The 55,105-nt window shown below is 67.3% G+C and carries 53 protein-coding genes, 1 tRNA gene and 3 pseudogenes (1 of these 57 cut by a window edge); 25 read left to right on the plus strand and 32 right to left on the minus strand.

Going from position 1 to position 55,105, the window contains the following annotated elements; genetic code table 11:
* On the plus strand, positions 1–182 hold a 182-nt coding region (locus ACTVZP_RS14215; RefSeq protein WP_443212812.1), incomplete at its 5' end, for a hypothetical protein.
* Between the two features lie 96 nt (positions 183–278).
* Here the strand turns inward: ACTVZP_RS14215 and ACTVZP_RS14220 are convergent.
* Positions 279–1,931 (minus strand): amidohydrolase, encoded by a 1,653-nt coding sequence (locus tag ACTVZP_RS14220; protein WP_443212814.1) that lies wholly within the window; start codon positions 1,929–1,931, stop codon positions 279–281.
* Positions 1,928–2,923 carry an agmatinase gene (locus ACTVZP_RS14225; protein WP_443212815.1) on the minus strand — a complete coding sequence of 332 codons (996 nt, stop codon included), beginning with the start codon at positions 2,921–2,923 and terminating at the stop codon, positions 1,928–1,930. Before ACTVZP_RS14225 ends, ACTVZP_RS14220 begins: the two co-directional genes overlap by 4 nt.
* A 188-nt stretch (positions 2,924–3,111) precedes the next feature.
* On the opposite strand from ACTVZP_RS14225, the gene ACTVZP_RS14230 reads away from it, so the two are divergent.
* Complete coding sequence (locus tag ACTVZP_RS14230) at positions 3,112–3,471, plus strand: bactofilin family protein (RefSeq protein WP_443212816.1); 360 nt, start codon at positions 3,112–3,114, stop codon at positions 3,469–3,471.
* Positions 3,472–3,499: 28 nt separating this feature from the next.
* Here the strand turns inward: ACTVZP_RS14230 and ACTVZP_RS14235 are convergent, their stop codons facing one another.
* Positions 3,500–3,925 carry a PaaI family thioesterase gene (locus ACTVZP_RS14235; protein ID WP_443212817.1) on the minus strand — a complete coding sequence of 142 codons (426 nt, stop codon included), beginning with the start codon at positions 3,923–3,925 and terminating at the stop codon, positions 3,500–3,502.
* Between the two features lie 56 nt (positions 3,926–3,981).
* Between ACTVZP_RS14235 and ACTVZP_RS14240 the strand changes: the two genes are divergently transcribed.
* Positions 3,982–4,767: an enoyl-CoA hydratase gene (locus ACTVZP_RS14240; protein ID WP_443212818.1), complete on the plus strand. Its 786-nt coding sequence runs from the start codon at positions 3,982–3,984 to the stop codon at positions 4,765–4,767.
* A 78-nt stretch (positions 4,768–4,845) separates the two neighbouring features.
* On the opposite strand, the gene ACTVZP_RS14245 is transcribed toward ACTVZP_RS14240, so the two are convergent.
* From ACTVZP_RS14245 to ACTVZP_RS14270, 6 genes are all read right to left on the minus strand, one after another.
* Positions 4,846–4,998: a hypothetical protein gene (locus tag ACTVZP_RS14245; RefSeq protein WP_443212819.1), complete on the minus strand. Its 153-nt coding sequence runs from the start codon at positions 4,996–4,998 to the stop codon at positions 4,846–4,848.
* A gap of 180 nt (positions 4,999–5,178) precedes the next feature.
* On the minus strand, positions 5,179–5,433 hold the full coding sequence (locus tag ACTVZP_RS14250) for a hypothetical protein (RefSeq protein WP_443212820.1): 255 nt from the start codon (positions 5,431–5,433) through the stop codon (positions 5,179–5,181).
* Between the two features lie 12 nt (positions 5,434–5,445).
* The gene (locus ACTVZP_RS14255; protein ID WP_443212821.1) at positions 5,446–6,927 is read right to left on the minus strand and encodes a carboxypeptidase M32; all 1,482 of its coding nucleotides are present in this window, start codon (positions 6,925–6,927) and stop codon (positions 5,446–5,448) included.
* Positions 6,924–8,099, minus strand: coding sequence for a heme A synthase (gene ctaA, locus ACTVZP_RS14260; protein WP_443212822.1), 1,176 nt, complete (start codon positions 8,097–8,099; stop codon positions 6,924–6,926). Before ctaA ends, ACTVZP_RS14255 begins: the two co-directional genes overlap by 4 nt.
* A gap of 85 nt (positions 8,100–8,184) precedes the next feature.
* Complete coding sequence (locus ACTVZP_RS14265) at positions 8,185–8,499, minus strand: EthD family reductase (protein WP_443212823.1); 315 nt, start codon at positions 8,497–8,499, stop codon at positions 8,185–8,187.
* A gap of 165 nt (positions 8,500–8,664) precedes the next feature.
* Positions 8,665–9,396, minus strand: a complete 732-nt coding sequence (locus ACTVZP_RS14270; RefSeq protein ID WP_443212824.1) for an RNA methyltransferase — start codon at positions 9,394–9,396, stop codon at positions 8,665–8,667.
* A 114-nt stretch (positions 9,397–9,510) separates the two neighbouring features.
* Here ACTVZP_RS14270 and ACTVZP_RS14275 point away from each other — a divergent pair, with 114 nt between their 5' ends.
* Complete coding sequence (locus ACTVZP_RS14275) at positions 9,511–10,131, plus strand: thiamine phosphate synthase (RefSeq protein WP_443212825.1); 621 nt, start codon at positions 9,511–9,513, stop codon at positions 10,129–10,131.
* Between the two features lie 160 nt (positions 10,132–10,291).
* Here ACTVZP_RS14275 and olsA read toward each other — a convergent pair whose 3' ends face one another.
* The 3 genes from olsA to ACTVZP_RS14290 form a co-directional block, all read right to left on the minus strand.
* Positions 10,292–11,146: a lyso-ornithine lipid O-acyltransferase gene (gene olsA / locus ACTVZP_RS14280; protein ID WP_443212826.1), complete on the minus strand. Its 855-nt coding sequence runs from the start codon at positions 11,144–11,146 to the stop codon at positions 10,292–10,294.
* Positions 11,143–11,928, minus strand: coding sequence for an L-ornithine N(alpha)-acyltransferase (gene olsB / locus ACTVZP_RS14285; RefSeq protein ID WP_443212827.1), 786 nt, complete (start codon positions 11,926–11,928; stop codon positions 11,143–11,145). The genes olsA and olsB overlap by 4 nt, the downstream gene beginning before the upstream one ends.
* A gap of 303 nt (positions 11,929–12,231) precedes the next feature.
* Positions 12,232–12,411, minus strand: coding sequence for a DUF3553 domain-containing protein (locus ACTVZP_RS14290; protein WP_443212828.1), 180 nt, complete (start codon positions 12,409–12,411; stop codon positions 12,232–12,234).
* Between the two features lie 33 nt (positions 12,412–12,444).
* Between ACTVZP_RS14290 and ACTVZP_RS14295 the strand changes: the two genes are divergently transcribed.
* The gene (locus ACTVZP_RS14295; protein WP_443212830.1) at positions 12,445–13,041 is read left to right on the plus strand and encodes a histidine phosphotransferase family protein; all 597 of its coding nucleotides are present in this window, start codon (positions 12,445–12,447) and stop codon (positions 13,039–13,041) included.
* A 7-nt stretch (positions 13,042–13,048) separates the two neighbouring features.
* On the opposite strand, the gene ACTVZP_RS14300 is transcribed toward ACTVZP_RS14295, so the two are convergent.
* The 8 genes from ACTVZP_RS14300 to ACTVZP_RS14335 form a co-directional block, all read right to left on the minus strand.
* Positions 13,049–14,311, minus strand: a complete 1,263-nt coding sequence (locus tag ACTVZP_RS14300) for a glutamate-5-semialdehyde dehydrogenase (protein ID WP_443212831.1) — start codon at positions 14,309–14,311, stop codon at positions 13,049–13,051.
* 34 nt (positions 14,312–14,345) lie between these two features.
* The gene (gene proB, locus ACTVZP_RS14305; protein WP_443212832.1) at positions 14,346–15,470 is read right to left on the minus strand and encodes a glutamate 5-kinase; all 1,125 of its coding nucleotides are present in this window, start codon (positions 15,468–15,470) and stop codon (positions 14,346–14,348) included.
* The gene (gene obgE / locus ACTVZP_RS14310) at positions 15,458–16,486 is read right to left on the minus strand and encodes a GTPase ObgE (RefSeq protein WP_443212833.1); all 1,029 of its coding nucleotides are present in this window, start codon (positions 16,484–16,486) and stop codon (positions 15,458–15,460) included. Before obgE ends, proB begins: the two co-directional genes overlap by 13 nt.
* Positions 16,483–17,019 carry a GNAT family N-acetyltransferase gene (locus ACTVZP_RS14315; RefSeq protein WP_443212834.1) on the minus strand — a complete coding sequence of 179 codons (537 nt, stop codon included), beginning with the start codon at positions 17,017–17,019 and terminating at the stop codon, positions 16,483–16,485. Before ACTVZP_RS14315 ends, obgE begins: the two co-directional genes overlap by 4 nt.
* Positions 17,019–17,570: a GNAT family N-acetyltransferase gene (locus tag ACTVZP_RS14320; protein WP_443212835.1), complete on the minus strand. Its 552-nt coding sequence runs from the start codon at positions 17,568–17,570 to the stop codon at positions 17,019–17,021. The genes ACTVZP_RS14315 and ACTVZP_RS14320 overlap by 1 nt, the downstream gene beginning before the upstream one ends.
* A 143-nt stretch (positions 17,571–17,713) precedes the next feature.
* Complete coding sequence (rpmA, locus tag ACTVZP_RS14325) at positions 17,714–17,983, minus strand: 50S ribosomal protein L27 (RefSeq protein ID WP_443212837.1); 270 nt, start codon at positions 17,981–17,983, stop codon at positions 17,714–17,716.
* 6 nt (positions 17,984–17,989) lie between these two features.
* Positions 17,990–18,385 carry a 50S ribosomal protein L21 gene (rplU, locus tag ACTVZP_RS14330; RefSeq protein ID WP_443212838.1) on the minus strand — a complete coding sequence of 132 codons (396 nt, stop codon included), beginning with the start codon at positions 18,383–18,385 and terminating at the stop codon, positions 17,990–17,992.
* Positions 18,386–18,615: 230 nt separating this feature from the next.
* The gene (locus ACTVZP_RS14335) at positions 18,616–19,518 is read right to left on the minus strand and encodes a hypothetical protein (RefSeq protein WP_443212839.1); all 903 of its coding nucleotides are present in this window, start codon (positions 19,516–19,518) and stop codon (positions 18,616–18,618) included.
* 168 nt (positions 19,519–19,686) lie between these two features.
* Between ACTVZP_RS14335 and ACTVZP_RS14340 the strand changes: the two genes are divergently transcribed.
* A tRNA-Ser gene (locus tag ACTVZP_RS14340) sits at positions 19,687–19,776 on the plus strand.
* A 255-nt stretch (positions 19,777–20,031) separates the two neighbouring features.
* On the opposite strand, the gene ACTVZP_RS14345 is transcribed toward ACTVZP_RS14340, so the two are convergent.
* From ACTVZP_RS14345 to ACTVZP_RS14355, 3 genes are all read right to left on the minus strand, one after another.
* On the minus strand, positions 20,032–20,439 hold the full coding sequence (locus ACTVZP_RS14345; RefSeq protein ID WP_443212840.1) for a hypothetical protein: 408 nt from the start codon (positions 20,437–20,439) through the stop codon (positions 20,032–20,034).
* Between the two features lie 506 nt (positions 20,440–20,945).
* The gene (locus tag ACTVZP_RS14350) at positions 20,946–21,818 is read right to left on the minus strand and encodes an EamA family transporter (RefSeq protein WP_443212841.1); all 873 of its coding nucleotides are present in this window, start codon (positions 21,816–21,818) and stop codon (positions 20,946–20,948) included.
* Positions 21,819–22,201: 383 nt separating this feature from the next.
* Complete coding sequence (locus ACTVZP_RS14355) at positions 22,202–22,879, minus strand: lysozyme inhibitor LprI family protein (RefSeq protein WP_443212842.1); 678 nt, start codon at positions 22,877–22,879, stop codon at positions 22,202–22,204.
* 110 nt (positions 22,880–22,989) lie between these two features.
* Between ACTVZP_RS14355 and ACTVZP_RS14360 the strand changes: the two are divergent.
* The 5 genes and pseudogenes from ACTVZP_RS14360 to ACTVZP_RS14380 form a co-directional block, all read left to right on the plus strand.
* Positions 22,990–23,919, plus strand: a pseudogene (locus ACTVZP_RS14360) (GTA baseplate fiber-binding domain-containing protein); the annotation flags it as partial.
* A 10-nt stretch (positions 23,920–23,929) separates the two neighbouring features.
* Positions 23,930–25,006 (plus strand): DUF2793 domain-containing protein, encoded by a 1,077-nt coding sequence (locus ACTVZP_RS14365; RefSeq protein ID WP_443212843.1) that lies wholly within the window; start codon positions 23,930–23,932, stop codon positions 25,004–25,006.
* Positions 25,007–25,024: 18 nt separating this feature from the next.
* Positions 25,025–25,309 carry a DUF6127 family protein gene (locus ACTVZP_RS14370; RefSeq protein ID WP_443212844.1) on the plus strand — a complete coding sequence of 95 codons (285 nt, stop codon included), beginning with the start codon at positions 25,025–25,027 and terminating at the stop codon, positions 25,307–25,309.
* A 162-nt stretch (positions 25,310–25,471) separates the two neighbouring features.
* Positions 25,472–26,266 (plus strand): YcbK family protein, encoded by a 795-nt coding sequence (locus ACTVZP_RS14375; RefSeq protein WP_443212845.1) that lies wholly within the window; start codon positions 25,472–25,474, stop codon positions 26,264–26,266.
* A 938-nt stretch (positions 26,267–27,204) separates the two neighbouring features.
* Positions 27,205–27,737: pseudogene (locus ACTVZP_RS14380) on the plus strand (IS5 family transposase); the annotation flags it as partial.
* Positions 27,738–28,009: 272 nt separating this feature from the next.
* Here the strand turns inward: ACTVZP_RS14380 and ACTVZP_RS14385 are convergent.
* The 5 genes from ACTVZP_RS14385 to dctP (ACTVZP_RS14405) form a co-directional block, all read right to left on the minus strand.
* Complete coding sequence (locus ACTVZP_RS14385; protein WP_443212846.1) at positions 28,010–29,524, minus strand: malonate--CoA ligase; 1,515 nt, start codon at positions 29,522–29,524, stop codon at positions 28,010–28,012.
* Positions 29,505–30,791 carry a malonyl-CoA decarboxylase gene (locus tag ACTVZP_RS14390; RefSeq protein ID WP_443212847.1) on the minus strand — a complete coding sequence of 429 codons (1,287 nt, stop codon included), beginning with the start codon at positions 30,789–30,791 and terminating at the stop codon, positions 29,505–29,507. The genes ACTVZP_RS14385 and ACTVZP_RS14390 overlap by 20 nt, the downstream gene beginning before the upstream one ends.
* Positions 30,788–32,107 carry a TRAP transporter large permease gene (locus ACTVZP_RS14395; protein ID WP_443212848.1) on the minus strand — a complete coding sequence of 440 codons (1,320 nt, stop codon included), beginning with the start codon at positions 32,105–32,107 and terminating at the stop codon, positions 30,788–30,790. The genes ACTVZP_RS14390 and ACTVZP_RS14395 overlap by 4 nt, the downstream gene beginning before the upstream one ends.
* Positions 32,107–32,634, minus strand: a complete 528-nt coding sequence (locus ACTVZP_RS14400) for a TRAP transporter small permease (protein ID WP_443212849.1) — start codon at positions 32,632–32,634, stop codon at positions 32,107–32,109. The genes ACTVZP_RS14395 and ACTVZP_RS14400 overlap by 1 nt, the downstream gene beginning before the upstream one ends.
* Before the next feature lie 70 nt (positions 32,635–32,704).
* Positions 32,705–33,691: a TRAP transporter substrate-binding protein DctP gene (dctP, locus tag ACTVZP_RS14405; protein ID WP_443212850.1), complete on the minus strand. Its 987-nt coding sequence runs from the start codon at positions 33,689–33,691 to the stop codon at positions 32,705–32,707.
* 112 nt (positions 33,692–33,803) lie between these two features.
* On the opposite strand from dctP (ACTVZP_RS14405), the gene ACTVZP_RS14410 reads away from it, so the two are divergent.
* On the plus strand, positions 33,804–34,457 hold the full coding sequence (locus ACTVZP_RS14410) for a GntR family transcriptional regulator (RefSeq protein ID WP_443212851.1): 654 nt from the start codon (positions 33,804–33,806) through the stop codon (positions 34,455–34,457).
* Positions 34,458–35,127: 670 nt separating this feature from the next.
* Here the strand turns inward: ACTVZP_RS14410 and ACTVZP_RS14415 are convergent.
* Positions 35,128–35,382, minus strand: a complete 255-nt coding sequence (locus ACTVZP_RS14415) for a hypothetical protein (RefSeq protein WP_443212852.1) — start codon at positions 35,380–35,382, stop codon at positions 35,128–35,130.
* A gap of 599 nt (positions 35,383–35,981) precedes the next feature.
* Between ACTVZP_RS14415 and ACTVZP_RS14420 the strand changes: the two genes are divergently transcribed.
* From ACTVZP_RS14420 to pflA, 4 genes and pseudogenes are all read left to right on the plus strand, one after another.
* The gene (locus tag ACTVZP_RS14420) at positions 35,982–36,323 is read left to right on the plus strand and encodes a helix-turn-helix domain-containing protein (protein ID WP_443212853.1); all 342 of its coding nucleotides are present in this window, start codon (positions 35,982–35,984) and stop codon (positions 36,321–36,323) included.
* 198 nt (positions 36,324–36,521) lie between these two features.
* A pseudogene (locus ACTVZP_RS14425) lies at positions 36,522–37,029 on the plus strand (IS5 family transposase); the annotation flags it as partial.
* Between the two features lie 523 nt (positions 37,030–37,552).
* Positions 37,553–39,820 carry a formate C-acetyltransferase gene (gene pflB / locus ACTVZP_RS14430; protein ID WP_443212854.1) on the plus strand — a complete coding sequence of 756 codons (2,268 nt, stop codon included), beginning with the start codon at positions 37,553–37,555 and terminating at the stop codon, positions 39,818–39,820.
* A 9-nt stretch (positions 39,821–39,829) separates the two neighbouring features.
* Positions 39,830–40,621: a pyruvate formate-lyase-activating protein gene (gene pflA / locus ACTVZP_RS14435; protein ID WP_443212856.1), complete on the plus strand. Its 792-nt coding sequence runs from the start codon at positions 39,830–39,832 to the stop codon at positions 40,619–40,621.
* A gap of 367 nt (positions 40,622–40,988) precedes the next feature.
* On the opposite strand, the gene ACTVZP_RS14440 is transcribed toward pflA, so the two are convergent.
* Entirely contained in the window at positions 40,989–41,714 is a 726-nt protein-coding gene (locus ACTVZP_RS14440; RefSeq protein WP_443212857.1) for a GntR family transcriptional regulator, read from the minus strand.
* A gap of 126 nt (positions 41,715–41,840) precedes the next feature.
* Here ACTVZP_RS14440 and dctP (ACTVZP_RS14445) point away from each other — a divergent pair, with 126 nt between their 5' ends.
* The 9 genes from dctP (ACTVZP_RS14445) to ACTVZP_RS14485 all read left to right on the plus strand — a co-directional run bounded on the left by dctP (ACTVZP_RS14445) (position 41,841) and on the right by ACTVZP_RS14485 (position 53,440).
* Entirely contained in the window at positions 41,841–42,866 is a 1,026-nt protein-coding gene (dctP, locus tag ACTVZP_RS14445; protein WP_443212858.1) for a TRAP transporter substrate-binding protein DctP, read from the plus strand.
* Positions 42,867–42,927: 61 nt separating this feature from the next.
* Positions 42,928–43,449, plus strand: a complete 522-nt coding sequence (locus tag ACTVZP_RS14450) for a TRAP transporter small permease subunit (protein WP_443212859.1) — start codon at positions 42,928–42,930, stop codon at positions 43,447–43,449.
* Positions 43,439–44,755 carry a TRAP transporter large permease gene (locus tag ACTVZP_RS14455; RefSeq protein WP_443212860.1) on the plus strand — a complete coding sequence of 439 codons (1,317 nt, stop codon included), beginning with the start codon at positions 43,439–43,441 and terminating at the stop codon, positions 44,753–44,755. Before ACTVZP_RS14450 ends, ACTVZP_RS14455 begins: the two co-directional genes overlap by 11 nt.
* Positions 44,756–44,764: 9 nt before the next feature.
* Complete coding sequence (locus ACTVZP_RS14460; RefSeq protein WP_443212861.1) at positions 44,765–44,932, plus strand: hypothetical protein; 168 nt, start codon at positions 44,765–44,767, stop codon at positions 44,930–44,932.
* Between the two features lie 5 nt (positions 44,933–44,937).
* A complete protein-coding gene (araD, locus tag ACTVZP_RS14465) occupies positions 44,938–46,671 on the plus strand; it encodes an L-arabinonate dehydratase (RefSeq protein WP_443212862.1) in 1,734 nt (577 codons plus the stop codon).
* 8 nt (positions 46,672–46,679) lie between these two features.
* The gene (locus ACTVZP_RS14470; protein WP_443212863.1) at positions 46,680–47,405 is read left to right on the plus strand and encodes a ribonuclease activity regulator RraA; all 726 of its coding nucleotides are present in this window, start codon (positions 46,680–46,682) and stop codon (positions 47,403–47,405) included.
* 16 nt (positions 47,406–47,421) lie between these two features.
* The gene (locus ACTVZP_RS14475) at positions 47,422–48,933 is read left to right on the plus strand and encodes an aldehyde dehydrogenase (NADP(+)) (protein WP_443212864.1); all 1,512 of its coding nucleotides are present in this window, start codon (positions 47,422–47,424) and stop codon (positions 48,931–48,933) included.
* A gap of 608 nt (positions 48,934–49,541) precedes the next feature.
* Positions 49,542–51,056: an ATPase domain-containing protein gene (locus ACTVZP_RS14480; protein ID WP_443212865.1), complete on the plus strand. Its 1,515-nt coding sequence runs from the start codon at positions 49,542–49,544 to the stop codon at positions 51,054–51,056.
* Positions 51,053–53,440, plus strand: coding sequence for a PAS domain-containing protein (locus ACTVZP_RS14485; protein WP_443212866.1), 2,388 nt, complete (start codon positions 51,053–51,055; stop codon positions 53,438–53,440). The genes ACTVZP_RS14480 and ACTVZP_RS14485 overlap by 4 nt, the downstream gene beginning before the upstream one ends.
* Positions 53,441–53,599: 159 nt before the next feature.
* On the opposite strand, the gene ACTVZP_RS14490 is transcribed toward ACTVZP_RS14485, so the two are convergent.
* Positions 53,600–54,433 (minus strand): sulfite exporter TauE/SafE family protein, encoded by an 834-nt coding sequence (locus tag ACTVZP_RS14490; protein ID WP_443212867.1) that lies wholly within the window; start codon positions 54,431–54,433, stop codon positions 53,600–53,602.
* Positions 54,433–55,105: the 3' portion of an NAD(P)-dependent oxidoreductase gene (locus ACTVZP_RS14495; RefSeq protein WP_443212868.1), read on the minus strand. Its footprint extends 191 nt past the window's final position; only the last 673 of its 864 coding nucleotides appear in the window; its start codon lies off the right edge, out of view; the stop codon is at positions 54,433–54,435. The genes ACTVZP_RS14490 and ACTVZP_RS14495 overlap by 1 nt, the downstream gene beginning before the upstream one ends.

The following is a 55,105-nucleotide window of genomic DNA, read 5'->3' on the forward strand; positions in this document are numbered from 1 at the left end:
ACAGCGCGCTCGCCAGTTTGACTAGCGATCCCGCCGCGTTCGATCTCCAAATCTTCGCCGTTGGCTGCTGCCTCTGGCTTCCCTCGCCGCTTCATCCGGCGTCGCCGCCGTTCGTCGTCTCGGTGGAGTGCTTTCTAGGAGCAGTCGCGGCGGTCTGCAAGCGGATTTTTTGCGCAGCGTAACGATTTCATGTCCGGACCAAGAAATATTGGCGTTTTTTGTTGCTCCGGGCCGGTCTCTGAGCATGCTTTGCGCCTGCCTCGCCGGTATGTGCGGGCTCAGATCGCGGAGTGAGTCGTCCCGCCACCGCAGATCGTGCGGCGAATCCCGACCTTTCCCAGCTCATGCGGCGCGGTTTCCGTTACCGAAGCCTCCAGCAGCACCAGATCGGCCGCAAGGCCGGGGCGAATCGTTCCGGTCAGTCGCTCGCGATGGTTCGCCCATGCCCCGCCGGCCGTGTAGGCGCGCAGGCTCTCCATGAGGCCGAGGCGCTCGTCGGCGCAACCTTCATAGGGGCGCCTCGTCAGGGCGGCCTGCAACCCGCGCATCACCGACACATCCGTCACCGGCCAGTCGGAGGCGAAGGCCAGCGGCGCTCCCGCTTCCACGAGGCTGCGCCAGAGATAGGCATCCGGCCATCGCCCCCGGCCGATGCGGTCGAGCGTCGGCTGCAGCGGGAAGTCCATGGCGCCTGGCGGATGGGGCGGCTGAAGGCTCGCGACGATGCCGAGCGCGCCGAGGCGGGGAATGTCGGCACGATCCACGAGCTCGATGTGCTCGATCCGGTGCCGGCTGTCGCGGGGGCCGTTCGCCTTCCGCGCCGCCTCATAGCCGTCGATCGTCACACGCACGGCCCCGTCGCCGATCGCATGGACGGCGATCTGCATGCCGAGCCGGTCCACCGCCGTGGCGATCTCGGCAAATCTTGCGGGCTCGAACAAGGGCTCCGACCGCCAGCCGGGTTCTCCGGGATACTCGTCGAGCCGGAACGCGGTGCCGCTGTCGAGCACGCCATCCATGAACATCTTGACGAAGTTGCAGGCGAGCCAGTCGTCGTCGAAGTCCCGCGTCATCGCCTCGGCACGGGCCAGTTCGGACAGGTCCATCTGCGGCTTGAAATGGAAGGGGACGCGGATCCGGGCCGTGAGCTCGCCGCGGTCCTTCATCTCGCGCAGGAGCTCGAGCGTATAGCGGTTGCCGTCCATGTTCACCATCGAGGTGATGCCATGGGCCGCGCAATGGGCGAGGCCGCGTGCGATCCTGGCCCGGTCGATGGCGCGTTCGGCGGCATCGGGCCACGGCTGCGGCTCGCCCCCCGTCGCGATCCCGAGGTTCAGGCGCGCCTCTCCGCCGAGGGCGATCACCGGAGCGAAGGCCTCGAACTCGCGCAACTCGCCCGTGGCATGGCCGTCCGGCCCCATCACCACCTCATGCCCGTGCGGGGTGGCCGCTCCGTCGAGGAGTCCCGCTGCACGAAGCGCGGCCGTATTCGCCCAGACGGTGTGATGGTCGGGTGCGGTGATCGCGAATGGCCGGTCGGGCAGGATCGCGTCGAGATCGTGCCGCGTCATCGGCCGGTCCAGGATGGAGTAGTCTCCGCCCTGGGCCATCAGCAGCGGCCGGTCGGGGAAGCGTCCGGCGAAGTCGCGGGCGGCGCGGGTCAGCGCCTCGGCGCCATGCACGCCACAAAGCTGGAGATGTGCGAGCTCCGAGCCTCCCAGCACGAGATGGAGGTGGCTTTCCACGAAGCCGGGCAGAAGCGTCCGTCCGCCGGCATCGACCGTTTCGGTCGCCGACGTCGCGAGCTTTTCGATCTCGGCGCGGCTGCCGACCGCGGCGATGCGGCCACCGTCCACCGCCACGGCCTCCGCCCGCGGCCTGGCCGGGTCCATCGTCAGAACCTCGGCATTGGTCAGGATCAGATCGGTCACTCGGAACCTCCGGCGGCGGAAGAGGTCAGGGAACATGCGATCACGCAGAGAAGCTCCAAGAGGATCGAGGCCCCGAGGAAGGCCGTCCCTCCCGAGGGGTCGAAGGGGGGCGAGACCTCGACCAGATCCGCGCCCACGACCTTCACCCCGTCGAGAAGGCGCGCCACGCTCAGCGCCTGCCACGAGGTCGGTCCACCCACCTCGGGCGTGCCTGTGCCGGGAGCAAAGGCGGGGTCGACGAAATCGATGTCGTAGCTGACATAGGTCTCGCCGTCGCCGACGATGGCGCGGGCCTCGGCCATCACGTCCTCGACGCTTCGCGCATGGAACTCCTCGATCGGAATGATCCGGATGCCGACCGCGGCGGCGAAATCGCGGTCCTCCCAGTCGTAGGCGGAACCCCGGATGCCGATCTGGCACACCCGCTTGGGGTCGAGCAGCCCCTCCTCGACCGCGCGGCGGAACGGCGTGCCGTGCGTATACATCGTGCCGCCGAAGTAGCTGTGGAACAGGTCGGTGTGGCTGTCGAAGTGGATCATGCCGAGCGGACGCTCCCGGCCCAAGGCCCTCAGGATCGGCAGCGTGCAGAGGTGGTCGCCCCCCGCCGTCAGCGGCACGATATCGGCCGCCCGGACCTTCGAGAAGAAGTCCTCCATCCGGGCGAGGCTGTCCATGAGGTCGGCGGGATTGGGGCTCACATCGCCCAGGTCGGCACAGCGCACCGCCTCGAAGGGACGAACCCGCGTCACGCCGTTCTGCGCGCGGATCATGGTCGAGAGGTCGCGGAGCTGCCGCGGCCCGTGCCGGGGGCCGGGCCGGTTCGTCGTTCCACCGTCCCAGGGCGCGCCGACGAGGCCCACGTCCACCTCGGCAAAGCGAGCGTGGCCCGGCGGCACGAAAGGCAGGCGCATGAAGGTGGGCAACCCCGCGTAGCGCGGGAGATCGAAGCCCGAGACCGGCTGCCAGAAGTCACGATCCGTGGCGTCCGTCATGCGCATCCTCTCTGCAGGGGGTCCGCAGGCATCTGAGCACCCGCCCACGCTTTTGTCCACGATCGGCAGAAATCCCCGGTGCCGGTCTTGACCGGGAACCGGCCTTGACCCTTTATCGGGCGGACGTGCGGGCGCTCGCCCGGCACCGTGCCCCCGGACGGCGGGGCCGTGCGAGAGAGGGAATCACGATGCAGAACAGACCGGCCGAGCCTGCCCCGCAGCGCAACGGCTCGAACGCCACAAAGTCCACGCTCGGCTCGGACCTCAAGATCGTCGGCGACATCACGTCGTCGGGCAGCATCGAGGTGATGGGAGAGGTCGACGGCACGATCACCGCCCGCGGGCTGATGGTCGGACCGGAAGGCCGCGCGAGCGGGACGTTCAGCGCCGAGAGCGTCGAGGTGCGCGGGCAGCTGGACGGCCGGCTTTCCTGCTCGTCGCTCGTGGTGCGGGCGGCGGCGCAGCTGACCTCGGACGTGACCTACCGCAGCGTGGTGATCGAGAGCGGCGCGACGGTCGACGGCCGCTTCAAGATCACGAAGGACTGAGGGCAGCGCCCCTCCACGGGCGGCAACGTCATGCCACCCTGTCGGGCGGGATCGCATAGGTGAGCCCTGCCCGCGCCACCACCTCCCCCGATTCCGCCGAGCGGATCAGCACGTCCCCCACCGCCAGCACCCGCCCGAGCTTCAGGACCCGCGCCGTCCCGATGAGGTCGCGGCCCGCCTCCGGCTTGCGCATGAAGTCCATCGAGATGTTCGTTGTGACGGCGAGTTTCACCGGACCGATCCGCGACAGGATCGCGAGATACATGGCCACATCCGCCAGCGCGAACATGGAGGGTCCCGATACGGTCCCGCCGGGCCGCAGATGCTGGGGCCCGACCTTGAGCCGCATGGCGACCTCCTGCCCTGCTGAAATCACCTCGAAATCCCCGGCCACCTCGGGAAACTCCTTCTCCAGGAACGCGGCCAGTTCCGCGGCGTCCAGTCTCAGCCCCATGCTTTCCTCCCAGCTTCCGGCTCGCTAGGCTGACCGGAAAGGGGAGGAGTGACAAGATGACCCAGATCCTGCTGCGCGAGGACAGCGGCGCCGTGGCGACGCTGACGCTGAACCGGCCCGAGGCGCTGAACGCCCTGTCGGATGCCATGCTGGCCGCGCTGAAGGAGCAGTTCCGCGCTCTCGCCGAAGACCGGACGATCCGCGTCGTCGTGCTGCGGGGCGCGGGCAAGGCCTTCTGCGCCGGGCATGACCTGCGCGAGATGCAGGCTGCGCGGCAGTCCGACGACCGGGGAGCGGCCTATTTCTCGGACCTCTTCGCCCGTTGCGCGGCGGTCATGCAGGCGATTCCCGCCCTGCCCCAGCCGGTGATCGCGGAAGTCCACGGGATAGCCACGGCCGCAGGCTGCCAGCTTGTCGCCTCCTGCGACATGGCGGTCGCTGCGCAGGGCACCCGCTTCGGCGTGAACGGCGTCAATATCGGCCTCTTCTGCTCGACGCCCATGGTGGCCCTTACCCGCGTCGTGCCGCGCAAGGTGGCTTTCGAGATGCTGACGACGGGCGAGTTCATCGAGGCGGACCGCGCGCGGGAAGTCGGTCTCGTCAACCGCACGGTGCCGCCCGAGGATCTGGCGGGCGAAGTGCGGAAGCTGGCCGAGGTCGTGGCGTCAAAGCTTACCGCCGCCGTCCGGACCGGCAAGCGCGCCTTCTACGATCAGGCGGGCATGGGTCTGGCCGCAGCCTATACCTTCACTGGCGCGGTCATGGCAGACAACATGATGTGGAGGGATACCGAGGAGGGAGTGGCTGCCTTCCTCGAGAAGCGCCATCCCGACTGGTCGTGACGGCCTGCGGATCGCTGGCTGTTCGGCACCAGCGCCGTGCGACACCGGCCGGGCAATGGCTTGCCCGGCCCATCTTCCTTACTTGGTAGCGGCAGCCTCGATGCCCTGCCGGCGCTTCCGCGTCTCTTCCAGCTGCTTCTCGGTCTGGCGGATGTTGATGTAGGCGAAGGCGAGGACGAAACCGAGAGTGCCGAAGGTCAGAACGTATTCCATGATCAGGTAGTTCGTCATTTCCGTGCCCTTTCTGTCTGGGTTTGTCGTGACCGGATTACGCGGCGTCCGCGCGACCGGATCACTTCACCTGCGCCAAAAAGACGCGCCTTGACGAGGTGCCCGTGCCGCCCCCGACCAAGGTGTTGAAGAAGAAGCACTTCCGGCGACATTAACCTTTTTCACCTGCGCGTGATCGGCTCAGTTGACGACGATCACCACCAGAAGCAGGAAGAGGAGGAAGCCGACAAAGCCGCCATTGGCGAAGAGAAGGCTGGTGAGGAACAGCGCGGCGAGGACCCCGCCGACGATCGCGATCTGGTCCCGCAAGGGCCGGGCCGCGAGGCGCCTCTCCGCCTCGCCCGCCGACATGCCGCGCCAGAAGCGCGCGACGAGCGTGGAGGCCGTGCGCCGCGCTGCCAGCCAGAACCTGAACGCCGGACCGCCCCCGTCCATTGCCGGTTGCGGTCAGAGGCCGTAGATGCCGCGGAACTTGGTCTCGAGATAATCGAGAAGCGGCTCCTCGGACGGCTCGAACCCGCAGGCACGGGTGACGGTCTCGTGCGGCGTGTAGAGGCCGCCGTGCCGCTGGAGGTTCTCGCGCAGCCATCCGGTCGCGCCCGACGTGTCCCCGACGGCGAGCTGGTCGTCGAGATCCGGCACCGCCTCGCGGATCGCCTTCATCAGGCAGCCGGCGTAGACATTGCCGAGCGCATAGGTCGGGAAATAGCCGAAGAGGCCCACCGACCAGTGCACGTCCTGAAGCATCCCGTGCGAGGGCCGGTCCACCGCGACGCCAAAATCCTCGAGGAAGCGGGAATTCCACGCTTCCTCCAGATCCTCGGGTTCGAGCGTGCCGCGGATCAGCCCCCGTTCGAGATCGAAGCGCATCATGATGTGGAGGTTGTAATGCACCTCGTCCGCCTCGGTGCGGATGTAGCCGGACTGCACCCGGTTGACCGAGGCGTAGAAGGCCTGCGCGTCCGGAATGCCGAAGTCGCCGAAACGCTCGGTCATGCGGCCGAACAGCCAGCCCGTGAAGGCGCGAGACCGGCCGAGCTGGTTCTCGTAGATCCGGCTCTGGCTCTCGTGGACGCCCATCGAGACGCCGGCGCCGATCGGGGTCAGCGCATAGTCCGGGTCGATCCCGAGTTCATAGGCGGCGTGGCCGACCTCGTGGATGACCGAGTAGAAGCAGTTGAAGGGATCCGTCTCGACAACGCGGGTGGTGATCCGCACGTCGCTGCCCGACCCCGAGGAGAACGGGTGCACCGCCATGTCCATGCGCCCGCGGCTCCAGTCGTAGCCGAAGGTCGCGGCGAGATCGCGCGCCATGCGCACCTGCGCCTCGAGCCCGAAATGGCCGGCAATGGTCTGCGGCTGGAATTTCGCGCCAAGCACCGCCTCGCGCAGCGCGACGAGGCGCGGCCGCATCCGGTCGAAGATGGCCGAGATCGAGGCCGCCGTCGCCGAAGGCTCGTAGTCGTCGATCAGCGCGTCGTAGCGGTCGCGGCCAGAGGCCAGCGCGGCCGCCTCCTCGCGCTTCAGGCGGATCACCTCGGCGAGCGTCGGAAGGAACATCGAGACGTCATCCGCGGCGCGGGCTTCGGCCCAGATCCCCTGCGCGGCCGAGGTCACGCGGGCGATCTCCTGCGCGAGACGGCCCGGCACCTTGGTGGAGCGCTCGTGGCTGCGGCGGATCAGGCGAAGCTGCGCCTCGTCCTCCTCGTCCTCGGGATCGGCAAGCTCGAGCCATTCGGCGATGCGCGGATCGGCGCGGCGCGCGTGCAGCACGCCTTCGAGCGCAGCCATCTCTTCGGCGCGCTGCTCGGCCGCGCCCCGCGGCATGACCGTCTCCTGGTCCCAGGACAGCCGCCCCATGACCTGCGCCAGCGCCTCGGTCTGGCGCTGATAGTCCATCAGCTCGGTGAAGGCGGTGTCGGCGCTCATAGGGTTCCTTTCCGGATCGAGCCCACACGGGGATATTGCGCGAGGTGTCGCGCATGAAGGATCAGCACCCAGATCACGACGGCACCGACCTGATGGGCAATGGCAACGTGCCACTCCGCCGCGGACAGCACCGTTCCGACGCCCAGAGCGATCTGCGCCAGAAGCGCCAGCGCGAGGAGGTCGAAGGCCCGCCGCGTCGCGCGATGCTTCGAACGGCGGCCGAGGATCCAGAAGACGAGGCCGAGGGCTGCGAGCGTATAGCCGGCCATGCGGTGGAGGAACTGCACGAAGCCCGGGTTCTGGAGGAGGCCCAGCCACCAGGCAGGGTTCCTCCAGTCGGTCTCGACGCCCGGCACATAGAGCATGTCGAGGGGCAGGAAGGTTCCGTTCATGTCAGGCCACGTCGGGAAACCGCGGCCCGCGTCGATACCGGCCACCAGCGCGCCCAGCACCACCTGAAGGAAGGCCACCGCGAGCAGCGCCGTGGCCATGCCCTGCAGACGACCCTCGCGTTGGCGGCGGGCCTGCAGAAGCTCGGCCTCGCTTCGCCCGAGGAGGAGCGCCTGCCAGGCGATCATGCCGAGGATGACGAAGGCCAGGCCCAGATGCACCGCAAGCCGCGTGCTCTCGACGGTCACCCGGTCGCCCTCGAGGCCCGAGGCCACCATCCACCAGCCGATCCCGCCCTGCAGGCCGCCCAGCACGCCGAGTGCCAGCAGCCTCGGCCACCAGCCACGCGGGATCTTTCGCGCCACGAGGAAGGCGAGGAAGCCCACGGCCCAGACGAGGCCGATCACGCGGCCAAGCTGTCGGTGGCCCCATTCCCACCAGTAGATCCGCTGGAACTCGGCCAGCGTCATGTCGGCGTTCATCAGCCGGTACTGGGGACTCGCGCGGTATTTCTCGAACTCGGCCGCCCACTCCGCCTCGTTCAGCGGAGGCACGGCGCCGGTGACGGGCCGCCAGTCGGTGATCGAGAGACCGGAGTCGGTCAGCCGCGTGAGGCCGCCCACCACGATCATCGCCATGACGAGGAGGAACAGCGCCATCAGCCACAGCCGGATCCCGCGCCGCGCGCCGCCGTGGCCGCGGTCGATGGTGCCGCCCTGCGGGACAGGCGCCTTTGCTCCCTGCCCCACTTCCTCGAAAATGCTGCGCTTCTTCACTGCCATCCGGCTCTCCCGTTCCGCCCGGGAGACTAGGCCCCCCGCCTGCCCGCTTCAAGGGCTCGCGGGGGGTGGCGCAGGGACGCGGCCGCTAGCCCTGCGCGGGCCTGTCGTCGAACATGAAGATGTCGGCTCCGCCCGTCGCGAACCGGCCCAGATCCTCGACCGCCGCCTGCCCCTCCGGGCTGCCGAGCGCGGCCTTCAGGGCTTCCATGCCGTCGAAGCGCAGGATGGCGACAAGGTGGTAGTCGGACTCTCCACCCGGCGTCGCGATGGGCCCGTCGCTGATCTCGTAGCTTCTCAGGCCGGGCATCTTCGCCGCCAGGCCGATGTGGATCCCGGCATAATGGCGGTCGAAAGCCGCCGCATCCTCGGGCTTCCGGTACATCACGAGCAGTCTTGCCATTCTCCCCTCCCTCTTGGCCGGCCCACTCTGGCACGTTTCGGCAAGAGCGGGCCTCATCCAAAGGTCGGGCGCCGGAGGCGTCCTGCCACATGCGGCCATCGGGATGAGCACCTGCGCAGGGGGAGGGGCCGCCCCTCGGAAGGCGGCGGCGGAGACCCGTGGGATCTACTGCTTCAACTTCCACGCGATCTGGCGCAGCATCCCGTGCAGGGTCTGGACGTCCGACCGCGTCAGCGGCAGCCGGGCCCACATGTTGCGCAGGTTGAGCTTCATGCCCGGCGCCTTCTCGGGCGGGAAGAAGAAGCCCGCGGCCTCGAGCTTCTCCTCGAAATGGTCGCCGAGCTTCTCGACCTCGAGGCCGCTCGCGAAATCCACCCGCGCCATGTCGATCACCTCAGGCGGGGTCTCGTCGTGCTGGCGCCGCCATTCGTAGGACAGGAGCAGCACGCATTGCGCGAGGTTCAGCGAGAAGAACTCGGGGTTGACCGGCACCGTCACGATGGCGCTGGCCAGCGCCACGTCCTCGTTCTCGAGGCCGGTCCGCTCCGGCCCGAAAAGGATGCCAACCCGCCGCCCTTCGCCCGTCAGTGCGCGCGCATGCGCCATGGCGCGTTCGGGCGTCATCACGGGCTTCGTGAGATCGCGTCCCCGGGCGGTGGTGGCGAAGACGTAGTCGCAGTCGCGGATCGCCTCGGCCACCGAGGGGAAGAGGCCTGCATGGTCGAGGAGCCGCCCCGCGCCCGAGGCCATGGCCACCGCCCTGGGGTTGGGCCAGCCGTCGCGGGGATCCACGATGCGCAGCCGGGCGAGGCCGAAGTTCAGCATGGCACGCGCGGCGGCACCGATATTCTCGCCCATCTGCGGGCGGACGAGGATGATGACGGGTTCGATGCTCATGGCGCTCCCTCGGGTCCGGGCCGCTTCCTAGGGGAGAAGCCCCCCGCGGCGCAATGCCATTTCCAACCGCCCGCCCCTCGGCTATAGGCTGCGCCGATCCGAAGGAGACCCATCATGGCCGATGCCGAACGCCCGCAGCTCTACCTGGTCACGCCGCCCGAGATCGACCTCGAGGTCTTTCCCGACCGGTTGGCGGCGGTGCTGGATTCGACCGAGGTCGCCTGCCTGAGGCTCGCCCTCGCCGGCAAGGACGAGGACCGGATCGCGCGGACCGCCGATGCCCTGCGCGAACTGGCCCATGCGCGGGACGTGGCGCTGGTGATCGAGAACCACGTGCTGATGGTCGAGCGGCTGGGCCTCGACGGCGTGCATCTGACCGACGGCGCGCGGCTGGTGCGGAAGCTGCGCAAGGATCTGGGGCCGGATGCGATCCTCGGCGCCTTCTGCGGCCGGACGCGGCACGAGGGGATCAACGCGGCCGAAGCGGGCGCGGATTATGTGGCCTTCGGCCCGGTGGGCGCCACCGCGCTCGGCGATGGTGAGCTTGCCGAAGCCGATCTCTTCGGCTGGTGGTCCGAGATGATCGAGGTGCCGGTGGTGGCCGAGGGGGCGCTCACCCCCGAGAAGGTGGCCGAACTGGCACCGCTCACCGACTTCTTCGCCGTGGGCGAGGAGATCTGGCGCGAGGAAGATCCGGCCGCGGCGCTGCGGAGGCTGCTCGCACCGCTGGGCTGAGGACGCCCGGCGGTCGACCGCCCGCGGCCACCCCGATCGGAACGCTCGTTGTGGACTTGAGTCTTCAGGTCGTCGTCGCGGTCCGCATCGAACGGATGAACTCGCTTCGCCCGCATCTGTGCCGAGATGGACCTGAGAGAGACCTGCAGGCGATGCAGGCTCAGGGTGCCGCCGCAGCGGGCGCAACCGTCATCGGCTCGGGGTCCGCAGGAAAAGCCTCGCGCACCAGCGCCTCGCATCGCAGTGCGAGCCCCTTTCGGCCCGAGAACCCGTCAGCGGGGACCGGAGGATGGAAGGTGATCTCGACCCGTCCATGTCGCGGGGCCGCCAGAAGCTTGACGAGATGGCTGCCGAAATCCATGTCGCCCCACCAGCCGTAGAAGCGCGGATCCTCGCCCTCCGGCGCGGTGTAGCGCACCGTCACCGGCTGGATGTGCAGCGCATGCTCGAGCCCGTGGGTGAAGAAGGCCGCGAAGAGCGTGGACTTGAAGGGCAGGATGCGCAGCGTGTCGGTGCTCGTGCCCTCGGGGAAGAACAGGAGCTGGTGCCCCGCCCGCAGCCGCTCCTCGAACAGACGCTGCTGCGCCCGCGCTTCGGACCCTTTCCGGTTGATGAAGACGGTCCCCGTGGCGCGGGCGAGCCAGCCGATGCCGGGCCAGCCCGCCACTTCGGACTTCGAGACGAAATAGACCCGCTGCACTGCGTTCAGCGTGAAGATGTCGAGCCAGGAGCCGTGGTTGGCCACCACCGCGCCCGGAACGGTCATCCGTCGCCCGCGGGTCGCCACCTTCAGCCCCATGATGGCAAGCGCCCCGCGGCAAACGCCCTGCGTAATGAAGGGTGTGACCGGGCGCGCCATTCCGCAGAGCGGCCGCTCGATCTGGCGCAGGATCAGCAGAAGCAGAAGTCCGCCATAGACCAGGAGCGCCATGGCTGCGCCCTTGCTCATTGCCCTGGCCCAGCCAGCCGCGCCGACGGGACGCGCCTCGGGCCGATCCGCCAGCCAGTCCGTCATTCCACCGCCGCCGCCCGCCGGGTGTAGAGATCGCGGTGCTTGGCCGACATCCGCGCCGTATCCATGACCAGGCACACATCGGTCGTGTTGAAGGCGCGGTCGACCCAGGCGCCCTCGCCCACGAAGCCGCCGAGGCGCAGATAGGCCTTGATGAGCGGCGGCATGGACAGCATGGCCGCGCGCCGGTCGATCCGCTCGGGCGCGATCAGGTCCATCCGCTGCCCGCACTCGGGGCGGACGCGCACCCGGAGATCCTCGGGCGCGAGATGCGACGCATGCAGATGCGAGAGAGGCTCGGCCAATGCCGTGACGTTCGTGCCATGGAAGCTCGCCACGCCGAAGAGAAGCTCCGTCTCCTGCGCAAGCACGTAGTCGGCGAGCCCGCTCCAGAGCAGGAAGACGGCGGAACCGCCGCGGAAGTCGGGGTGCACACAGGAGCGCCCCAGTTCCAGCAGCCGCCGCCCGCTCTCGCGGAGCGGCCCGAGGTCGTATTCGCTGTCGCAGTAGAAACGGCCCGCGCGCGCCGCCCGGTCACCGGGCAGCAATCGGTAGACGCCGACCACATCCTCCAGCGCCGAGGCATCCCTGCGGCGGTCGATCAGCAGGAGATGATCGCAGAGCCCGTCGAACTCGTCGCATTCGAGCCGCGTCTCATGGTCGATCATCGCACCATCGCCGCCCAGCTCTTCCACGAAGACCGTGTATCGCAGGCGTTGCGCCGCCCGGAGATCGCGCTCGGACGAGGCAAGCCGCAGCTCGAGATGCGGATCGTCGGCAATCATTCCCGGCCCTCGCCTCATTAACCGGACGGTCACGGCTTCATAGAAAAAGCCCCCGATGGATGCAACCGCCGTGCAGCGGAGAGCAGCGCCGGATCAGGGATCGAACGAGTGGACGTCCACACGGCACAAGAGCCGATCATGCGGACGACGACAGAGCGACCCTCGGGCCGGAGCCGCATCCCGCGCGAATGCCCGGACCACACGGGCGGTCCGGCCAAGCTCTTGCGCGACGGACACAGGTTCAGCTCCTGCGCCTAAATGCCCGCAATTCATGATTGAAACGAGCAACCTGTCGCCGCTACATCATCCGTGCAAATCAAGCACAAGTTGCAATTCAACCCGACGCCCATCAATCAGAACCTTGCCTGCATTCTCGAAATTGACCGTGATGCGCCCCTTGATGTTCGACTGGACCTGCCCGGTGCCCCAATCGGGGCGCCCCGGATGGCGGACCAGCATTCCCGGTTCGAGCAGCGTGTTCATTCCCGTTCCTTCCGCCTGTTGTGGAGTCCGCCTATGACCGAAAAATCCGATCTGACCGCCCTGCTGGGCTCGCGCATCTGTCACGATCTTATCAGTCCGATCGGGGCCATCGGCAATGGCGTCGAGCTGCTGATGATGGACGGCTCGATCCGCGGGCCCGAGATGACGCTGATCTCGGAAAGCGTGGCACATGCGAACGCCCGCATCCGCTTCTTCCGCGTGGCCTTCGGCGCATCCGCGCCGGACCAGCGGATCGGCCGCCCCGAAATCCTCTCGATCGTCGGCGACCTTACCCGCGGGGGCCGCTTGCAGATCGACTGGCAAGGGCCGAACGACCTGCCCCGCCGGGAAGTGAAGCTCGCCTTCCTGCTGATCCTCTGCCTCGAGACGGCAATGGCCTATGGCGGCAGGATCCGGGTCGAGCGCAATGACGCGCGCTGGACCCTCGTGGGGCAGGCGCACAAGATGAAGATCGACGCCGATCTGTGGGAAATGCTGTCAAATCCCATGGCGCAGGTCGAAATGTCGGCTGCTCGCGTTCACTTCGCCCTCGTCCCAGAGGAGATGTCCCGCCAGGGACGCCGTCTCACCTCGGAGATCCGCGAGGTCGAGATCCGCCTTTCCTTCTGAAGGCGCGTCACGGGCGGATCGTTCCATCCCCTTCGACGAGATACTTGAAGCTCGTGAGCTGCTCCGCCCCGACGGGGCCGCGCGCGTGCATCTTGCCGGTGGCGATGCCAATTTCCGCGCCCATCCCGAATTCGCCGCCGTCGGCGAACTGGGTCGAGGCGTTGCGCATCAGGATCGCGCTGTCGAGCCGCTGGAAGAAGCGCTCGGCAGTGGCATCGTTCTCCGTGAGGATAGACTCCGTATGGCTCGAGCCATAGCGGCGGATGTGGGCGATGGCGTCGTCCACACCATCCACGACCTTGGCCGCGATGATCATGTCGAGAAACTCGCGGCCGAAGTCGTCGGGCTTGGCGGGCACCGTGCCCGGCACCTGCGCCAGCGCACCCTCGGCCCGGACCTCTACACCCGCCTTCAGCAGATCCTCGATCAGCACCGGGCCGTGCTTCTCAAGGAAGACACGGTCGATCAACAGGCATTCGGCCGAGCCGCAGATGCCGGTGCGGCGCGTCTTGGCGTTCAGCACCACCCGGCGGGCCTTCTCGAGGTCGGCGTCGCCATCGGCATAGACATGGCAGATGCCCTCGAGATGGGCGAAGACCGGAACCCGTGCCTCGGCCTGCACCAGGCCCACCAGGCCCTTGCCTCCGCGCGGCACGATGACGTCGATGTGCTCCACCATCCGCAGCATCTCGGCTACGGCAGCACGATCCCGTGTCGGCACGCGCTGGATGGCATCCACCGGCAGTCCCGCCTGCCGCAGCCCGTCCTGCAGCGCCGCGTGGATTGCGCCCGAGGAATGGAAGCTCTCGGACCCGCCGCGCAGGATCACCGCATTGCCCGACTTGAGGCAGAGCGCGCCCGCATCCGCCGTCACGTTCGGGCGGCTCTCGTAGATCACGCCGACGACACCCAGCGGAGTGCGGACGCGGCGAATGTGAAGACCGCTCGGCCTGTCCCATTCGGCGATCACCTGGCCCACCGGATCGGCCTGGGCAGCCACCGCCCGCAGCCCCTCGACGATACCGGCGATCCGACCGGAGTCGAGCTTCAGCCGGTCCATCATGGCCGACGAAAGACCCTTTCCGGCGCCGAAGGCGAGGTCCTGCTCGTTGGCTTCGAGGATCTGGGCCTCGCGCGCCAGCATCGCCTCGGCGGCGGCATCGAGAGCCTCCTGCTTGCGGGCCGGCTCGGCATAGGCAAGCTCCGCCGCTGCGGCGCGTGCCCGCAGACCGATCTCGCGCATGAGCACCGTGACGTCGGTTCCGTCCATAGTCCTGCCCTCTCCTGCCGGCCGTCCAGCGGCCTCAGATCACCATGTCGTCGCGATGGATCAGCGCCGCCCGGCCGGAATAGCCGAGGATCCCCTCGATCTCGGCCGAGCGGTGCCCCGCGATCTGCACCGCCTCGACCGCCGTATAGCGGGTGAGACCCTTTCCCAGCACCTCGCCCGCCGGACCTGCGATCTCGACCGGATCACCGCGTCCGAAGTTGCCCTCGACCGAGACGACACCGGCAGGCAGCAGCGACTTGCCGGCCTGCAGCGCCCGGACCGCGCCCGCGTCGACCCTCAGCGTGCCGCGCGGCTTCATCGCGTTGATCCAGCGCTTCCGGGCGGCCTGCGGATCTCCCTGCGCCACGAACCAGGTGCGCGCCGCGCCCTGCTCCAGCGCCCTGAGCGGGCGCATCACCGAGCCTTCAGTGATGGCCATTGCACAGCCGCCGGCCACGGCGGTCTTGGCGGCCATGATCTTCGTCTTCATGCCGCCCTTGGAAAGACCCGAGACCGGATCGCCCGCCATCGCCTCGAGCGCGGGCGTGATGGCCTCGACCAGATCGAATCGCTCGGCGGAAGGATCCTCCTTCGGGTTCGCCGAGTAGAAGCCGTCCACGTCCGACAGCAGAACAAGCTGGTCCGCCCCCACCGTCACCGCGATCTGCGCCGCCAGCCGGTCGTTGTCGCCGAAGCGGATCTCGTCGGTCGCCACGGTGTCGTTCTCGTTCACGATGGGCACCGTGCCGAGCGCGAGCAGCGTCTCCATCGTGGCGCGGGAGTTCAGGTAGCGGCGCCGATCCTCGGTATCCTCCAGCGTCACCAGAACCTGCGCCGTCGTGATCCCGTGCGGGGCCAGCACCTCCTCGTAGGCACGGGCGAGCCGGATCTGCCCCACGGCCGCAGCGGCCTGGCTCTGCTCGAGCGGGAGCGGTCCCGGCGGCAGACGCAGCGCGCGCCGCCCCAGCGCGATCGACCCCGAGGAGACGAGGATGACCTGCGTCCCCCGCGTCCGCACCTCGGCCACGTCGAGGGCCAGCGCCGAAAGCCACTGGCGGCGCAGACCCTCGTCATCGACGAGCAGCGCCGAGCCGATCTTGACGACCAGCCGCTTCGCACTGCGGATGTCGGGGGCCTGAAGCGGCGTCAGGGTTGCCACGGCACATGCTCCTCCTGCGCCTCGCCGCGCGCCGCGTCGATCTCGGCCCAGAGCGTGCGCAGCACCTCCATCAGTCCGGTCCCCGCGACGCCCGAGATGGTGAACACCTTCCCACCCGTCGCCTTCTCGAGCGCACGGCGGCGGTCAGAGATCTGCTTGGGGTCCATCGCGTCGATCTTGTTCATCGCGGTGATGCGCGGCTTCAACGCCAGATCGCCGCCATAGGCCTCGAGTTCGCCGATGATCGTGCGGTAATCCTTCACGATGGTCGAGGACGTTCCGTCCACGAGATGGAGCAGGACCGAGCAGCGCTCCACATGGGCGAGGAACTGATCGCCGAGGCCACGCCCTTCGGACGCGCCCTCGATCAGGCCCGGGATATCCGCGATGACGAATTCCTTGCCGTCCACCCCCACGACGCCAAGGTTCGGCACCAGCGTGGTGAACGGATAATCCGCGATCTTCGGCCGCGCGTTCGAGGTCGCCGACAGGAAGGTGGACTTGCCCGCATTCGGAAGGCCCAGCAGGCCGGCATCCGCAATCAGCTTCAGCCGGAGCCAGATCGTGCGGTCGATGCCGGGCTGTCCGGGGTTCGCCCGCGAGGGCGCGCGGTTGGTCGAGCTCTTGAAGCGGAGGTTTCCCCAGCCGCCGTTGCCGCCCTGCGCCAGAAGGACCCGCTGGCCGATCTCGGTCAGGTCCGCGATCACCGTCTCTTCGTCCTCGTCGATGATTTCGGTGCCCACGGGCACCCGGAGCACGATATCGTCTCCCGTCTTGCCGGTGCGCTGGCTGCCCATTCCCGGCTGGCCCGACTTGGCGAAGAAATGCTGCTGGTAGCGGAAGTCGATCAGCGTGTTCAGCCCGTCCACCGCCTCGGCCCAGACCGAGCCGCCATTGCCGCCGTCGCCGCCGTCGGGGCCGCCGAACTCGATGAACTTCTCGCGTCGGAAGCTGACGCAGCCCGACCCTCCGCCACCAGAGCGGATGTAGACTTTGCAGAGGTCGAGGAACTTCATGTCGCGGCTTTCCGGTCTTGCAGCTTCAGGCGATAGAGAAATACGGCCGCGGGCTCAAGCCTCGCCGCGGAGGTGCCGATGCCCTGCCCCACGCGCTCGAAGCCCTGCCGCTCGAGGATCCGCATCGAGGCGGGATTGTCGTCGAAGACATCGGCCCGCAGCGCCTTCAGCGGCAGATGCGCCGCAAGAAGATCCACGAAGGCGCAGAGGGCTTCGGTCATCAGGCCCCGCCCGGATGCGTCCGGATCGAGGAAGTAGAAGATATCGGGCTCGTCACCCGCAGCCACGCCCACCGAACCTAGGAGCCGACCATCCGCGCCGGCGATGGCGAGGCGGAACGGGCGGCGGTCGGTCTGCCGGCACCCGGCGATGAAGTGTTCGGCCGCCTCGTCCGTCCAGTCCGGCGGGAAGACGAACAGCATCCGGCCCACCTCGGGCCGCGTGACGATCCGGCGAAGATCCGCCGCGTCCGAGGTTTCGAGTTGCCGCAGTCGGATGCGGTCGGTCGCGACCGGCAGCGGCAGGGACGACATCAGAGCCTCCGGATGTAGGTCCAGGTCGGCACGCGCGAATTGCGAGCGACCGAAAAGGCTTCGGCATCGCCGATGTACTCGAAGCCGCAGTTCGTCAGCACACGCGCCGACTGCGGGTTGTCCTGGAAGACCTCGGCAAAGACGGTGCGGGAGGCTTGCGGATTGGCCTCGATCAGCGCCCGGACCGCCTCGCTCGCGTAGCCCGCGTTCCAGAAGGCAGGCGCGACCCAATAGGCGATCTCGGACTGGTCGCGGTCCATGCGCTTCAGCGAGATCACGCCCAGCACCTCTGACAGGCCGGAGGCCGAGCCGTCCATGACCCAGACATCCTCGGGCCGCTTGTCGGCCATCGCGCGGGTGACGAAGGCTTCCGCCGCGCCCGGAGGGAGCGGGTGCGGAATGCCCCGTGTGCCCTCGGCCACGCGACGATCGCCGGCATACATGGCAAAGAGCCCCGCGTCCGATTTGCGCACCGGACGCAGCACGAGCCGCCCCCCTGCCGGATGCGCATCCGTCGCGGGAAGCGTCGTCGAGATCATGTCTAGCGTCACGGGTTTCCTCCTCTGAGCACTGGCACCCGGGACGGGGGCGGGATGCCCCCGGCACTGAACCGCCCCCCGGCCGGGCCGGAAATGCGGAAGGGGACCGGCTTTGCTGCCGATCCCCCGTTACAGACGAACTGTGAAGGTTCGGCTTACTCCGCGGCCTCCGCGGCCGGAAGCACGGAAATGAAGGTGCGGCCCTTGAGGCCCTTCCTGAACTCCACGCGGCCTTCGACGGTCGCGAAGATGGTATGGTCGCGGCCCATGCCGACGCCCGCACCCGGGAACCAGGTCGTGCCGCGCTGGCGCACGATGATGTTGCCCGGGATGGCCGCCTGGCCACCGTAGAGCTTCACGCCGAGACGACGGCCCGCCGAGTCGCGGCCGTTGCGGGACGAACCGCCTGCCTTCTTGTGTGCCATGGGGTGTTACTCCTTCGCGCTGGCGGTGTGAGCGGCGCGGCGCGCATCGGCGGTGCCGGTGGCGGCGGCCACGCCCGAGGCTTCGGCCCCCGAGGCGAGCACGTCGGTCACGCGCAGGAGCGTGAGCTGCTGGCGATGGCCCTTGGTGCGCTGCGACGAATGCTTCCGGCGGCGCTTCACGTAGTGGATGGTCTTCTCGCCCTTGATCTGGGCGATGACTTCCGCCTGCACCGCGGCGCCTGCCACGAAGGGCGCGCCGACGGTGACGGACTCGCCGCCCACCATCAGGATGTCGTTGAACTGGATCTTGTCACCGGCTTCGCATGCCAGCTTCTCGACGCGCAGCACGTCGCCCGCCTGGACCTTGTACTGCTTGCCGCCTGTCTTGAGGACCGCGAACATGGGTCTTTCCTTCATTGCTCCGCGTCCTGCGGCCCCGGTGCGACCCGGCGTTCAATGCCTTCGGACAGCGCACCCCGGGAGGTGTCATGGTGATTGCCGGAGGCTGTCCCTCACGCGGAGGTTGACCAACGGATGCAGAGCCCGGCCAGACGGATCCGGCCGGGATGCGCGCTTATCGGGGAAAGGAAGATGCGAGTCAAGCGCCTCGACCCGGCGGGATACGCTCGTGCTCAGATATCCTCGCCCTGCATCTGGCGCGCCGCGGCACGGCCCAGATCGAGCGAGATCCTCGAGAAGACCGCGTCGAACGCGCGGAACGTCGCCCCGTTCAGCCGCCGTCCGGCGTCGGTTCTTGAGAAGGCGATGTAATCCTTCAGCTGCTGGTCCGAAAGCGGGCCGTAGGCGAGGGCAAGATAAGGGAAAAGCCATTCCTCCGTCTCGCGCCGGACATCGGCCTCCTGCGACCAGACATCGGCCAGCATCTCGTCTTCGCTCATCGGCTGCTCGAAGGCCGAGCCCTCGACCATGCCGCGATAGAAAGCGAGGTTCGAGTTCAGCGCTCCTGCCACGTTCAGCTCGATCAGGTCGTTCGCTTCGGCAAATTCGCGCAGGAGCTCGAGTCGCGGATCGTTTGCGGCGCTCATGTCCTCGACCGCGACCTTGGCCGCCTCCTCGGAGGCCTCGTCGAGCAATGCCCGCCGCGCCTCGATCTCGAGCTGCAGGATGTGCTGGCCGTTCTCGCTGCCGAAGAAGTCCAACATCTTCCCGATCGACTCGGTGTCCTGCCCGATTTCAGCCTCGAAGGCGGCGTCGAACCGCTTGCGCATCTCCTCGGTGTCGTAGATCAGCCCGACAACGGCTTGCCAGCGCGCCCCCCCACGCTCCGGAAAGAGCTCCGATTCGAGGCTGGAGCCATATTCCAGCCCCTCCTCGCGCATCACGGCGATCACGTCGCCGATGCGCAGAGCGTCCTCGAGTGCCGCGATCTGCACGCCCGCCTTGACGACGGGCGCACCCTGAGGTCCGGCTGATGGGACTTCCTGCGCGACCGCGGTCCGAGCGCCCACCGCAAGTGGCGAGGCTGCCACTCCTGCAAGGAGCAGGAGCCGTACGAGAATCGACTGGAGGACCATCGCAGAAGCCTTCGGCATAGGTTTGGCACAGAGCTAGTTGCTATGCCCGCGGTTGCCAAGGGAAGAGCCGAAGCAGCGCCGCGCTGCGGCATGATCCCGCCATCGATTTCGGCCTTGCAAGCTCCTGCGAGCTTCGCTAAATGCCCGGTCCACGACGACCCCTGACGCGGAGAGGTGGCAGAGTGGTCGAATGCGGCGGTCTCGAAAACCGTTGTCGGTGTGAGCCGACCCAGGGTTCGAATCCCTGTCTCTCCGCCATACTACCTCGTTAAGCATTTGATATCTCTTAAAAAAAATGCTTCGGCGAGGAAGTTCTTCCGCCGACCCTTCCCCCATTAACTGCTGGAACATTGTGGGCGCGGGCGAACGTGCTCGGTAGTGGCCGCTGTCTCCGCTCCTAGCAGTATCAACTTTCAGTTCTTTTCGCCATTTAAGGTTTTTTCAGGAGGGCGGGCCGCACGGTTCCACATCCCGCAGGTGATCTCCTGCCTTGGCCCGCTCAGGACATCAGCCCTAGTCTGGAGGATGATCCGGCCTGCTCCGTAGCTGCCGAAGGCAGTTTGGTGCCTGGCGCGCACGACAAATGCCGGCGGCCTTGCGAACGGGGTTATGGCAATGCACTTCGACGGCCGCTGGGAGGGCGAGGGCTGCTTCGGGCGTGAACTTCGTCTGCGGATTGATTTTCCGGCTCTGCTCCTCGATAGTCAGGGAGACGGAGCCGCCTTCCAATGCCGTGCTGCGCACTTGGGCGACGCCCATTCGCACCGCGTTTTCCGAGCCCAGACGCTCGAAACGGGCTCCGTCCCCCACGTCCTGCGACAGGTCATCGGCACAGTTGTCTGCGGAGCCCGTTCGGATCATCACAATCAGGTTGGGCTCGCCACCAAGCTTGGTAGTTGCGGTAATCTTACGGACCGCCATCACGTCGCGCCAAATGCGGCGGTCTGGCTGCCTCGCGGTAGGCCATGGATTACGGCTACTAAAGCCGACACCAAGCGACACGGCGTCTTGCCCTTTCGGCAGCCCCTGCCACGCGCCCGAATTAGGTTGATCGGCAAGCCGGAAGCCGCGTGATGCCTGTCTCGCCTCGGAGGTCTTGGCGATCCCGCGGGGGCGACGAACTAGCGTCTAACTCTCGGCAGGGGAAAGTTTCGGTTTCTGGTGGATGCAGGACTTCCTGATCACGAAGTTCGCGAGAGCGGGAAGCTGCGCGGCCTCGACCCGTAGGCGTACCCGGTGGACTTGCTCTTGACGATCAAGGACGCGCTACCCGTAACACCACTCACCGCACCGGGAGGCCGTTGCCCGTCCAACTCGACAACCGGAGCACCGCCTGATCTGTGCGGCTAATAACGATGTCGTCACGGAAGCCATGAGGCGCGCTGCCTCAGGCACTGCAGACATCTCCCCGACGCGCAGACGGGGCATCACGACGACGAAAGCAGGATCACTCCGGCGATCAGCACTCCGCATCCGAGCAGCCGCCACCGTCCGACCGCCTCGCGCAGGATCAGCATTCCCATCAGGGCTCCCACCATCATCGACATCTCGCGCATCGGAGCCACGAGGCTGAGCGGGGCGCCACCCGTCAGAGCGGCCAGCACGAGGATGTAGGAGAGCGGAGACAGAAGACCCACTCCGATCGCGGCACCCCAGTGCCCGCGCATCGCGCTCAGCGCACGGCGAGGGTCGGCGATCACCAGCGGCAGCAGCAGGATGAACCGGAGCAGGTTCGAGAACCAGTCGAGCACCACCGGTGCGATGCCGAGCGCCGTCACCGCGAAGGCGTCGACCACCGTGTAGCTCGCGATCAGGCCACCTGTCGCTGTGCCCCAGCGGACCCCGGCCTGGCCGCCGGGGCGCGTGAAGGCGGTCAGGCTGCCTCGGGTGGCGATCAGCAGGATCCCCGCGACGACCAGGGCCAGCCCGATCACGCCGGTGCCGGAGGGTGTCTCGCCGAGGATCAGGAACGCCCCGAGGGTCGAGAGCATCGGCCCGGTCCCGCGCGCCACGGGATAGACCACCGACAGATCGGCCACCTGATAGCCGCGCTGCAGGCAAAGGCTGTAGGCCAGATGGATCAGTCCGCTGAGCAGCACGAACCCGATGCCCGTCCAGGTCCAGATGATGCCATCGTGGATCAGCAGATACAGCACCCATGGCGCGTAGGCCATGCAGGCGATCAGGTTGTAGGCAAAGACGAACACCGGTCCGACCGATGCGGCCGTCTTGGCGAGCAGGTTCCAGCTGGCATGTATGAAGGATGCGAGAACGACAAGAAACAGCGAGGCAAGCGTCATGGAGACCCCCTTATGCGCCGGTAGGCGCGGTTGATCTCGACGTCTCCTCCCCTGGGCTTTTGTCCCTTGGGTGCTGGCCCGGAGAACTCCCCCGGTCTCTGCAACGCTCGGTCCTGCGGCGGATCGCCCGGAACCCTAGTTACCACTCAGTCGATGCCGGAGCCTAACCCCTGTGCGATCGGGCGATCAAGGCCCGACCGCCAGGTTCCGAGTATACCCGATCGGGACCGGCTTATTTCGCGGCAGATGGTGTGCGCGGCCTGCTCCGTCACGGCGTTCCGCTGAGCGGCGCCCGTGGCGGCCGTATGGTCGGGTCTGCGGGGCCTGAAGGACCAGATCCGCGAGAAGCTCGTCGCGCCTTCTGGTAACCGCCATGCACAGGATCAGCACGGCCGCTCGCCGGCACCTCCGATGAACGGATCGGCGACCGGGCGCCGGGCCGAATAGGGCATGTGGAACTCCTCGATGGCCGCCCGCGCGCCGCAGTAGGCTTCCTTGCAGGCGGCCGGCGTGTCGGTGCGCACGACGATGTCCTGGCCCTCGACCGTGACATGAAGCCGGCAGGCCCCGTCCACGGCGGTCCAGCCCTGTCCGATGCGCTCGCCGGTCAGGATGGGCGTTCCGCAGGAGTGCATGCCCGAGAAGACCATGAAATCGAAGCGCAACGAGCTTCCCACGAGTTGCATGCCCATCACCGCCCCCTCCGAGCAGTAAAGGCCGGTGAAGCCGTCCGACGGCGGCGCTGCCGACGTACCGCTCGCTTGGAGAGCAGAGAGGCGGTTCTGCATCGCGGCGCCTAGACAGGTGCGGTCGCTGCCGCAGCCATCGCGAGCGGCGAGCCACGCCCGCTGCTCGGCCAGGAGCCGATCGCGGACCGCTGGCGGCTGCCCGGCACGCGCAGCCCCGTAGGCTTGCGCGACATCGCGGTCGAGCGCGGCGAGAGCGGGATCGCTGCAGATGGCATGTTCCACCATCGTGCCGGCGCGCGAGCAGTCAAAACTGGCTTGCGCTGCGGCGGACGTTGCCGCGATTGTCAAAGAGAGAGAAAGCCAAAGGCGCATGGCAGCTCCTTTCCAACCCGCGAAACTCGACTCGCAGGGTAATCGCATCCGGCATCAAGGTCATGTATCGACCCAATGAAAATCTGCTCATGCGACAAGGAGTAAGGTAGCCGCAGCTGACCGAGGACCAGCCCGCGCATCGACCGCTGGTCGCCGCTCATGCCGTTCCCTGGCCGGGCGAGATGGCGGTGTTTCGTAGCCCATCGACCGATGGCTTCGAGTTGCTGACCACGTTCGGCAGCCGCGCCCGGATTGGGATGCTGGTCTCGGACTTCTACTCGGGCCCCACCTCGCGCTTCGATCTCGGCAATGCGCTGTTGGTCGATCTACTAACCGGCACGCTGGAAAGCGTCACCGACCTGACCCTGTTCGGCGGGGCCAACGTGCTCGCCATCGAGAGCGCCCCGGCCGTCTGGGAGGTCGTTCAAGCTGGCGCGGCGGAACTGATTGCGCCGGGTCGCTATCGCCTGACCCGGCTCCTGCGGGGCCAGCGCGGGACCGAGGGGGCGATGGCCAACCCGGCTCTGGCAGGCGCGCGGGTGGTGGTGTTGGACTCTACGCTGGCGTCACTGCCGATCGCCGAGGCCGATCTCGGGCTGCCATGGAACTGGCGCATCGGCCCGGCGAGCCGTCCGGTCAGCGACGAGACCTATGTGGTGCAGACTTTCACGCCCGAGGGCGTCGGACTCCGGCCGTTCTCGGTCGCCCATGTCGAGCAGCTATGGCGCCAGCCGCGCAGTCCGGGCGATCTGACGATCCGCTGGATGCGTCGGTCCCGCGCGCTCTCGGCTGATAGCTGGGGCGGGCTCGAGGTCCCGCTCGGAGAAGAGCTCGAAGCCTACGAGGTCGAGATCCTCGACGGCGCATCCGTAAAGCGGCGGCTGAGCACGGCCACGACCAGCGCGGTCTACACCTCGGCCCAGCAGACCGCCGACTGGGGCGCGCCGCTCGGCCCCGGCGATAGCCTCACTGTCCGCATCTTCCAGCTCTCCGCCCTCGTGGGGCGGAGCGCGCCCAAGACCGTCACGCTGATACTCTGAAGGCCATCCCATGTCCGACGCCACGACCCATCTCCTGCTGCCCTACATCCTGGCGGCGCAGGCCCAGAAGCATGTCACCCATAACGATGCGTTGCGGCTGCTCGACGGGCTCGTGCAGCTCTCCGTCCTCGACCGCAATCTGGCAGCACCCCCGGCGAGCCCCGCCGATGGCAACCGCTACATCGTCGGTTCCGGCGCGACCGGCGACTGGGCGGGCTGGGACCTGAATGTCGCGCTCCGGACCGACGGCGCCTGGCTGCACCTGCCGCCGCGCACTGGCTGGCGGGCATGGGTCGAGGACGAGGGCCTGCTGCTGGTCTACGACGGCGCAGGTTGGGTCGGCGCCACGCCAAACGCGCTGCAGAATCTTGCGCTGCTGGGACTCGGCACGACAGCGGATACGTCGAACCCGTTCTCGGCCAAGCTCAACGCCGCGCTCTGGGCGGCGAAGACCGTGGCCGAGGGCGGTACGGGCGATCTGTTCTACACCATAAACAAGGAGGCGGCCGGCGACGGCCTCGGGCTGACGCTGCAAACCGGCTTCGTGACCAAGGCCCTGATAAGGCTCTTCGGCTCCGACCGCTTCCGGCTCGCGGTCTCGGCCGACGGCAGTACCTTCTTCGACGGGCTCAGCGCCGACAACGCCATCGGCATCGTCGACCAGCCCCAGCTGCCGCGCTTCAAGGCGTACACCAACTACGACAACTATGTCGGCGTCGGGACCTGGACGAAGATCGGCCTCAACAACACCGACACCAACGATCAGGGCGCATTCGACGCCACGAACAACCATTTCGTGGCGCCGGTCGACGGCACCTACCTCTTTGGCGCGACGCTGCTCTACAAGATCAACGCCAGCACGACCGCGCGAATGAGCGGACGGCTCGTGCTGAACGGCTCCACGGAAATTCGCGGCTCCCTCGGCGAAATCTCCGTCACCCACGTCTCGCTCGCCACCGCGATCTGGCTGCAGACCATGGTGCCGCTGATCGCGGGCGATACCGTCGAGCTGCAGGGGTATTTCCGGGTCGCGGACGGGTACTTCGCCGCCGATCACACGTCCTTCTGGGGCTGCAAGATCGGCTGAGCGGCGGAGGAGGATCCGATGAACCCACCCCGATCCGAGGGCTTCGTGCGCATGCCCGACGCCGAGTTCGAGGCCATCCTGACCCGCGCCGCCGAGGGAGGCGCGAAGCGCGCGCTCGCCGATGTCGGCCTCGATGGCGACGAGGCCGCCCTCGACATCCGCGATCTGCGCTCGGTGGATTGCATCCGGCTGGTGCGCCGCACCGCGATGCAGACCGCAGTCCGCATGATCACCACCGGCGTCATGCTGGCGCTGCTCGCTGGCATCGCGATCAAGCTCAAGATCTTCGGCGGCGGCCCGTAGCCGCCCCCCATCTCCCATCATCAGCCCGCAATGACCCGCCCTCGAGGCGCGGTGAGCCGTGGTCTGCCTGAAAGGCAGACGTGAAGGTCCAGTGGACCTTCACGAGCGGCGAACGCACCGAGCCCCTGCGAGGGGCCGGAAACTCGTTTTCGGAGGACCCTCATGACGACGACATTCCACCACCATTGGCGCGACGTACCCGAGAGCGGCTGGCGCTGGCCTAACTTCTCGCCAGCCGAGATCGCCTGCCGAGGGAAGGGCAAGCTGCTGATCAATGAACCGGCGCTCGACAAGCTGCAGGCGCTACGCGACCGGCTGGGCAAGCCGCTGATCGTCAGTTCCGCCTATCGCAGCCCCGAGCACAACCGCGCCGTCGGCGGCGCGACCCGGTCTAAACACCTCGACGGCGCCGCATTCGACATCGCAATGGCGAACCACGACCCCGTGGCCTTCGAGACCGCGGCGCGCGAGGTCGGTTTCCTCGGCTTCGGCTTCTACCCGCGCTCGGGCTTCATCCATGTCGACCTCGGCCCCGCACGGCAGTGGGGCGAGAGGTTCCCGGTCCGGGCGACCGCATTTGCAGCCGAAACGCCGCCCGCGCGCGAGGTCTTGGCCGACAGCCGCACCATGAAGGGCGGCGGCGCGGCTGGCGTGGCGACGCTGGGCGCAGCCGGGGTCGAGGTCGCGCAGACCGTCCTCGCCGAGACCCAGACCGCCATCCTGCCGCTGGTGCCTTATCTCGACACCCTGCGCTGGGTGTTAATCGCCGTCGCGCTCGCCGTGCTCTTGTTCCTGCTTTCGCTCCGGCGGTCCGGCGAGCGTGCAGGTCGGCTCGTCGAACGCCTCGAAACCTCGGAGAGGACTAATGACGTCCAACGCCAGATGCTCGATGCGGCGGCTCGCCGCCCTCGCGATCGCGACGATCTCGCTGACCGGCTGCGCGACGGTCGCTTCTGACACCGGCGTCGCGACCGTCTGCCCACCGGTGGTCGAGTATAGCCGCGACTTCCAGGCGCGTGCGGCCGACGAGCTCCATCTGCTGCCAGAGGGGTCGGCTATCGCCGAGGTGATGAGCGATTATTCCGTTATGCGGAATCAGGCACGGACGTGCGCCGGTCACCACCAATAATCGCGGCACCGGAGAAGCCGTCACCTATCAACCATGAAATGTGTAGGTTTGCGCCGCTGCCAAACTGTCCAGTCAAACGAGGCCAGATCAGAATCAGAAGAGGATATCAATCGAAGGAATTCGATTGCTGACCTTCCATGGTTTGCACCAGGAGGCTCCTGTCGAGGAACAGGTTCCGCATCTCGCAGCTCGTTTCCGCGATGAGCAGGCACCCGTGGCAAGCTGCCCCGTGGGTCGCCCGGTCCCCGCTTCGACCGTCAGGCTCATGATCCGCGCAAACCGGGTCGTTCGAGCAGATCAACTGCCGAGCAAGCGCATTTCGTAGGATGCTGGAGAACCGTGATCCGGCGGCGACTAGTCCGCCCAATGTGCTTTGGGCGCCGGGAGTCGCTGCGGTAGATCCGGATCCCACACTTGATGGGAGCGCCGCCGTTACGGGCGTCGCTGAGCGCATAGATGCGTTCCTTCAGAGAACTCGCGGGATACCCGTCAAGTAGAACCGCGATGGGCGGTGACCGGTCTGACGGCACGCGACGAGCGGTCGCAGACCCGCGATAGGGGACACTCACGCCGAAGACACGAACGGGCGCGATGCGCAGAAAGCGGCCGCCGTCCGCTCGCCGCGTGACCATGATGCGCTCCGTTTCTGACGTTCGAGCGCGCCGAAACAGAAGGCGCCTGCAGCCCGTCTCAAACCTTCATGATCATTGCAGCGCGGTCCGGCTCTGTTGAACAAATCGGCCGAGGGGATTCATCTTGTGGATCCAGAGTAGTAGCTGGGCTGGATGAGCAGACCGACACCGAGATCCGGGCCGCCGAGTTCACCATCAGTGACGTGGGCGACGCCCCCATGCTGCCCGAGTTGCTGGACCAGATACCGCCCGAGCAGGAGATTGCCACCGTCACCGCCGACGGCGCCTTCGACACCCGCAAATGCCACGACACCCTTGCAGCCAGCGGCGCCGCCGCGATCATTCCGCCCCGCAAGAACGCCAGACCCTGGAAGCCAGACACCCCCGGTGCTGTTGCCCGCAACGAGATCCTGCGCGCATCGAAGCGCGTCGGTCGGACAATCCGGCGACGATGGAGCGGCTATCACCGCCGAAGCCGAGCCGAAACCAAGATGCGCTGCATCAAGCTCCTCGGGCAGCGCCTGTCCGCACGCCAGTTCGACCGTCGGGTTGCAGAGTTCCACGTCCGTGTCCTTCGCCATGGTCGCTCGGACCAGTGGCGCGACATGGCTCATTCCTCAACGGGTTCACCGCGCTCGGCACACCCATCACAGATGTCGCAGGATAGGTCTGTCCGGAAAAAGGTGAGGTCCGTCATCACCCGATCTGTGCAACAGAGCCTGTGCGAACGGTAGGCTGCGAAGACCTCGGCCCGGTCGACGTCCTGCCCTGCGGCGTGAGCGGTCCGGACGTCCGGCTGCGCGGGGTTGCCCAATGGTTCCGACCTAGTGGCGGCAGGGGCCGAAACCCAACTGCTCCGGCGCCGTCCTGGTCGATGTGGTGCCGGTGCGACCGGAGGCCATGACCGGACGAGTCGAGGCAGAACTTCCTGCGGCCCGGTCAATCCAGAAACAGCCGGGCGAACCTGTCCCGGAGCTGGTTCTTCTGCACCTTGCCCATCGTGTTTCGCGGCAACTCGTCCACCAGAACCAGTCGCTTCGGCTGCTTGAACCTCGCGAGCCTCGCCATCAGCGCAGAGCGCACCGCCTCGATGTCAGGCGAGGCCTCGGGTCGGGGGACCAGCACACCCACCACGCCTTCCCCGAAGTCGGGATGGCGGACGCCGATGACCGCGCTTTCCAGCACGCCGGGCTGGTCATCCAGCACCAGTTCCACCTCCTTCGGGTAGACATTGAAGCCGCCGGTGATGATGAGGTCCTTCGAGCGGCCGACGATCTGGACGTAGCCGTCTTCGTCGATGCGTCCGAGGTCGCCCGTCAGGAAGAAGCCGTCATCGCGCAGTTCTGCACGCGTCTTTTCCGGCATGCGCCAGTAGCCCTGAAACACGTTCGGCCCGCGCACCTCGATGAGACCGACCTCGCCTCTCGGCAGCGGGGCGCCGGTCTCGGGGTGAGTGATCTTCAGCTCCACCCCCGGCAGGGGGAAGCCTACCGTGCCGGCACGCCGCTCTCCATCGTAGGGGTTCGAGGTGTTCATGTTGGTCTCGGTCATCCCGTAGCGCTCGAGGATCCGGTGCCCGGTCCGCCTCTCGAACTCGCGGTGGGTCTCGGCCAGGAGCGGCGCCGATCCGGAGACGAAGAGCCGCATGTGGGCGGTCAGAGCCTGGTCGAACCGCGGGTCGGCCAGCAGCCGGGTGTAGAAGGTCGGCACGCCCATCATCGACGTCGCCTGCGGCAAGAGCCGCACCACCTCGTCCGGGTCGAACTTCGGCAGGAAGATCATCGATCCCCGCGCCGCAAGCACCACGTTGCTAGCCACGAAAAGTCCGTGAGTGTGGAAGATCGGCAGCGCGTGCAGCAGCACGTCGGTATCCGTGAAGCGCCAGAGTTGCGCCAGCGTCAGCGCATTCGACAGCAGGTTCCGCTGGCTCAGCATCGCGCCCTTCGAGCGGCCGGTGGTGCCGGACGTGTAGAGCAGGGCCGCGAGATCGTCCTCGGATCGATCCACCGGCTCGAAGGTGGATGGCTGCCCGGCTGCGGCCTCTGCGAGGCTGCCGCACCCGCCGGCATCAAGCGTCAGCACCTGCGCGCCAGCGGCTTGGGCGATGGGCGCGATCACCGCCTCGGAGGAGGGCGAGCAGACGACAAGCCCTGCCTCGCTGTCGCCGATGAAGTAGGCCAGTTCGTCCGCAGTATAGGCGGTGTTCAGTGGAAGGAAGACGACGCCCGCCATGACGCAGGCCGCATAGAGCGCCAGCGCCTCGGGCGACTTGTCGACCTGAACGGCCAGCCGGTCCCCGGGACCGAGCCCGGCAGCGACCAGCGCCCCCGCCTGCCGCGCGGCCATGCCGACGAAGCCGCGTCCACTGATCTTTCGGCCATCCGCGAGGTGCAGGAAGGGTCGATCCGACACCGCGAGCGGGGCGATCAGGGTGTCATGGAGCGGGTTTGCCATCTGTCTTCCTCCTCTCCTCCAGCACGCGCACGGCAAGCCGCGGTGTCTTCAGCAAAGCGCGTACGGCGTCGGATGCCACGACCTCGCGCCTGCCGGCGAAGCTCTCGTGGTTCTGCGAGATCCTCCGGAGGTCGTACAGGTAGTTCACCATCGCACCGGAGCTTTCGGCGAGGCCCTTGGGCGAGGTATCGGCCCCGGCGTGCAGCGCATGGACCTGTGCGCCGTTGCCCAGATGGAACCGCGCCACGGGGTCATAGGGCAGGCCGTCGTCGCGCTTCGCAGTCAGCAGGTAGCGCGCCGCCGCGCCGCGCAGTTCCTCCGGTTCCAGCAATGCCGGATCGACGCCCTCCGCGTGCAGCCAGCGGTTCAGCAGCGGGATCGGCGAGAGGGTGACGAAGGTCTTCAGCGTCGGCAGTTCGGCCGAAAGGTCGGCGACCACCTGCTTGATGAGGGAGTTGCCGAACGAGATCCCGGCAAGTCCCGACTGGCAGTTGGAGATCGAGTAGAACACGGCCGTATCCGCAGCCTCCGCGTCGAGCACCTCGCGGTCCGGCGCGAGGAGGGTCTGCACCGAGCCGGGGATGCCGCGCGTGAGGGCAACCTCGACGAAGATCAGCGGCTCGTCGGGCATGGCCGGGTGGAAGAAGGCAAAGCAGCGTCGATCCGTCGGCCCCACCCGGCGGCGCAGGTCGTCCCACGAGTGGATCGCGTGGACGGCCTCGTATTCGATGATCTTCTCGAGGATATGCGCCGGGCTTTCCCACGAGATCGGCCGCAGCACGAGAAAGCCCCGGTTGAACCACGAGGCAAAGAGGTGCTGGAAGTCGAGGTCGATCCGGGCCCGGCGGTCCTTGCGCGGGATCAGGCGCAGCAGATCCCGCCGCATCGCCACCAGTTGCGAGGTTGCGCCCGGCACGCGGTTGAGCCGCCGGATCAGTTCCTGCCGGGGCGGTTCCGCCGCGGCAAGGAAACGGCCGTAACTGGTCTGGTCCGGCTGCGCCTCGAACTCGTCCAGCGCCTTGCGGACGCTGTGGGCGTCGATCCCGAGGCCCTCGGCCAGATGATCGAAGAAGCCGATGCGCTCCGCATCGTCCATGGCCGCGTAGCGGTCGAGGATCTGTGCCGCCGTCGTCATGCCGGAGACCTCGCCGCGCGCCGACAGAAGGTCCGTCGTCAGTTCCTCGAGGCTGCGCGAGTCGTCGGCCGCGGCCGCGCGGCGGGCGGACCGGTCGAGGATCGTCGTCAGGATGTCCGACAGGATGCTCATGACGAAGGTCCCATCACGAAGTCGGGCAGCCAGGTGGCGAGGGCCGGAAACGCCGAGATCAGGACGATGGCAAGCACCATGCAGCCCACGAAGGGGAGGGAACCCAGCAGCACCTTCTTCAGAGCGATGTCTGGAGCAATGCTGTTGATGACGTAGAGGTTGAGGCCGACGGGCGGGGTGATCAGCCCGATCTCCATGTTGATCGTCACGATGACCGCGAACCAGTACGGGTCGAAGCCTGCCTCGGTGATGATCGGCAGCAGGATGGGCGCCGACATCAGGATCACCGCAACCGGCGGCAGGAAGAAGCCCGCCACCAGCAGGAACAGGTTGATGATCGCCATCAGCACCCAACGGTTTACGTCGAGGGCGGCGATCCACTGCGCCACCGACTGCGTGACGAAGAGAGAGGACAGCATGAAGCTGAACACGCCCGCCGCGCCGATGATGAACAGGATCATCACGCTCTCGCGTGTCGAGTCGCGCAGCACCACCCAGAGGTCCGTCGGTCGGAACATGCGGTAGACCACCACGGCCACGACGATGCAGAGAAGCGCCCCGACCGCTGCCGTCTCGGACGGCGTGGCGATGCCGCCATAGAGCGCATAGAGCACGCCGGCGATGATCACGAGGAACGGGACCACCCGCGGCAGGATCTCGAACCGCTCCGCCCAGGAGTAGCTGGCTGCACTCATGACGATCGACGCGCCTCCACGTCGCCACGTGTCGAACACGGCCCAGGCGATGAAGAGCGCGGTCAGAAGCAGCCCCGGCAGCACGCCGGCAAGGAACAGCCTGCCGATCGAGGTTTCGGTCGCGATGCCATAGACGATCATCGTCACCGAGGGCGGGATCAGGATGCCGAGCGTCCCGCCGGCGGCGATCGAGCCCGCGGCGACTTCATCGGAGTAGCCGCGGCGCCGCATCTCGGGGATGCCCATCTTGCCGATTGCGGCGCAGGTGGCGGGGCTGGAGCCGGACATCGCGGCGAAGAGTGCGCAGGCGCCGAGGTTGGACACCAGCAGTCCGCCCGGCATCCGCGTCAGCCAGCGTTCCAGCGCCTCGTAGAGGTCGGGCCCGGCGCGGGTCGAGGCAATGGCCGCCCCCATGATGATGAACATCGGGATCGAGAGCAGCGCGAAGCTGTTCAGTTCGGCGTAAAAGAGTTCGGGCAGTGCCTCCAGCGACCGCGGCCCGTCGAAGGCCAGCAGGAACCCCGTGGCCACGATCAGCAGCCCCGTCGCGACAGATATCCCCGAGAAGAGCACGATCACGGTGGACAGCGCCACCATGCCTCCGAGTGCAAGGGGGTCCATCAGCCCTCCGCCTCGCGCGGCACCGGCTTTCCGAAGGCGGCGATCCACATGTCGGCAAGCAGTTGAAGCAGGAAGAGCCCGAAGCCGAGCGGCACGCAGAGGTAGGTGATCCACAACGGGAAGGCCCACACCGTCTCGGACTTCCAGTTGCGGCGCCAGGCCGTATGGAACATCTCCCAGCCGTACCAGGACATGGCTCCGATCATCGCGACAGTGGCGAGCATGACGATCACCATCAGGATCCGCCTCGCGCTCACCGGCAGAAGAAGCGGGACAAGATCGACGCCCACATGCCCGCGAAGCCGCTGGACATAGGCCAATCCCAGCATGGTGGAACCGATCACGAGATAAATCACCGCCTCGGTCTGCCACACCGTCGAGCGTCCGAGGACGGCGCGGACGAAGATCATCTGGCAGGTGATCAGCACCGCCGCGAGCACCATGAACGCGGCCAGCACACCGAACGCATCCGAAAGGGCGCCGATCAGGCGCAAGGGAAGGGGCGTCCGGCGGGTGTCATCCGTCATGGCCTGCGTCTCCTTCGCGGGATGCCCGCCGCCGGCTGCGGCGGGCATATCTGCCGGGTGCCGGCCGCGATCACTCGACCGACAGGGCGAGGTCCAGCAGTTCCTGCCCGCCCTCGGTCTCGGCCACGAAGGCGGGATAGGCGGTCTCCCTTGCCAGCACCTGCCAGGCCTCGAAATCCTCGGGCGTCATGGTGGCGATCTCCACGCCTGCGTCCTCGAACGCCTTCGTGGTCACGGCATCGCCCTGCTTGGCCTGTTCCAGATACCAGGCCTCGGCCTTCGTCGACGCCTCGGTCAGCGCCGTCTGCTGTTCCGGCGACAGGTCATCGAAGGTGGTCTTGTTGATGAGCATGGGCTGATACATGAACCACAATGCCGTATCGGCCGGAGGCGTGTAGCACTTCAGCTGCTCGTAGAGGCGATAGCTGAGGAAGCTCTCCGACGAGGTGTTCGTGGCATCCAGAACGCCCGTCTGCAGGGCCGGGTAGATCTCGGACGACGCCATCGACGAGATGGACGCGCCCGCGCCGGCCAGCATCTCCTCGAATGACTTGCCTGCCGCGCGGATCGACACGCCCTTCACGTCATCGGGGCCGGTGATGCAGCCCTTGTTCGAGCCGAATCCCCCGGCAAGGTAGCCGTGAACCAGCACCATGACGTCGTCCTCGGCCATGATCTCCTCGATCCGCTCCATGAAGGGCGAATGCGACAGGCGGTCCGCATGGTCGAGGTTCTTCACCAGCCCCGGCATCAGGGTCAGGTTGTAGGCCGGCTGCTGCCCGCCGGCATAGCTGAGCGGCAGCACCGCCATGTCCAGCTGCCCGCGGCTGAGCGGCGTGTACTGCTCGCGCGCCTTGAACAGCGTCTGGTTCGGGAAGATCTGGATTTCCAGATCGACCCCCGCCGCCTTGACGTCGTCGGCAACCATCTGCGCCACCTGGTGACGGACGTCTCCTTCGGCCCACTGGTGCGATAGCTTCAGCGTCTCGGCATTCGCCGCTGCGCCAAGCGAGGCGGCAAGCGCCAGCGCCGCAATCATCGTGCGTTGCATGTTCATCCTCCCGATCGACTGCCCTCCTCCCAGGCGGCCGCAACCAAGGTCAGAAGGATTGTGCTCGTTGTCAATCTTATTGTATACGAGAGCGGAGAATAAGCATGCGGAGCTCTGGATGGAGCGCAGTCGATCGGATCGGATTGCAGAGCTTCTGGAGGAGCAGATCCTCACCGGCCGCTTCCCCGAAGGCAGCCGTCTGGACGAGGCGCTTCTGGCCGAAGAGCATGGCGTCTCGCGCACACCGATCCGCGAGGCGTTCAACCGGCTGTCGCTGTCGGGTCTCGTCGTCCAGCACCCACGGCGGGGGGTCTTCGTGCGCAAGACCTCGGCGTCCGAGCTGATCGAGATGTTCGAGGCCATGGCCGAGCTTGAGGCCGCCTGCGGCAGGCTTGCCGCCGTTCGGGCGACCGAGGCCGAGATCGAGGCCCTCCAGGCGGCCAACCGCCTGTGCCGCGCCGCGCTCGAGCGCGGGGACGTGGACGGCTACTACGTCGAGAACGGCGTCTTCCACCACAGGATCTATGCCTACTCGGGTAACCGGTATCTCGAGCATGAGGCGCAGCGGCTGCACCGGCGGCTGAAGCCGTTCCGCCGCATGCAGTTGCACCTCCGTGGCCGGCTCAGGCAGTCGATGCACGAGCACGAAGGCATCGTCGAGGCGATCCGACGCGGAGACGCTGCCGAGACTGCGGACCTGCTGCGCCAGCACGTCGCCGTGCAGGGAGAGAAGTTCCATCACCTCATGGCGCATTTGCGGGCGGCAGAATAGCCTGAAGACGTGCCGCCTGTTGTCGGCGGGAGTCGCAGCGGCCTTCCGGCGATCTGAGAGCGGCAGGTGATGGTCCTTATCAGGTTCCTTCATCGAGAAGGTGCGGCAGCGTCCGGTGCGGCCCGCCATACGCAACCGAAAGTCCCGGCTCGGATCACCTGGCTTGGGCTTGGGCGAGGTCGGCTTGCTCACCAGCCGATCGGACCGATCCGCAGTGCGGTACGATCACCGGCCGCCCCGTGCACGAAGCGAGGATCTCGACGTCGATGCGCCAGGTGCGGCTGACCCGGCGCTCGTCCAGAACCTCGGCCGGAGAGCCCTCGGTCATCAGCCGGCCGCAGCACCTCGGGTGCGGCGAGGAACTGCAGGAGCGATTGCAGGTATTGGAAGGAGAACAGCGTGGTGATGCCCGCCAGCACCAGAACCTCGGGCGAGGCCCCTCACAGGTGCGGCGGCGTGGATCAGGCCGCAGGCGTCCAGCGTCATCGCGAAGGCCGAGGCCGGGACGACGATCCACACCGCAAGCGGCAGCCCGGTTCTCGATCCGGCCCTTGGCGATATTGTCGCCGCCGACGCTCTCGATCCCGCGGGCCCATATCCCGTTTTCATGGAAGTTGCCGATCGCGCCCGGCCCCTTCTGCGCCACCTCCACTTAGACGCTGGGGACGTGTCACCCGCGCGGGCGACGCGGGTGGGCGGTATCCGCCATCTCTTCCGCGTAGAGCGCGGCCCGTGCCTCGGCTGGCCCGGGCTCTCCCACCACCGCGCCCAGAAGCCGGGTGGACGCAAGGTGCGCATCGACCGTCTGTGCGTCGTAGTCAATGGCCACGACCAGAATCCCGGCCGCTTCGAGCTGCGCCACGCCCTCACCGAGCGTATCGAAGTGCCAGCCGGCGAGGGTTGCCAGATCGGGTGCCGCAGCCATAGCGGCCTCGGCCGAGAAGGTGCCGGTTTCGGTGCCGCCGACATCGTGAGGCTTTCAAGCGACGTCAGTGCGGCGGTGCAGGCCGCCCATTGCCCGGGCCCCCAGTCCGCCCACGGCACCTTCGACAGTGCCGCGACGCATTTGCGCACAGCGCCTCTGTGCGGCTAAGTCACCGAGGCCGCGCGAGGGTTCGACCGACGCGGAGGGAGGTCTGCTACAAAGGGCCTTGTGTTGTGGGAGACGGCAAACCGACACGGCCCTCCCGCAACCGACAAGGCGGCATCCCGACCTGCGTCCTCCATCCAGCCCGCGCCATCCATCGCCGCTACTGGCCGCATCAGCCAACTAAAACCCTTCACGCCCTGACTGCCGTCGAAAGCCGGCGCATCGGAATGCGCATTCCGCCCTTATGGGTGGTGGCGCCATCCTTCCGGCCAGTTTTCTGCCCGGCTGGCGTGCTTCTGCTCGTACGGAGGGCGAGGGGTGCGCAGGAGCATGCGTGCGATTGCCCGGCTGGGCGTGGCAACCAGAAGCTGCAACAAGGCGGCAGAATGCAACGTCCATCCTCTGCGAGAGGCAGGCCAACCGGAAGTCAGAGAATGACTCATCCCGTAGATCTCGAGGTCGGCCGCCGCATCAGACACCGCAGATGGATGCGTGGCATGTCGCAGCAGCAGCTCGCGCAGGCGATCGGCATCAGGTTTCAGCAGGTCCAGAAATACGAGGCCGGAGAGAACCGCGTGAGTGCCTCGCGGCTCTGGGACATCTCGCTGGCGCTCGAGGCACCGGTCGGCTTCTTCTTTGGCGAGGAGGTCGTCTCACTCCCCTCCGAGCTCGATCGGGAGGCTGCGGACCTCGTGCGCCACTTCCTCGCGATCCCGGCGACGAAACGGCGGGGACTCTTGGACCTCGCCCTTTCGCTCGGTGAAACGAGCTGCTGAAGAACATGCGGAGGTGGCCCTGACCCCCAGCAGTAGCGACTGCCTTTCCGTAGACGGGGTGATTGTAGCAGCGCGATCTTGGCCTCACGCTTCTGTTATCATCATCATGGAGGAAGTCATGGGCTACCATGCCGGGGCTCTGTTTCACAAAGCTCGCGGGCGATTCACCTCAAGCGTCCAGCGTCATAGCTGAAGGGCATGAGCAGACGGACACCCCCGACCTGCAAGATCAGGAACTGGCGGGCCTGTAACGAGGCGCTCAAGCGCCGGAGCTCGCTGACGATCTGGTTCGTTCCCGAGATGACGTGGGAGGCCAGGCCGACCGGCAAGCAGGGACGGCAGCGCACCTGCAGCGACGCTGCGATCCAGTCCTGCCTGACGATGAAAGGGCTGTTCGGCATGGCACTCAGGCAGACGGCGGGCTTCGTCGAGAGCGTTCTGCAGTTGAGCGGGCTCGACTGGTCAGTGCCGGATTTCAGCATGCTGTCGCGCCGCCAGAAGACCCTGGCCGTGAACATCTCGCATCGTGGCTCGGACGGGCCGCTGCACCTTTCCGATCGACAGCACCGGGACCAGGGTTGAGGGTGAAGGCGAGTGGAATGCCCGCAAGCATGGCGGCTCCAAACGCCGCATCTGGCGCAAGGTTCACCTCGGGATCGATGAAGAAACACTGGAAATCCGGGCGGTCGTGTTCACCGGCAGCGATAGGCGGGTTGCCGAGCTTCAGGTTCGTCTAGCCAACGGTCTCACCGCGCTCGGCAGACCCGTAACCGAGGCCGTGGGATAAGTGTGTCCGGGGAAAGGAGTAGCTCCGTCTTCAGCGGCTTTGTGCAGCAGAGCCGGGCAGAAGCCTCTTCTGCCCTGCGAAGAATCCCCGCGGGCGGAAAGGGTCTGGCCCGCAAGGAAGTGTCGAGCGAGGGCTGCTGGCCGAAACAATGCTGCGGCGCGTCATATCTGATCGCTTCTGGCCTGGCTCAAGCAACATTCTTGTCATTCCGTAACTGCAAACCCGTCAAGATCCAGCATTCAACCCTTTGAAACAAAGCTGTTTTCTGGCTTCCTCGCGCGCCGCGTCGCGTTGCCATCGCGCGCTTTTGCGCGTTTGGTTCGGTCGGAAGATCCTTTTGCCGAGCCGCCCGAAGCCGCTGCCCGGACGCCCCGACGAGATGATCTTCCGCCCTTCTATTTTCAGGCCGCAGGCATCCCGACCCGCGGAAGAGGATCGCCCCATGAATGCCCTCACCCACGCCCCGTTCAGCAACGCCGTTACCGATCCCTGGGACGGGTTCACGACAGGCACCTGGCGCGACAGCATCGACGTACGCGGCTTCATTCAGGAGAACTACACGCCCTGGCTCGGGGATGCCGCCTTTCTTGCCGGGCCGACGGCGCGGACCCGGAACCTCTGGGCGCGAGTCGCGGATCTGCTGAAGCTCGAACGGGAGAAGGGTGTCCTCGACGTCTCGAGCGACCGGGCCTCCACCATCACCGCGCATGATGCGGGCTACATCGACCGAGAGAACGAACTGATCGTCGGACTTCAAACGGACGCGCCCCTGAAACGCGCGATCATGCCGAACGGCGGCCTCAGGATGGTCGAGGGCGGGCTCGAGGCCTACGGGTTCAGCCCGGATGCCACCGTCTCGGAGATATGGACGAAGTATCGCAAGAGCCACAACCAGGGCGTCTTCGATACCTATTCGCCCGACATCATCGCGGCCCGCAAGTCCGGCATCATCACCGGCCTGCCCGACGCCTATGGCCGCGGCCGGATCATCGGCGATTATCGTCGCGTGGCGCTCTACGGCATCGACCGGCTGAAGGCCGCCAAGCAGGCCGAGTTTCATGCGCTCGACGACGCCGTGTTCGACGAGGACACCTTGCGCCTGCGCGAGGAGCTTTCCGAGCAGTTCCGCGCGCTGGAAGAGCTGCGGGAGATGGGGCGCAAGTACGGCGTCGATCTTTCCGGCCCCGCCGCCACGGCACAGGAGGCGGTGCAGGCGACCTATCTCGGCTACCTTGCGGCGGTCAAGGAACAGAACGGCGCCGCGATGTCATTGGGCCGGGTCTCGACCTTCCTCGACATCTACTTCGAGAGGGACCTTGCGGCGGGAAGGCTGACGGAGCCTGCGGCGCAAGAACTGTTCGACGATCTCGTCATCAAGCTGCGGATCATCCGCTTCCTGCGCACGCCCGACTATGACGAGCTGTTCTCGGGTGACCCGACGTGGGTGACAGAAGCCATCGGCGGCATGGGCGAGGACGGGCGCACGCTCGTCACCAAGAGCTCCTTCCGGGTTCTGCAGACGCTCTACAACCTCGGCCCCGCGCCCGAGCCGAACCTCACCGTGCTCTGGTCGGTTCGCCTGCCGCGCGGGTTCAAGGATTTCTGCGCGAGGCTCTCGAGGGATACCTCGGCCATCCAGTACGAGAACGACGACCTGATGCGGCCGAAATGGGGCGACGACTACGGCATCGCCTGCTGCGTATCGGCCATGCGGATCGGCAAGCAGATGCAGTTCTTCGGCGCGCGCGCAAACCTCGCGAAGGCGTTGCTCTATGCGATCAACGGCGGAGTGGACGAGATCTCGGGCAAGAAGGTCGCCGACGGGCTGGAGCCGATCACCGCCGAGGTGCTCGACTACGACGAGGTGATCGACAGGTTCGAACGCGCGATGGACTGGCTCGCGAGGACCTATGTGAAGGCCCTGAACGCGATCCACTACATGCACGACAAGTATGCCTATGAGCGGATCGAGATGGCGCTGCACGACCGCGACGTGCTGCGGACCATGGCTACGGGCATCGCGGGACTTTCGATCGTGGCGGACTCGCTCTCGGCGATTCGCCATGCGCGGGTGAAGGTGATCCGCAACGCGGCGGGCCTTGCGGTCGACTACGAGATCGAGGGCGACTATCCGGCCTTCGGCAACAACGACGACCGCGTGGATGCGATCGCCGTCTGGGTGACGCAGACCTTCATGAAGAAGGTGGCGGGCCAGCCCTGCTTCTACCGCAATGCCACGCCGACGCAGTCGATCCTGACCATCACCTCGAACGTGGTCTACGGCAAGAAGACCGGCAACACCCCCGACGGCCGGCGTGCCGGCGCGCCCTTTGCACCCGGCGCGAACCCGATGAACGGTCGCGATCGGAAGGGGTTCGTGGCGGCGGGGGCCTCGGTCGCCAAGCTGCCTTACGACACGGCGCTCGACGGCATCTCCTGGACAGCCAGCGCCACGCCCGGCTCGATGGGCCACACGGCGGCCGAGCAGGTCGCGAACCTCTCGAACTGCCTCGACGGGTTCTGCATGGCCGGCGGATTCCACGTCAACGTCAACATGCTGACCCGCGAGACCCTCGAAAGGGCGATGGACCATCCCGAGGATTTCCCGCAACTGACCGTGCGGGTCTCGGGATATGCGGTGAACTTCGTGAAGCTGACCCGCGCCCAGCAGATCGACGTCATCAGCCGCACCTTCCACGCAGGCATGTGAGGCCCGGGCATGACCGTCCATCTCCCTCCTCCCCGATCTGCAGGCGCGGTCCGTGCCCCGCGCGGCAGCGGCTGCCGGGGCTTCCTGCATTCACTGGAGACCGGCGCGGCGGTGGACGGACCCGGCATGCGCGTCGTGTTCTTCCTGTCGGGCTGCCAGTTCCGCTGCCTCTACTGCCACAATCCCGATACCTGGAAGCTGCACGCCGGACGACCCGTCGGCGTCGAGGATCTGCTGGCCGAGGTTGCGCCCTATGCAGGCTTCCTGAAGTTTGCCGGAGGCGTGACCTTCTCCGGAGGCGAACCCCTGGTGCAGGCGGAATTCGTCGGCGAGGTGGCGCGTGCGGTGAAGGAGCGGTTCGGGTTGCACATCGCGCTCGACACTCAGGGTCATCTGCATGATCGGGTGGAGGATGCGTGGTTCGACGCGATCGACCTCGTGATGCTCGACATCAAGCACATCGACCCTGAGCGCCATCGGGCACTCACCTCGCAGCCACTTCAGCCGACGCTGGACTGTGCCGAACGCATGGTGCGGCTCGGCAAGCGGATGCGCATCCGTTGCGTGCTGGTGCCCGGCTGGAGCGACGGACCGGAAGAGCTGGGCCGGATGGCGGACTACGTTGCAGGTCTCGGGCCCGCGGTCGAACTTGTGGAGGTGCTTCCCTTCCATCAGCTCGGCAGGTCCAAATGGGAGAGGCTCGGCCTCCCCTACCGGCTTGCCGACACACGGACACCCTTCCCCGAGGAGGCCGAGGCCGCCCGCGACATCTTTCGCGCCCGAGGGCTTTCTGCCTGCTGACCCGATGAAATCGGGCGAAGGCAGCCTGCATCTGCGGCAACGGGCACAAATGCCCGCCGCCCGGATCAGCGACACTCGGGGCCGCGCGATGGCTTCAGCGATGAGGAGTGCCTCGATGCCCTGCGCCAACGCCCGCACCGGCCGAGGGGTTGTCCGTGCTGCACGATCACCGGCCGCCCCGCGTGCGAGGTCAGGACCTCCGCGCCTGTCTGCCATGCCCGGCGAACACGGGCTTCCGTCAGCGCCCGGACGGATCCACGTCGTCGAAGGCCTCCGGCGAAGCCGGGTCGGCAATGAAGGCAGATGGTCCGGTTGAAGGGCAGTCCGGAACGACCAGACAGGCATCTTCCGTCGGGACATGCCCCTGTCAGAAGTAGTCGGGGTGGCGTGCCTTGATCTGCTCGACGGTAGCCAGCGTCCCCGACAGATGTCCTCGGACGGCAGCAGTGGCCGCGTCGAGATCGCCGGCTTCTATGGCCGAGATGATCTGGCGGTGCGCCGAGAGGATCGCATCCGGCTTGCCGGCATCGGGCAGGTTCAGGTTGCGCAAGCGGTCGATATGTCCTGACCGGGCCGTCACGAGGTCCCAGAGCCTCGAAACGCCAGCGGCTTCGCAAAGCGACTGATGGAAGATGCGGTCGAGTCGCGCGAACCGGTCCATGTCGTGCTCGGCCAGCGCCGTCTCGCCGAGACTCAGCACCCTGCGGGCCAGGCGCAGCTGCTCGGCGTCGCCCGCCTCCACCAGACGCCGCGTCACCTCCAGCTCGATGGAGAGCCGGAGGAACTGCGTCTCCCGCGCCTGTTCGACATCGATGCGGGCGACCTCGGTCCTCGACTGCGGATAGACGACGAGCAGACCCTCCTCCTCGAGCTTGAGCATCGCATCGCGCACCGGCGTCTGGCTGACGCGAAAGAGGTCGGCAATCTCGGCGCGGGACAGGTTCTGGCCCGGCACGAGGTCCAGTGACACGATGCGCTCGCGCAGCGCGTCGTGAACCTGCTGGCTCGCCGACAGCCGCCGCAGGCGGAGCGGTCGCACTGCCGCATCGTTATGCCCGAGATCGCTGATCTGCTCTGCCACGCTGCCGCCCATCGGATCCCTCTGCCGCTTCCGCACCACACAAAGCCTACACTGAGCTTGCCGATCATACACTAATATATTAGTGTTCGAGTTGTCGCGGGGCAGAGGAGGTCCCGCCTGATTCTCAGGGAGGAAAAAATGCAGTTTTCCAGAACGGCCGCTCTGGCCGCGTCCGTCTGCGCGCTGGCGGGTGCGGCCCATGCAGAGACGCTGAACATCCAGACCTCGTTCAACGCGGGTGACTTCTCGACCCAATACCTGACCGAGACGTGGCTTCCGAAGATCTCCGAGATGACCGAAGGCCGGATCGAGATCGTGCTGACGCCCTCCGGCTCGGTCGTGCCGTCAAAGGAAACTCCAGAGGCGGTGGCCGCGGGTGTGCTGGACGGCGATTTCACCTCGGTGAACTACTTCTCGGGCTTGGAACCCGCCTACGCGATCATGGGCGACCTGATCTCGGGCTACGACAGGCCCGAACAGATGCTGGGCTTCTGCAAGGACGGCGGCGGCGAGGCGGTTATGCAGAAGGCGGCCAACGCGGTGACGGATGGCGAGGTTCAGGTGGTGGCCTGCGGCCCCTATTCCAAGGAGTCGCTTCCGGCGCGCACGCCGATCCGCAGCTTCGAGGATCTCGCGGGCAAGAAGATCCGCTCGCCCGAAGGTCTGGCCGCTGCCGTGTTCGAGGCCGCCGGTGCCTCGCCGGTCTCGATCCCGTTCTCCGAAGTCTACGGGGCGCTGGAAAAGGGTATCGTCGATGCCGCAGATGCTTCGGCCTATGTCAACAACGACGCGACAGGCATGCATGACGTAGCGCCCTATCCACTTTACCCGGGCATCCATTCCATGCCCTCGATGCAGTTCACCATCAACAAGGAGCGGTGGGAGTCGATCTCGGCCGAGGACCGGACGGCCCTGCGCGACTGGTGGTACGATGCGATGTATGCCATGGCCGCCGAGGTGACGCGCCTTGATGCCGAACTCGCTGCACGCGACGACGCGGGCGACAAGATCGAGGTGATCGACTGGCCGCAGGAAGACCGCGACCAACTGCGCGAAGTGGCGCGGAAGCAGTGGGAAGCCTATGCGCAGAAATCCGAGCTGGCGCAGGAAGCGCTGGACGCCAACATCGCCTACATGACCGAGATCGGCCTCTTCCAGAACTGAGGCCGATTGCCGGGCGCCGCCCATGCTGCGGCGCCCTTCCCCCTCCATCCGGTGAGACGCGATGAAACGCCTTCTCGCCCGTTATGCCGATGCCATGGACCGCGCGAGCGTCTTCATCGGACAGGGCTGCTCCGTTCTCTTCTTCGCCTGCATCGCGGTCTCGGCGCTCGAGGTCGTGTTGCGCTACGGCTTCGACAGCCCGACGACCTGGTCGGTCGAGGTCGCCATGATGCTCTGCGCCACCGCCTGGGTGCTCTCGGTCGGGTTCGTGACCGAGCGTCATCGGCACATCTCGATCACCATGCTGGAACTCGTCGTCGGCCCGCGCGTGTGGCGCATCTTCCGCCTGCTGCAGATGATCATCTCGTTCGGCGCGGTCTTCGTGCTGACCATGGCCCTTTGGGGGCCGGCGATGAAGGTTCTCCGCCGCACCGAATATTCCGGCACCGCCATGAACTCGATCCAGCCGACGCTCCTCAAGCTGCTGATCGTCGTGGGCTGCGTGCTCTACCTCATGCAGCTGCTGGCGAACCTGATCCGTTGGGTGCAGCACACCGAAAAGGACGTCTCCGGTGGGCATTGAAGTCATCACCTTCCTGATCGTCGCCGCCCTTCTCGCGCTGATGGCGATCGGCGTGCCGCTCGGCATCACCACCCTCACCGTGTCGCTCGGCACGGCGATCCTCTACTTCGGAGAGCGCGCAGGCTTCTTCATCGTCGCCGCCAACGTCTCGGAAGTGCTGCACAAGTACGAACTGATCGCCGTTCCCTTCTTCGTCTTCATGGCCAATGTGCTCGAGCGGTCGGGCATCGCGAGGTCGCTCTTCGATTCGATGGCGATCATGGGCGGGCGGTTCCGCGGCTCTGTCGCGGTGCAGACCTGCATCGTGGCTGTGGTGCTGGCCGCCATGTCCGGGATCATGGGCGGCGAGATCGTCATGCTCGGCCTGATCGCGCTGCCGCAGATGCTGCGGCTGGGCTACGACCGCAAGCTCTCGATCGGCATCATCTGCGCGGCGGGGGCGCTGGCCACGCTGATCCCGCCCTCGGTCGTGCTGATCGTCTACGGGCTGGCGGCGCAGGTCTCGATCACCAAGCTCTTCGCGGCTTCCGCCGTGCCGGGGCTGCTGCTCGCCACGCTCTACATCACCTATATCCTGGCCCGGGTGCGGATGAACCCGGCGATGGCGCCGATCTACGACATCCCCGAGACGGGCCTGCCCTTCCTCAAGCGGCTGAAGTTCCTCAAGGGCGTGATCCTGCCGGGCATCCTGATCGGCGCCGTGCTCGGCGTGATCTACTCGGGCATCGCCACCGTGACGGAAGCTGCGGCCGTCGGCGCCGTGGGCGCGCTGGTCGTGGCCGCGGTCCGCAAGGAGCTGAGCTGGCGGATGTCGCGCGACGCGATGCGCCAGACCGTGCTGACCGTCGGCTCCATCATCTGGCTGGTGCTGGGCGCCGTGTCGCTGATCGGGATCTACAACCGGATCGGCGGCGGCGAATTCCTGCGCGGCGTGCTGACCGACCTGAACATCGCGCCGATCTGGGTGATCGTGGTGATGATGCTGATCGTGATGGTGCTGGGCACCTTCCTCGAATGGATCGCGATCATCTTCATCACGGTTCCGATCTTCGCGCCGGTGGTGGTTGACCTCGGCTTCGACCCGATCTGGTTCGGCGTGCTCTTCGCCATGAACATCCAGATCTACTACCTCTCGCCACCCTTCGGTCCGGCCTGCTTCTTCCTGAAGTCGGTAGCGCCGAAGGACATCGCCTTGCAGGAGATCTTCGCCGCCGTGCTGCCCTTCATCGCGCTGCAGGCGGTGGGGCTGTTCCTCGTCCTGTTCATCCCGGAGCTCGCGCTCTGGCTGCCCTCGATGCTCGAGTGAGGTGACACCATGAAGATGACCGACGACGAACTCACGCGCCAGGAAGAGGACCTCGCCGCTCCCTCCTACGAAGCCGAGGAGCAGCGCGATCGCCACGACTTCGGCAACTCGCCCGAGGTCGCAGGGGCGGTCCTGACGCTCGTGCTCACCTGGCTTCTCTTCGCCTTCACCGGATAAGGACCATGACCCGAAAAGATGCAAGCGACCTGCGCTCGGCGCGCTGGTTCGCCCCCGACGACCTCCGCAGCTTCGGCCACCGCTCGCGCATGATGCAGCTCGGCTACTCCGAGGAGGATTTCCGCAACAGGCCGGTGATCGGCATCCTGAACACCTGGTCGGAGCTCAACACCTGCCATTCGCATTTCCGCGAGCGGGCGCAGGACGTGAAGCGCGGCGTCCTGCAGGCGGGCGGCTTTGCTGTCGAGATGCCGTCGCTGTCGGTGGACGAGAGCTTCACCAAGCCGACCTCGATGCTCTACCGCAACATGCTGGCGATGGAGACAGAGGAGATGATCCGCTCGCACCCGCTCGACGGTGTGGTGCTGATGGGGGGCTGCGACAAGACCACGCCGGGCCTCGTCATGGGGGCGCTGAGCGCGGGCGTGCCGATGATCTACCTGCCCGCGGGGCCCATGCTGCGCGGCAACTACGCCGGCAAGATCCTGGGCTCGGGCTCGGACGCGTGGAAATACTGGGACGAGCGGCGGGCGGGCAATATCTCGGACGCCGAGTGGCTGGGCATTCAGGGCGGCATCGCCCGCTCGGCCGGGGTGTGCATGACGATGGGCACGGCCTCGACCATGACGGCCATCGCGGATGCCATGGGGCTGACGCTGCCCGGCGCCTCCTCGATCCCGGCGGTGGACGCAAACCACCAGCGCATGTCGGCCGACTGCGGCCGCCGCATCGTCGAGATGGTGTGGGAAGACCTGACCCCCGGCAAGGTCGTGACCGGCGCCGCCTGCCGCAACGCGGCCATCGTCGCGATGGCGACGGGCTGCTCTACGAACGCCGTGGTCCACCTGATCGCCATGGCACGGCGCGCAGGCGTGAAGCTGACGCTCGACGATCTCGACGCGCTCGGCCGCGTCACGCCGCTGATCGCCAACGTCCGGCCCTCGGGCAAGGACTACCTGATGGAGGATTTCTACTATGCCGGCGGCCTGCGCGCGCTGATGAAGCAGATCGGGGACCGGCTCGATCTGACCGCGCTCACCGTCACCGGGCGCACGATGGGCGAGAACCTGGAAGGCGCGCAGGTCTGGAATGAGGACGTGATCCGGCCGCTCACGAACCCGGTCCATGCCGAGGGATCGCTCGCCGTGCTGCGCGGCAACCTTTGCCCCGACGGGGCGGTGATCAAGCCCGCCGCCTGCGACCCGAAATACCACGTCCACGAAGGCCCGGCGCTGGTCTTCGACAGCTACCCCGAGATGAAGAAGGCGGTGGATGACGAGAGCCTCGACATCACCCCCGACCACGTCATGGTCCTGCGCAACGCAGGCCCTCTGGGCGGTCCGGGCTTCCCCGAGTGGGGGATGCTGCCGATCCCCAAGGCGCTGATCCGGCAAGGTCACCGCGACATGCTGCGGATCTCGGACGCGCGGATGTCGGGCACCTCCTACGGTGCCTGCGTGCTGCATGTGGCGCCGGAATCCTTCATCGGCGGCCCTCTCGCGCTGCTTCGCACCGGCGACACCGTGCGGCTCGACCTGCCGGCCCGGCGGCTCGACATGCTGGTGGACGAGGACGAGCTTGCCCGCCGCCGCGCCGCGTGGCAGGCGCCCGAGCCGCGGTTCGAGCGCGGATGGGGATGGATGTTCTCGCGCCACGTCACGCAGGCCGACCAGGGCTGCGACTTCGACTTCCTCCAGACCGATTTCGGCCGAAAGGCCAGTGAACCCGACATCTTCTGAGGCACCCGATGACCGACCACACCCTCTCCGACGAGACCCGCGCCAGGCTGAAGGCGGTCTCGACCGCTTCGGTCGCGACCGCGCTCTACAAGCGGGGGCTGCGCAACCAGTTCATCCAGGGCGTGGCGCCCGTGGCCCCCAAGGCCGAGACGATGGTGGGGCAGGCCTTCACCCTGCGCTACATCCCCGCGCGCGAGGATCGCAACCCGATCACCGTCTTCCGCAACGAGGACCATCCCCAGCGCGTGGCGATCGAGACCTGCCCGCCCGGCTGGGTGCTGGTGATGGATGCGCGGAAGGACGCCCGTGCCGCCACCGCCGGGTCGATCCTGATCACCCGCCTCGCGCTGAGGGGTGCGGCGGGGGTGGTCTCGGACGGCGGCTTCCGCGACGCGAAGGGCATCGGCGCCCTCGATATGCCCTCCTATTGCGCGAAGCCCTCGGCGCCCACCAACCTCACGCTGCACGAGGCACTCGACATCAACGTGCCGATCGCCTGCGGCGATGTGGCGGTGTTTCCGGGCGACGTGATGGTGGGCGACCGCGACGGCGTGATGGTGATCCCCGTACATCTCGCGGACGAGATTGCCGAGGAATGCACCGGCATGGAGAGCTTCGAGGATTTCGTTCTGGAAGAGGTAAGGGCTGGAACTCCGATCATCGGGCTCTATCCCTGCACGAGGGACGAGCATCAGCAGAAATACCAGGAGTGGCGGAAGAAGACCGGCCGCTGACAGGAAAGGCAGAGACATGAGCTTCACCCCCCACGGCAAGCACCTCATCGCGGGCGACTGGATCGGCAGCGACCGAACCTTCCAGAGCGAACCCGCGAGCGGCGAGGGCCATGCGTTCTCGGTCGGCACCGTAGATCTGGTGGACCGCGCCTGCGAGGAGGCCGAGGAGGCGTTCTGGTCCTATGGCTACTCGACGCGCGAGGACCGCGCGGCCTTCCTCGAGACCATCGCCGACGAGATCGAGGCGCGCGCCGAGGCCATCACCGAGATCGGCAGCGCCGAGACCGGCCTGCCGCCGGCCCGCCTCCAGGGCGAGCGGGGGCGCACGGTGGGCCAGCTGCGGCTGTTTGCGGACCACATCCGCAAGGGCGACTACCTCGACCGGCGCCAGGATGCGGCGCTGCCCGACCGCCAGCCGCTGCCGCGCCCCGACCTGCGGATGATGCAGCGGCCGATCGGCCCGGTCGCGGTCTTCGGCGCGTCGAACTTCCCCTTGGCTTTCTCGGTCGCAGGCGGCGACACGGCTGCGGCGCTGGCCGCGGGCTGCCCGGTGGTGGTCAAGGGCCATTCCGCCCACCCCGGCACCGGCGAGATCGTCGCCGAAGCGGTGCATGCCGCCGTGCAAGCGCACGGGCTGCATCCGGGGGTCTTCAGCCTCGTGCAGGGCGGTCGGCGCGACGTGGGGCAGGCGCTGGTCCAGCACCCGCGGATCAAGGCGGTGGGCTTCACCGGCTCGCTCGCGGGGGGCCGCGCGCTCTACGACCTCTGCGCGTCCCGGCCCGAGCCGATCCCGTTCTTCGGCGAGCTCGGCTCGGTCAACCCGATGTTCCTGCTTCCGCAGGCGATGGCCGCGCGCGGCGGCGAGATCGCCAGCGGCTGGGCCGCCTCGCTGACCATGGGCGCGGGGCAGTTCTGCACAAACCCGGGCATCGCGGTCGTGTTGGAGACCCAGGCCGAAGCACTGGGGCGTGCGACGGTCGGGGCGCTTGCCTCGGTGGGAGAGCAGGTGATGCTGACCGACGGCATCGCCTCGGCCTACCGCGAGGGGGTGGCGCGCATCGGCGGCGGGACGGGGGTGCGCGATCTCGTGACCTCGGTCTGCGACCGGCGCAACGCGGCGCCGGCGCTCTTCGTGGTGACAGGGCAGCAGTGGCTCGACGATCACGGCCTTGCCGAAGAAGTCTTCGGCCCGCTCGGCCTGATCGTGACCGTCGCCGACGCGGAAGAGATGATCGGCCTCGCCCGGAGTTTCGCGGGCCAGCTGACCGCGACCCTGCACATGGATGCGGCCGATGCCGATCTCGCGCGTCGCCTTCTGCCGATCCTCGAGCGCAAGGCCGGGCGCGTCCTCGCGAACGGCTTCCCGACCGGCGTCGAGGTGGCGGATGCGATGGTTCACGGCGGCCCCTATCCCGCCTCGACCAACTTCGGCGCAACCTCGGTCGGAACGCTGTCGATCCGCCGGTTCCTGCGCCCGGTCTGCTACCAGAACATCCCGGCTGCTCTCCTGCCGGAGGATCTGGCCTGAAACGATCACGGTCACGGCCCGGAGGCGCAGCAAGCCGCCGGGCCGCATGCGCCGTCCGGTCCTTGCCGAATGACGCCACCCTTGCGGCGCGGCCGGCGCCCACTCTGGATCTAGCCGGGATGCGCGGCGCGGCGCATTCCTTCCCGACGATCAGGAACGGGGGTCCGGCTTCGCAACCCGGTGCTCCTCGTCCGAGAAGCCGCCCGTGCAGCAGCGGCCGGCGACGTGCAGGCTCGTCCGGGCGCGTTCCGTCATCTCGTCATCGTTCCCTTCAATGGCCGCGCCGGCGGCCCGCACTGCTCGGGTCGCCGATCACCTTGAAGATCCGTCCACCCCGGCCGGGGGTGCACGGAGGGACGACGCGCATCGGCGAAGGCGCGATGAGCGGCAGAGGAAGGCGGCCGGTCCCTGGCGGCCTTCCGCGCCTCTTGTCCGCGGGGTTCGCCCGCACCCCTCGCATTGAGCGCCAGATCCGGGCAGGATACACTTGACGCTGCACCGAATTGATTAGGTTATAAAACTGGCAGAAACCCCTTCCGCCTGATACCTCTTGCGTGATGGCTGGAAGCATCGACCCGCAAGCACTGACCGCAGTACAGAGGCAAGCAATGGATACGGTCGCGAGCAATCCCCAAAGCCGGATCTCCACCGGCACGTCGGGTCTGGATGAAGTCCTTCGAGGCGGGTTGACGCCGAGCCGCCTCTATCTCGTCGAAGGAACACCCGGTTCGGGCAAGACGACGCTGGGCCTGAAGTTCCTGATCGAGGGTCGCAACCGCGGCGAAACAGGCCTCTACATCACGCTGTCCGAAACGGAGGACGAACTGCGGGCGGTGGCCCGTTCGCATGGCTGGACACTCGACGGCATTCAGCTTTTTGAGATGGTGGCCGAGGCCGAATTCGGGGCGGAGAATGACCAGTCTCTCCTGCATCCGAGCGAGGTCGAACTGGGCGAGACGGTCCGCGGCGTGATCGAGCGCGTCGAGCAGACCAACCCCCTGCACGTCGTGCTCGACAGCCTGTCCGAGCTTCGCCTGCTGGCGCAGAACCCCCTGCGCTACCGCCGCCAGATCCTCGCGCTGAAGCATTTCTTCGCGCGCCGAAACTGCACCGTTCTGGTGCTGGACGACCGGACCGCCGATCCCGGTGACCTCCAGTTGCACTCCATCGCGCATGGCGTGATCTCGCTCGAGCAGTTCGCCAACGATTTCGGCGCCGAACGGCGGCGCCTGAGGATCGTGAAGATGCGCGGAATGAAATATCGCGGCGGCTTTCACGACTTCACCATCGAAAAGGGCGGGCTCGAGGTCTATCCCAGGCTGGTGGCCGCGGATCATGGCCGCGACTTCGCGTCGGAAGTCGTGAGCACCGGGCTTCCAGGGCTGGATGCGCTGCTCGGCTCCGGGCTCACTCCCGGCACCAACGCGTTGCTGATCGGCCCTGCGGGAGTGGGCAAGACCACCACGGCGGTGCAATGCCTGCTCGCGGCGCTCGGACGAGGCCAGAGCGCGGCCTATTTCCTCTTCGACGAACGCCTTGCCACGTTGATGATGCGCTCTAGGACGTTGGGGATGGACCTGCAGCCCTACATCGACGAAGGCCGGCTGACGATCCGCCAGGTCGATCCGGCAGAGCTGTCTCCCGGCGAGTTCGCCAGCGCGGTGCGCTCCGCCGTCGAGGATTCCGGGGCGGGCATGGTCGTGATCGACAGCCTGAACGCCTACCTGCATTCGATGCCGAGCGACAACTTCCTCGTGCTGCAGATTCACGAACTTCTGAGCTACCTCGCACAACAGGGGGTCGTGTCGCTCCTCGTGCTCGGGCAGCACGGCATCATGGGCGACCTGCGTAGCGACATCGACATCAGCTTTCTTGCCGATACCGTGATGCTGATGCGCTTCTTCGAGGCCGAGGGACAATTGCGGAAGTCGATCGCGGTGTTGAAGACCCGCACCACGGATCACGAACGCACCATCCGCGAATTCAGGATCGACCGGTCCGGCATCAGTATAGGCGAGCCGATCAGCAGCTTCAGCGGCATCCTGTCGGGAAATCCCGTCTATTCCCGCAGCGACGACACGCTGATGCCGATACGTCGGTCGGGCGAAGGAGAGGGGAAGTGAGCGAAGGGCATCTGCGGAGTTCCTCGTCCGGCGGAGACGAGGACGACGTCCGCGATGCCGTTGCCATTCTGGCGCCCTACGGACGCGATGCGACCGTGGCCGGCGGCCTTCTGGCGCGGGACGGGGTCCGGACCATCCTTGCGATCTCGCCCGATGATCTGGCCGGGCTCGTGCGCCGGCAGGTGGGCGCGGTTCTCGCCACCGAAGAGGCGCTGAGCACGCCCGACCTGCCCATGCTCGAGGATGCCCTGGCCAGTCAGCCCGCCTGGTCGGACCTTCCCTTCATCGTGCTCGCGAATGCCACGGCCGGGACGCGCTCGCCCGAGGCCCGCCGGCGGATGGACAATCTGGGCAATGCGGTGCTGCTCTCGCGGCCGCTGCACTCGGAGGAGCTCCTGCGGGCCGTCCGCTCGGCGCTGAAGGCTCGGGCCCGGCAGCACGAGGCGCGCGAGCGGATGGAGGAACTGCTGCTCCGCGAGGGACAGGTCCGCGACAGCGAGGCAAAGTTCCACGCCATCGCGAACACGGTCGACCAGATGATCTGGTCGACCCTGCCCGACGGCTACCACGACTATTACAACGCGCGCTGGTACGAATTCACGGGCGTGCCCGAAGGCTCGACGGACGGAGAGGCCTGGAACGGGATGTTCCACCCCGACGACCGGGAGCGCGCCTGGGCGGCCTGGCACCGCTCCCTCGCGAGCGGCGAGCCCTACGAGATCGAATATCGTCTCCGGCACCGGTCGGGCGCGTATCGGTGGGTGCTGGGACGCGCTCAGGCCGCCCGCGACAGTCGCGGCCGCATCGTCAGGTGGTACGGCTCCTGCACCGACATCCACGACGAGGTGACGGCGCGCGAGGCAAAGGTCCACGACCTGACCCGCCAGCGGGACCAGGCCTGGAACCTGTCGCTCGACCTGATGGCCGTGGTATCGGCGGATGGGACGCTCGCCGTGGTGAACGAGGCCTGGACGCGCATTCTGGGATGGCAGGCGCACCAGATGCTCGACCGCCCGCTGACCTCCTTCGTCCATCCCGACGATGCCGCCGAGGCCGGGCGCGTGTTCGCTTCCGCGGCAGTCTCGCCCCTCACCGACCCCTTCGAATGCCGCCTCCGGCACCGGGACGACGGCTATCGCTGGTTTGCGTGGACGGCCTCGGGTCATGACGGGAAGATCTTCGCGGCCGGGCGCGACGTGACCGAGCGGCGCGCGCGGGACGCAGCGCTCGCGACTGCAGAGGCGGCCCTGCGCCAGAGCCAGAAGCTCGAGATGATCGGGCAGCTGACGGGTGGCATCGCGCATGACTACAACAACCTGTTGATGGCCATCCGATCGAGCATCGAGATCGCGATCCGCCGGCTTCCGCCCGGTCATGACACGCTGCGGTTCCTGCACAACGCCATCGCCGCGACCGAGCGCGGCGCTGGTCTGACCCAGCGGATGCTGGCTTTTGCCCGCAAGCAGGACCTTCACGTCGGGGTCCTCGAGTTCGGTCAGGTGCTGCCCGGCCTTCGCGACCTGCTGCAGAGATCGCTCGGCCCCCAGATCGAGATCGTCATCGAGATCCCCGAGACGCTTCCGAAGGTGCGGGCGGACACCAACCAGCTGGAAATGGCACTTCTGAACCTCGCCCTGAACGGCCGCGACGCGATGGAGGGCGACGGCCGTCTGACCATCGGCGCGCGCGCCGTGGACGAGACGGCAGCCGCTGACCTCGCGCCGGGGTCCTATCTCGAGATCTGGGTGACCGATACGGGTGGCGGCATGGACGAGGCCACGCTCGCCCGCGCCATGGAGCCGTTCTTCACGACGAAGGGCGTGGGCAAGGGGACGGGTCTCGGGCTGTCGATGATCCACGGGCTCGCGAAACAGTCGGGCGGCTCCTTCCGCCTCGAAAGCCGCCCCCGGGCGGGCACGACCGCCTTCATCTACCTGCCCGTCTTCCACGAGCCGGAGCGGCCCGAGCCGGTAGCCCCACCCGTCCCCATGGTGGCCGATCCGGCGCGGAAACCGCGGCATCGGCTGACCATCCTCACCGTCGACGACGACATCCTTGTCTCGATGGGAACGGTGGGCATGCTCGAGGAACTCGGCCACGAGGTGATCGAGGCCCATTCCGGCGCGGAGGCTCTGGAAGCGATGCGCGAGCGCGACGACATCGACCTTCTGATCACCGATCAGGCGATGCCCCGGATGACCGGCAACGAGCTTGCGCGGCAGGTCCACGAGATGCGTCCGGACCTGCCGATCGTCCTCGCCACCGGATATGCCGAGCTACCGGGGGGCATGGCGAGCTGCATCACGGCGAAGCTCGACAAGCCCTTCTCGGATGCAGCGCTCGCGCGGCTGCTGTCAGAGCTGTTTCATCTGGTGGACAGCTGACCCCGGCGGAACCCACGGATCCTCGCATCGTCTGTTCCCGCAAGGCGGCAGCAGGCTGACGGGCAACCCGAGCCCGGAGTGCTTCGACCTAACGCAGCGGGCCATGTGCGTCCCGCTCGATCGCGGCGAGGTGCCGGGCGCCGCCTGCACCGTTCGGGATCAGGGATCCGCAAGCACCATCGCCGCGAGAAAGCGTGCGCAGACGATCAGGAGGAAGCAGCCGAAGGCCCGTTCCAGCGATTTCTTGGACAGCCGGTGCGCCAGCGCAACTCCGAGGCGCGCGGTCAGCATCGAGGTGGGAATGGTCAAAAGGAAGGCGGCGGTGGAGACAAAGCCCAAGGCATCCGGGGGCAGGCCGGGCTGACCCCAGCCCGCGATCATGTAGCCCAGCGTGCCCGGTATCGCGATCAGCACGCCCACTCCCGCTGCAGTCGATACTGCGCGGTGGATCGTAACGCCGTGCAACGTGAGGATCAGGCTCGAGATCGCTCCGCCGCCGATGCCCATGAGGGCCGAGACCAGCCCGATGACCGCGCCATAGGCGCGCATCACCGCGCGGCCCGGAAGACCCTCGCCGAGGCGCCAGCCGCCCCCTGTGAGGAGCTTGGTGGAAATCACCAGCGCCACGCCGACGAAGACGCCCTGAAACACCTTCGGCGGTGCGACGCTGGCCAGAGCCGATCCGATGGCGACCCCGACGAGGATCGGCAGCGCCCACAGCTTCAGCAGATCGATATCCACTGTTCCGCGCTGCATGTGCGCCCGGGCCGAGACGATCGAGGTTGGCACGATCACCGCGAGCGAGGTGCCGACGGCGAGCGGCATGGCCACCTCCGGCGGGTGGCCGATGAGCCGGAAGACCTCGAAGAAGACGGGGACCGAGATCGCCCCGCCGCCGATCCCGAAGAGCCCGGCGAGAAAGCCTGTCAGCGCACCCGCAGCCGCGAGGGCCGCGATCAGCGCCGCGATCGTGCCGGAGGAGAGCAGCTCCATCAGTCCAGCGCCACCCGCCTCGCGAGGCTCGCACCATCGAGCGCGCCGAGACCTGCATCCAGCGCAGCGCGATACCGGGCCTCGGCCGCGCGGGCGAGCGGAAGCTCCGCCCCCTCGGCGGCCGCGAGGACGAGCGCCAGGTGCAGGTCCTTCGAGAGGCCGGCGATGTCGAAGGTTCCCAACTGGTCCGAGCCGAGAAGCGTGTCGACCACCACCTGTGCCCGGGTCTTCAGGACCGCCGGCCCGGCGGAACTTTCGGCCATCAGGCTTATCGCCAGATCGGGCTGGATGCCCGCGCCGCGCAGCAGCGCGAGGCTCTCGCCCAGCGTCTGCCAGTAGAGTGCGAGCGGCAGGTTCACGGCGAGCTTCATGCGCGCCGCAGCGCCCACCGGGCCCATATGCTCCACCCGGCGGCAGAGATGGTCGAGCACCGGACGCGCGCGGGCAAGGTGCTCCTCGGCTCCGCCTGCGAAGCCCAGAAGCTGCCCCTTCAGCGCGGGCGCCACCGTTCCGCCGACCGGACAGTGGAGGAAGGAGGCACCCGCAGCCATCGCCTGGGCTTCCAGCGCCTCGGCCTGCTCCGGCAGCAGCGTGGACATCTCGACCACCAGCCGCCCGTCGAGCGCGGGCCCCATGCCGTCCAGCACCGATGCCGAGGCCGGAGCATCGGTC

Source organism: Rhodobacter sp. NSM (genome assembly GCF_052244495.1).
GTDB lineage: Bacteria > Pseudomonadota > Alphaproteobacteria > Rhodobacterales > Rhodobacteraceae > Cereibacter_A.

Bases quoted from the DNA above. Each gene is read 5' to 3' on its own strand.
- ACTVZP_RS14225 (WP_443212815.1), bottom strand. From the start codon at position 2,923: ATGACGGACGCCACGGATCGTGACTTCTGGCAGCCGGTCTCGGGCTTC.
- ACTVZP_RS14230 (WP_443212816.1), top strand. From the start codon at position 3,112: ATGCAGAACAGACCGGCCGAGCCTGCCCCGCAGCGCAACGGCTCGAAC.
- ACTVZP_RS14235 (WP_443212817.1), bottom strand. From the start codon at position 3,925: ATGGGGCTGAGACTGGACGCCGCGGAACTGGCCGCGTTCCTGGAGAAG.
- ACTVZP_RS14240 (WP_443212818.1), top strand. From the start codon at position 3,982: ATGACCCAGATCCTGCTGCGCGAGGACAGCGGCGCCGTGGCGACGCTG.
- ACTVZP_RS14245 (WP_443212819.1), bottom strand. From the start codon at position 4,998: ATGACGAACTACCTGATCATGGAATACGTTCTGACCTTCGGCACTCTC.
- ACTVZP_RS14250 (WP_443212820.1), bottom strand. From the start codon at position 5,433: ATGGACGGGGGCGGTCCGGCGTTCAGGTTCTGGCTGGCAGCGCGGCGC.
- ACTVZP_RS14255 (WP_443212821.1), bottom strand. From the start codon at position 6,927: ATGAGCGCCGACACCGCCTTCACCGAGCTGATGGACTATCAGCGCCAG.
- ctaA (WP_443212822.1), bottom strand. From the start codon at position 8,099: ATGGCAGTGAAGAAGCGCAGCATTTTCGAGGAAGTGGGGCAGGGAGCA.
- ACTVZP_RS14265 (WP_443212823.1), bottom strand. From the start codon at position 8,499: ATGGCAAGACTGCTCGTGATGTACCGGAAGCCCGAGGATGCGGCGGCT.
- ACTVZP_RS14270 (WP_443212824.1), bottom strand. From the start codon at position 9,396: ATGAGCATCGAACCCGTCATCATCCTCGTCCGCCCGCAGATGGGCGAG.
- ACTVZP_RS14275 (WP_443212825.1), top strand. From the start codon at position 9,511: ATGGCCGATGCCGAACGCCCGCAGCTCTACCTGGTCACGCCGCCCGAG.
- olsA (WP_443212826.1), bottom strand. From the start codon at position 11,146: ATGACGGACTGGCTGGCGGATCGGCCCGAGGCGCGTCCCGTCGGCGCG.
- olsB (WP_443212827.1), bottom strand. From the start codon at position 11,928: ATGATTGCCGACGATCCGCATCTCGAGCTGCGGCTTGCCTCGTCCGAG.
- ACTVZP_RS14290 (WP_443212828.1), bottom strand. From the start codon at position 12,411: ATGAACACGCTGCTCGAACCGGGAATGCTGGTCCGCCATCCGGGGCGC.
- ACTVZP_RS14295 (WP_443212830.1), top strand. From the start codon at position 12,445: ATGACCGAAAAATCCGATCTGACCGCCCTGCTGGGCTCGCGCATCTGT.
- ACTVZP_RS14300 (WP_443212831.1), bottom strand. From the start codon at position 14,311: ATGGACGGAACCGACGTCACGGTGCTCATGCGCGAGATCGGTCTGCGG.
- obgE (WP_443212833.1), bottom strand. From the start codon at position 16,486: ATGAAGTTCCTCGACCTCTGCAAAGTCTACATCCGCTCTGGTGGCGGA.
- ACTVZP_RS14315 (WP_443212834.1), bottom strand. From the start codon at position 17,019: ATGTCGTCCCTGCCGCTGCCGGTCGCGACCGACCGCATCCGACTGCGG.
- rpmA (WP_443212837.1), bottom strand. From the start codon at position 17,983: ATGGCACACAAGAAGGCAGGCGGTTCGTCCCGCAACGGCCGCGACTCG.
- rplU (WP_443212838.1), bottom strand. From the start codon at position 18,385: ATGTTCGCGGTCCTCAAGACAGGCGGCAAGCAGTACAAGGTCCAGGCG.
- ACTVZP_RS14335 (WP_443212839.1), bottom strand. From the start codon at position 19,518: ATGGTCCTCCAGTCGATTCTCGTACGGCTCCTGCTCCTTGCAGGAGTG.
- ACTVZP_RS14345 (WP_443212840.1), bottom strand. From the start codon at position 20,439: ATGGCGGTCCGTAAGATTACCGCAACTACCAAGCTTGGTGGCGAGCCC.
- ACTVZP_RS14350 (WP_443212841.1), bottom strand. From the start codon at position 21,818: ATGACGCTTGCCTCGCTGTTTCTTGTCGTTCTCGCATCCTTCATACAT.
- ACTVZP_RS14355 (WP_443212842.1), bottom strand. From the start codon at position 22,879: ATGCGCCTTTGGCTTTCTCTCTCTTTGACAATCGCGGCAACGTCCGCC.
- ACTVZP_RS14365 (WP_443212843.1), top strand. From the start codon at position 23,930: ATGTCCGACGCCACGACCCATCTCCTGCTGCCCTACATCCTGGCGGCG.
- ACTVZP_RS14370 (WP_443212844.1), top strand. From the start codon at position 25,025: ATGAACCCACCCCGATCCGAGGGCTTCGTGCGCATGCCCGACGCCGAG.
- ACTVZP_RS14375 (WP_443212845.1), top strand. From the start codon at position 25,472: ATGACGACGACATTCCACCACCATTGGCGCGACGTACCCGAGAGCGGC.
- ACTVZP_RS14385 (WP_443212846.1), bottom strand. From the start codon at position 29,524: ATGGCAAACCCGCTCCATGACACCCTGATCGCCCCGCTCGCGGTGTCG.
- ACTVZP_RS14390 (WP_443212847.1), bottom strand. From the start codon at position 30,791: ATGAGCATCCTGTCGGACATCCTGACGACGATCCTCGACCGGTCCGCC.
- ACTVZP_RS14395 (WP_443212848.1), bottom strand. From the start codon at position 32,107: ATGGACCCCCTTGCACTCGGAGGCATGGTGGCGCTGTCCACCGTGATC.
- ACTVZP_RS14400 (WP_443212849.1), bottom strand. From the start codon at position 32,634: ATGACGGATGACACCCGCCGGACGCCCCTTCCCTTGCGCCTGATCGGC.
- dctP (WP_443212850.1), bottom strand. From the start codon at position 33,691: ATGAACATGCAACGCACGATGATTGCGGCGCTGGCGCTTGCCGCCTCG.
- ACTVZP_RS14410 (WP_443212851.1), top strand. From the start codon at position 33,804: ATGGAGCGCAGTCGATCGGATCGGATTGCAGAGCTTCTGGAGGAGCAG.
- ACTVZP_RS14415 (WP_443212852.1), bottom strand. From the start codon at position 35,382: ATGGCTGCGGCACCCGATCTGGCAACCCTCGCCGGCTGGCACTTCGAT.
- ACTVZP_RS14420 (WP_443212853.1), top strand. From the start codon at position 35,982: ATGACTCATCCCGTAGATCTCGAGGTCGGCCGCCGCATCAGACACCGC.
- pflB (WP_443212854.1), top strand. From the start codon at position 37,553: ATGAATGCCCTCACCCACGCCCCGTTCAGCAACGCCGTTACCGATCCC.
- pflA (WP_443212856.1), top strand. From the start codon at position 39,830: ATGACCGTCCATCTCCCTCCTCCCCGATCTGCAGGCGCGGTCCGTGCC.
- ACTVZP_RS14440 (WP_443212857.1), bottom strand. From the start codon at position 41,714: ATGGGCGGCAGCGTGGCAGAGCAGATCAGCGATCTCGGGCATAACGAT.
- dctP (WP_443212858.1), top strand. From the start codon at position 41,841: ATGCAGTTTTCCAGAACGGCCGCTCTGGCCGCGTCCGTCTGCGCGCTG.
- ACTVZP_RS14450 (WP_443212859.1), top strand. From the start codon at position 42,928: ATGAAACGCCTTCTCGCCCGTTATGCCGATGCCATGGACCGCGCGAGC.
- ACTVZP_RS14460 (WP_443212861.1), top strand. From the start codon at position 44,765: ATGAAGATGACCGACGACGAACTCACGCGCCAGGAAGAGGACCTCGCC.
- araD (WP_443212862.1), top strand. From the start codon at position 44,938: ATGACCCGAAAAGATGCAAGCGACCTGCGCTCGGCGCGCTGGTTCGCC.
- ACTVZP_RS14470 (WP_443212863.1), top strand. From the start codon at position 46,680: ATGACCGACCACACCCTCTCCGACGAGACCCGCGCCAGGCTGAAGGCG.
- ACTVZP_RS14475 (WP_443212864.1), top strand. From the start codon at position 47,422: ATGAGCTTCACCCCCCACGGCAAGCACCTCATCGCGGGCGACTGGATC.
- ACTVZP_RS14480 (WP_443212865.1), top strand. From the start codon at position 49,542: ATGGATACGGTCGCGAGCAATCCCCAAAGCCGGATCTCCACCGGCACG.
- ACTVZP_RS14490 (WP_443212867.1), bottom strand. From the start codon at position 54,433: ATGGAGCTGCTCTCCTCCGGCACGATCGCGGCGCTGATCGCGGCCCTC.